We start from the raw sequence: 56297 nt of genomic DNA, 5'->3' as shown, positions 1-56297 counted from the left end.
GCAACACGGTGAAGCTCCAGCCCCCGACGCCGACGCCCCGGAGGTCGAGGTCCGGGAACCGTGCGGGGTCCCATTCCACCCGCCCGTAGCCGCGCTCCCACCAGCGCCCGACGAAGCCGAGCACGATCTCGCGGCCGGGGTCCTCCTCGACGAGATGGAACCCCCCGTCGTCGGTGAGCAGCTGGTCGAACCCGAATCGCCGCGGCGGCTCCGGCGTCGTGCCCGCCCGGCGGAAGGTGCGGTCGAAGCCGACCCGGGCCCGGTTGGGGATGCCGATGAGCGGTGACCGGAAGAAGTCGACCCGGCGGATCGCCGCGAACGTCGCATCCGGCGCGGCGCGCACCGGCTCGGCGAAGCAGAGCCTGCGGTCCCAGACCGGCATCCGTGCATCGATCGACATGGCCCCACGCTGGCAGAGCGGCGGGCCTTGCCATCAGCGACCGACGTCCCGCCCCGCCGAGGCCTACCGGCCCGGGACGCGCCTCCGGTACTGGCGCGCTCAGGCGACCCCGGCGCCGCGGGCGTCGGGCTGCGGCGCGACCGCCCCGGAGGCAGGCACGACCGGCGGCTGCCCGGGCGGGGTGGCCGGCGGCGGAGCCGACGGGCCGTGGCCGGTCGTGCCGCCGAAGTACATCTGGGCCAGGTCGGGGTCGCTCAGGATGTCGGCCGCCGGGCGCTGGGTCACCACCCGCCCGCTCTCCATGACCACGCCGTGGGTGGCCATCTTCATGCCGAACCGCACGTTCTGCTCCACCAGCAGGATCGTCTTCCCACTCGCCCGCATCACCTGCACCGAGTCGTAGACCGCCTGGAGTGCCTTCGGGTCGAGGCCGAGCGAGGGCTCGTCGAGCAGCAGGAGGACGGGATCGAGCATCAGCGAGCGCGCGAACTCGACCATCCGACGCTGGCCACCGGAGAGGTTGCCCGCCTTGTCCGACGCGCGGTCGGCCACGATCGGGAACAGCGCCGCCACCTCGTCGTAGCGCTGCGCGACGAGCTTGCGGTCGCGCCGGATGATGTAGCCGCCCAGGAGCACGTTCTCCTTGACGCTGAGGTTCGCGAACAGCGCGTTGGCCTGCGGCACCTGCGACACCCCCAGCTGGAGGATCTCCGCCGGGGTGCTGCGGTGGATCGGCCGGTCCTGGAGCACGACCTCCCCCAGCCGCGGGTTGAGCAACCCGCTGACCGTCCGCAGCACCGTTGACTTGCCCGCCCCGTTGGGGCCGACGATGCAGACCACAGACCCGCGCTCGACGTCGATGTCGACGCCCTGGAGGACGTCTCCCCCGCCGTAGCCGGCGACCACTCCGCGAATGGTGAGCATCAGCGCGCTTCCTGTGCCTCGAGCTGGAAGTCGTCACCGAGGTAGGCGTCGATGACGGCGGGGTCGGCCTGGATCTGCGCCGGGGTCCCGGTGGCCATCGTGGCGCCGCGGGCCAGCACGTGGACGGGGTCGCACAGGTCCAGGACGAAGGGCATGTTGTGCTCGACGATGAGGAACGTCTTCCCGTAGGAGTTCAGCTCCCGGATCATCTCGCCCATCCGCTCGATGAGCACCGGGTTGATGCCGCCGGCCGGCTCGTCGAGCATGATCAGCTTCGGGTCGAGCATCAGCACCTGCGCCAGTTCGACCAGCTTCTGCTGGCCGTAGGACAGCGCGTGCGCCTTCTGGTCGCGGAACGCGCGCATCCCGACGAACTCCAGGAGCTCCTCGGCGGCCGCCGCCTCCGGGCCGCTGACGGCGATCTTGCCGAGCTGCGACCAGGAGAACGAGCGCTGCGCCGCGACGACGTTCTCCAGCACCGTCATCTCGCCGAACAGCCGGGTGATCTGGTACGTCCGCCCGATCCCCCGGTGGGCCCGCGCCCAGGGCGCGAGCCGCTCGATGCGCTCCCCGTCGAAGGTGATCCGCCCCGCGTCGGCGGCGAACGTGGCGTCGATCAGGTTGAACACCGTCGTCTTGCCCGAACCGTTCGGCCCGATCAGGCCGGTGATCGACCCCTCGGGGACGACGAAGGAGCAGTTGTCGACGGCACGGAGCCCGCCGAACTGCTTGACCAGCCCCTCGACCTCGAGCAGCGGCCGGCCGCTGCGGGCCGCGGCGGGTTCGGCCCGCTCCTTGAGCGACTGCAGGCTGCCTCCGGTGCCGATCCGGGCCCCGACCAGCCCGGCCTTGCCCTCGGTCCGCCGCCGGTAGAGGAAGCCCTCCAGCGCCGGGAGGATCCCCTTGGGCAGGAAGATCACGACGGCGATCAGCAGGCCGCCGAACAGGAACAGCCGGGTGTTGCCCCCGCCGAAGTCGTTGTTGGCGACCTCGTTGAGCGGCTCGATGATGAAAGCCCCCAGCACCGGGCCCCACAGCGTCCCCCGGCCGCCGATCAGCAGCGACAGGATGATCTGGACGCTGATCAGGATGCTGAACATCCCGCGCGGGTCGATGAAGGTCAGGTAGTAGCCGTAGACCGCGCCCGCCATGCCGACGAACACCGTGCTGGCGACGAACCCGATGATCTTCTCGACCGGCAGGTTGATCCCGATGCCGGCGGCCTTGGTCTCGTCCTCGCGGATCGCGATGAGCCCCATGCCGAGCTTCGTGCGCCGGATCCACCAGGTCATCAGCAACTGCAGGGCCAGGATGCCGACCAGCGCGTAGTAGAAGGGCACGTTGATGATCGAGCGGTCCCAGGTGGGCAGCGGCAGCGTCAGCCCCGCCGTCCCCCCGGTGAGGTCGACCCAGTTGACCGCGATCACCTGGACGAGGAACAGGAACGCGACCGTGATGATCACGAACGACGGGCCGCGGGAGCGCAGCGACACCAGGCCGAGCACGAGCGCCACCACCGCGGCGACGACGCCGGCCACCGGCACCCACACCCAGGCCGAGGTGTCGGGGAAACGGGTCGCGAGGACGCCGACGGTGTAGCCACCGAGCCCGACGAACGCCCCCTGCCCCAGCGACACGTAGCCGGCGAACCCGGTGATGATGTTCAGCCCGCTGGCCCCGACCGCGAAGACCAGGGACAGGATGATCATGTTCTGGTAGTAGCCGTCGTCGTTGATCAGCGGGAACGCGATCAGCAGCACCGCCGCGACGGCCACCAGCGCACGGCCGACCCACAGCGGGCTCGCGAGGGCCCGGGCGGACTCGTTCATGCGGCCACCGCATCCTCACGCAGACGGGAGCCCATCAGGCCCTGCGGCCGGACGAGCAGGACGGCGAACACGATCAGGTAGGGCACCGCGGTCGCCCAGGACGGCGAGATGTAGGCCGCCGCCAGGGTCTCGGCGACACCGAACATGATCGCCCCGAGGATGGCGCCGCCGAGGCTGCCCATGCCCCCGAGCACCACGATCGCGAGCAGCCGGGCGATCCACTGGTAGTGGGCGCCGGGCACGAACGGGTACAGCACGCCGACGATGGCGCCGCCGGCTCCGGCCGCGGCGATCCCGATGGCGAAGACCAGGGCGGCCACGCCGGCCACCTTGATCCCCACCAGCTCGGCCCCGGTGGGGTTGATCGCCGCGGCACGGATGGCCCGGCCCAGCCACGTCTTCGTCAGGACGACGAACAGCACGGCCAGCACGAGCACGGCCACGATCCCGCCGTACACCTGGGCCTTCGGGAGGAAGATCCCGGCGAACCGGAACGACTCGTCGGCGTAGCTGGGCCGCACGGCCGTCGAGTTGTTCCCCCAGAAGGTGCCCATCGCGCCCTCGAGCACCAGCGCCAGCCCGAAGGTCAGCAGCACCGTCGACACCATCGGCGCCGTCCTGATCGGGGCCACGAGCACCTTGTACGTGACCCAGCCCAGGGCGAACACCAGCGGCGTGGTGATGAGGATGGACAGCAGCGGATCGATGCCCGCTGCGTCCCACAACGTGTAGGTGATGAACGCCGAGAGGATCAGGAAGGCCCCGTGGGCGAGGTTGATCACCCGCATGACCCCGAAGATCAGGGTCAGGCCTCCGGCCACCAGTGCGTACACACCGCCCAGCAGCAGTCCGAGGAGCAGGTCCTGGACCAGTTGGGTCACGTCATCTCCTCGCTAGCGCTCGGCATGTCGTCTCTCCGCTACCGCTCGGCATCCGTGCCAGCGGATCCGATCACGCGCCGCCGCCCGGCATCCAGCCCTCGACGATCTTGTCGGTGGTGGCGAAGTCCTCGGGCAGCACGAACTCGACCTGGCCGTCCTGCCACTGGCCGATGAGGAACTCACCGATCGGGCTGCCGTCGTCGTTCCACTCGAGGTCGCCGAGGATCGTCGTCACCTTGTTCTCGCGCACCCAGTCGGCCAGCGCCTTCTGGTCGTCGATGCTGCCGACGGCCTCGACGGCAGCCTGCAGGACCTGACCGGCGGCGTAGGCGTCCGCGGCGTCCTCCGGCGGCGGGCCGCCGAACATCTCGTCGTACGCGGCGACGAACTCCTCGTTGCCGGGGGTGTCGGCCTCGGGTGCGTGACTGATGGCGAACATGACGCCCTCGGTGTTCTCCTCGCCGATGGCCTCGGCGTACTGCGTGCCCTGCGACGGCGCGGAGGTCTGGTAGAGCCACGTGGGCTTGAAGTTCGCGCGGAGCATCGAGCGGACCAGCCCCACGCCGTCCTCGAAGACGGCGCCGTGGACGACGAGTTCCGGCTGCGCGGCCTGCATGGCCGTGACGATGGTGTCGAAGTTCTTCGTGTCGATCGCGTAGGTCTCCTGGTAGACCGTCTCGACGCCGGCCGCCTCGAGGATCTCCCGGATGCCCTCGACGTTCGGGGCCGCGAAGGGGTCGTCGATGGTCGGGTACGCGGCGGTCGCGGGCCGCCGGTCCTCCGGCAGCGCGGCGATCCACTCGGCGAAGACCTTGCCCTGCTTGTCGGCCGTGGCCTGCTGGGCGAAGAACAGGTACTCGAAGCCCCGGTTGAACATGTCGGGCGAGCCGCCGGCCGGCTCGATGAAGAGCATCTGGTTGCGCTCGGCGACGGCGGAGGCCGGCAGGTTCAGCAGCGACGAGAAGGTGCCGAGGAGCAGGTCGACGTTGTCCTGGCTGATCAGGGCGTTGTAGTCGGCGACGATCGTGTTCTGGTTCGACGCGTCGTCCTTGATGATGAGCTCGACGTCGCGCCCGAGCAGGCCGCCGGAATCGTTGACCATCTGCTCCCAGACCTGGTAGCCCTGCTGGGCCGCGGTGCCGGGCTGGGAGAACTCACCGGTGAGCGGCAGCGACGTGCCGATCTTGATGGGCTCGTCGGAGTCCGACCCCGAGCCGCCGCCGTCGCTCCCGCAGGCGGCCAGGCCCATCACGACGATGCTGGTGGCTGCCATCGCCTGCAGCCGACGGTTGGTCCTCGAGTGAGTCATGCTTCCTCCTGGTGGCCGCAATCGATTGCGGGTGCGAGGGCGATCGTTGTGATGGCAACCACATCCTGTCAAGCGTCCAGCGCAAGTCGATGCCGTAACTTGCTCAGCACCCGTTTGCAGCTTCGAGGCCCGTGCACCTCCCCGCCGCGTGCGCCGCAGGTGTCACAGGACCGCCCACCTTCGAGGGGACGCCGATCGAGATGGCCGCCGACACCTCGCAGCCCCGCACGGGAGCCACCACGCCAGGCATCGCCCTGCCCGTCGACGTCGACGTCGTGGTCGTCGGCGCCGGCCACAACGGGCTGGTGGCCGCCGGCTACCTCGCGGCCGCGGGTCTGGAGGTCCTCGTGCTCGAGGCCGGCCCCGCCCCCGGCGGGGACACCATCACCGAGGAGCTGACGCTGCCGGGGTTCGCCCACGACTCGTGCTCCAGCGCGCACGTGCTGATCCAGTCCAACCCGCTGATGCGCGACGACGAGCTCGGTCTGCTGTCCCGCTACGGGCTGGAGTACGTGCTCACCGACCCCGCCGTCGTGATGCCGCAGCCCGACGGCGACTGCCTGGTGATGCGGCCCGACCTCGACGCCACGTGCGACGAGATCGCCCGCTGGTCGGAGGCCGACGCGCGCGCCCTCCGCGCCATGGTCACCGAGTGGACCGGGGGGCTGGCCGCGGTGCACGGGCGGTGGAGCTCGGGCTTCGACCTCGGCGAGTCCGAGGCGGCGGGCCGGTACCGCGCGTTGCGGGCCCGGAGCGCCTGGGACGTCGTCCACGAGCGGTTCGCGCACCCGACCGTGCGGGCGCTCGTGCTGTGGATGGCCATGGCCACCATCCAGGACCCGCGTCGGCCGGGCACCGGCTTCCTGCCCTCGTCGCTGACCTCCGGTCGGCTGTCGTTCGGGTGGTCCACCCCGCGCGGCGGCTCGGGGGCACTGCCCGACGCGCTGGTCCGGCTCATCGAGGACTCCGGCGGCCGGGTGGTCTGCTCGGCCCCGGTCGAGTGCGTGGAGGTCGAGGGCGGCCGCGCCACCGGCGTCCGGACGGCGGACGGCGCCCGCGTGCGGGCCCGGCGGGCCGTCGTCTCCAGTGCCCACCTGGCCCGCCTGGCCGGCATGCTCGACGGCTCCGGACCGGCGGCGGCGCCGCCCGCCGACCTCGTCGCGGCACGGGACCAGTGGCGGCCGGGACTGAGCGTGTTCGCGGTGCACGCCGCGCTGCGGGGGGACCTCACCTACCCGACGCACTCCGGGCCGGTCGCCAGTGTCGCCGCGGGGCTGGGCACCCCGGAGGGGCTGGCCCGGCAGATCGACGCGTTCCACCGGGGCGAGCCCGACGCGACCGACCCCTGGCTGCTCGTCGTCAACCAGAGCGTGGTCGACCCGACGCGCGTGCCCGGCGGCGGCGGCACGTTCAAGATCCTCACCATCGCGCCGTACGAGCGGAGCGACGGGCGCGACTGGTCGGCGGCCCGCGACGGGTACGCCGAGCAGCTGATGGACCTGGTGCGGGCCCGCTCGACCGGGCTGGCCGACGCCGAGGTGCTGGCGGTGCGCGCGGAGTCACCGGTCGACGTCGCCGCGCACAACGTGCACAACCTGGGAGGGTCCTGCCACGGCGGCGAGTTCGAGCTGCCCGACGGGAGCATCATCCCCGGCTGGCTGTCCTACCGGACGTCGGTGCCCGGACTGTTCGCCACCGGGGCGACGACGCATCCCGGCGGCTCGGTCTCGGGGCGCCCGGGCCGCAACGCCGCGCGGGCGGTCCTGACCGACCTGGGCATCGACCCCGCGACGGTGATGGGGCCGAGCTGATGCCGCCCCTCCCCCGGGCCCGCTGATGCCGTCGGGCTCCTCCGGCCGCCTGGCGCCCATCCGCCTCCTGCAACTGACCGCGTTCGTCAGCACGATCGACCGCTTCGCGATGCCGCCGATGCTCATCGCCATCGCGCTGGACCTCGACGCGTCGCTCACCTCGGTGGTGCAGGCCGCGGGCGCCTACTTCCTGGCCTACGGCCTGCTGCAGCCGGTGTGGGGGATCGTCTCGGACTCGATCGGCCTGGTGCGCACGATGCGGTTGACGCTGCTGTGCGCCGGCCTGGCCGCGGTGGCGTGCTCGTTCGCCTGGAGCCCGCTGGCGCTCGGCATCGCCCGCGCGGCGGCCGGCGGGTTCTTCGGCGCGGCCTACCCGGCCAGCCTGATCTACCTCGGTGACACGGTGCCGCCCGACCGGCGGCAGCAGGGCATCACCCGGCTCATGGTGGGGGTCGCGATCGGCACCGGATCGGCCTCGGTCGCCGGCGGTCTGATCGCGCAGCTGGCCACCTGGCGGCTGGCCTTCGTGCTGACCGGCGTCTCGGCACTGGTCCTGGCCTGGATGCTGCGCCGGCTGCCCCCGCCGGAGGAGACCCGGACGCACCGCAACCTGGCCGCTCCGTTCCTGGCGGTGCTCCAGTCGCGGACGGCGGTCTTCGTGCTCGGCCTGGCCTTCCTCGAGGGTGCGGTGCTCCTCGGCGTGCTGACCCTCCTGCCGGCGGCGGTCGAGGCCGCCGGCGCGACGGCCGCGGTGGCCGGGGCCGTCACGGCCGTCTACGGCGTCGCGGTCTTCGTGTTCGCCGGGATCGTCGGCCGGCTGTCCCGGCGCCAGCACCCGGCACGGTTGATCGCGCTCGGGTCGGTGTCGGCGCTCGCGTCGTGCGCCGTCCTGACGTTCTCCCGCTCCCCGGTCGTCGCGCTGCTGGTCACCCTGCTGCTCGGCCTGGCCTGGACGGCGATGCACTCCTCGCTGCAGACGTGGGCCACCGAGGTGCTGCCCTCGGCGCGCGCCGCGGTCGTGTCACTGTTCGCGGGGTCGCTGTTCACCGGCAGTTCGCTGGCGACCGTGGCCGTGGCCGATCTGGCCGACGCGGGTGACTACCGGACGGTGTTCCTGCTGGCCGGCATCGTCGCCGTCCCGCTGGGGCTGCTGGCCGTCTGGGGCCGGGCCCGCTGGCACCGCCCCGGCTGATCAGAAGTCGTGGGCCTCGTCGTAGCCGTAGTCGCCGTCCTGGTCGCCGCTGCGGGCGGCGCGCTCCGCGTCGTCGGCCCCGCTCCCCCGGGCCGGGGGCCGGGCAGCGCCCACGGACTCGTGCACCAGGTCGTAGCCGTAGTCGCCGGACGTGTCCGGTTCCCGCTTCTCCATCGGACCCCCTGGCAGGCGACGCGCGTGGGCACGATGGTCGACCGCCGCGCCGGCCCACGCAAGGGCCGGCGCGGTGCTTCGACGGTCCGGCTACTCGGCCACGACGGGGACCGTGCCCGGCCGGCAACCGGCCCCAGCCCGGTCGGGATGGTGCGCGGCTATCCGGAGGACGACGTTGCCCCGCTTGCGTCCCCCGTCGACGAAACGGTGCGCCGCGGCGATCTCGTCGAGGTCGAAGGTCCGGTCGCGGACCGCCCGGTAGTGACCGGCCTCGGCGAGGTCGACCAGGAACGCCAGGTCCTCCGCGGTCGGCTTCCCGACGGTGGCGGTGACCAGCTTCCCGGTCCTCCTGCTGCGCAGCGGCGCCCGCAGGATCGCCGGGAGGTCGGCGATCACGAGCAGCAATGCACCCCCAGGGTTGAGCAGGTGCCCGACCCGCTCGAAGGGGGCGTTGCCGACGCAGTCGACGATCACGTCGTAGGTGTCGGCCGACGATGTGACGTCGTCGGTCGTGTGGTCGATGACGCGGTCGGCGCCCAGCGACGTGACCAGCTCCCGGTTGCCACCGCTGCAGATCCCGGTCACGTGCGCCCCCGCGTGCTTCGCGAGCTGCACCGCCGCGCTCCCGACGGCGCCCGACGCCCCGTTGACCAGCACCGTGGCGCCCGGCACGAGCTCCACCTGGGCCAGGAATCCGCGGGCGGTGAGCCCGCCGAAGACCAGCGTCACGGCGTCCTCGGACGTCATGTTCCGGGGCTTGCGCGCGATGGCGCCGTCCTGCCGGACCTTGGCGTACTCGGCATGCCCCCCGAACGCCGCACCAAGCATGGCGATCACCTCGTCGCCGGGCTCGAACCGGGTGACGTCCTCGCCCACGGCCTCGACGACGCCGGCGACGTCCATCCCCAGCACGCGACGCTTCGGCCGGACCACCCCGATCCCGAAGGCCGCGAGCAACCCGAGGCCGCGGGGCACCTCGCGACTGCGGGCGCGGTGGTCGGCGGCGCTGACGGTGCTCGCCCGGACCCGGATGAGGACGTCGTCCGCACCCAGTGACGGCGGGAGCACCTGCTCGACCTGCACGTTCTCCGGACCGCCGAACCGGCGGTACACCGCGGCCCTCATCGGGGCGACCGCGCGGACGCGAGCGCGGCGACGGCGGCGGGCCTGAAGCCCTTGACGGTCAGGTAGACGCCCAGCGAGAACTCCCACACCGCGATCGGCAGCGCGGCGAGCGCGATGGGGCCGGTCCGGTCGAAGACGCCGAAGAAGATCGCGCTGTCGGCCGCCAGCAGCAGCGGGGCGCCGATGAGCCCGAGGAGGGGCAGGATGCGCGGCACCAGCCCGGACCGGTACATCACGAAGCCCAGGAACAGCGCGTTGAACGCCGGCATGAGGCTCTGGCTGAGCAGGAACGTCCACTCGTAGGTCGCGGCCAGGGTGTGGCCGGCCGTGAGCAGCGACGCCTCGTCCGCGCCGGGGGTGCCGGCGACGTCGTTCCGGAGGGTGAGCACCGAGAGGACGCTGACGACGCCACTGATGATGAGGGCGCCCTCCAGCACACGGGCGGTGACGAACCCGAGGGCGGCCGTCTCGCTCACCCGCTTCGCCACCGGGTAGAGGACGACGGCCGTGCCGATGCCGGCCAGCGCGACGACGACCTCGGAGAACGCTCCCCACAGGACACCGCTGTCACTGCCGGCGCCCAGGATGAATCCGGCCCGCTCCCGCACGGGCTGGAAGATGGCGAGCGTCGGGATCGACACGAACGTGAGCAGGTACAGGATGCCGGCGGCCAGGGAGGTCCGGCGCATCACGTCGGGCGATGTACCGGCCGGGGCCGGCGGGTGCGTGATGGTGGTCATGGCGATGTCCTTCCGGGGGTCGTGCGGGGGTGGTCCGGTTCGACCTGGGTGACCGAGATCAGCGGGAGTCCGACGTCGCGGAGCTTCCGCAGGAGGCCGTGCAGCGCAGCCTGGTCGACGACGGGGCCGCAGATGGCGGTCGTGCCGTCGTCCCCGGGGGCGAGGGTCATCCCCTCGAACCAGGCGGCCCACCGGGGCTCGAGGCGCCCCCGGACGCGGATCTCGTACCGCCCGGGGTGGTCGGTCGATCTGCCGCTCATCGGGACCTCGCTGCTCGGTGGCTTCCAGGTGGTGCGCCCGAAAGCTAGGAGCGGAGGTGGTGAGGGGGGATCACCACGATGTGGTGACCTGGGATGGTGATCGGCCGGATGCGCCGACGGTCAGCGGTCGTGGGCCTCGACCAGGTGGAGTTCGGCGGCCCGGCGGACCGCTGCCCCACGGCCGTTGACGCCGAGCTTGGCGTAGATGTTCCTGGTGTGGGTGCGCAGCGTGTTGACCGACACGAACAGCCGGCGGGCGATCTCCGGTCCGTCCAGGTGGGTGCCGAGCAGCCGGAGCACCTCGAGCTCGCGCGCGCTCAACGGGTCGACGACGCCCTGCTGCCGCGGCCGCGGCACCGAGGTCGCACGGACGGCGGCGAGCAACCGACGGACGTAGCCCGGAGCACTCCCCCGCTGGAGCGCCGCGGCCAGCAGCGCGGCCATCGGCGGCCCCTCGTCGACGAAGACGCGGACGTAGCCCTCGGGCTCGGCCAGGTCCAGCGCGCGACGCAGGAAGTCCAGGGCGGCCGGGAGGTCCCCGCCCGCCCGGGCGGCCAGCGCCCGGAGCACCAGGACCTCGACGACCGTCCCGGCTCGGCCGCCGTCCTCCGCGGCGCGCAGCAACCGCTCGAGCAGCCGCGTCGCCGCGTTCAGCGACGGCTCGGACTGCTCGGCCAGCAGCACGCGGGCCAGCGTGACGTGCTCGAACTCGCGGAGGTAGCTCAGCTCGTCGTCGGGGGTCAGCCCCCGCTCGCGGACCCAGGCGTGCGCGTCGTCGAGCCGGCCCAGCTGCAGCAGCATCCGGGCCCTGACCGCCGGGACGGGCCGCACCTCCGGGGAGAAGTCGGTCGTGTGGACGCGCTCGGCCTGCGCGAGCAGCTCGAGTGCCTCGGCGTGGTCCCCGTCGATCAGCCGCAGCCGGGCCGTCGCGACCCGCCACCGGTACCGGTTCTGCGGCAGCCCGGCGTGCTCGCCGAGTTCCTGGCTGATCGTCAGGTGCCGTCGGGCGGCGTCGAGGTCGTCGCGCTCGCGGAACAGCTCGCTCAGACCGACGTGCATGTCCGCCGCCCCCCGCACGGGCCCGGCCGGGTCGCTCGCCAGCGCCAGTCCCCGCTCGAAGTGCCGCATCGCCTCGTGGAGACGCCCCTGCGGGATCCGGATGTCGGCCAGCGTGATCGTGCCGCCGAGCACGTCCGAGCGGTGCCCGGCCCGTTCCAGGCTCGCCAGGCCGTCGACGTACCAGCGGTGGGCACCCACGAGATCACCGGTCGTCCAGGACGCCAACCCCAGGAGGCAGGCGGCGGCCCCGCGGCCGAGGTGGTCGTCGGCTTCGGCGAGCTCGAGGGCCCGCCCGGCATGCGTACGGGTACCGGCCACGTCGCCGCGCACCAGGGCCAGGGCGGCCCGGTACATGGCGACCTCGGTGGGGAGCCGGCGGAACGCCTCGTCGTCCACGACGACCATCGCCCCGGCCGGGCCGTCCCCTGCTGATGCCTCCAACCACCGCTCGGCGTCCCGCAGGCGGTCCTCCACCCCGTCGACGTCCCCGACGGACATGAGCGCCCCGACGTAGCCGACGTCCAGCACCGGCCGGACGCGCAACAGCGCGTCGGGTATCGCGTCCAGCCAGCTCCGCAGGGTGGTTTCCCGTCGCTGTTTGCGCAGGGAAGGCAGCTGGCGTTCGACGAGGTCGGCCGCGCGCTCGAAATCCGCTGCGGCCAGGGCGTGCGAGATCGCCTCGGCCGGATCGCCGTGTCGCTCGTACCAGTCGCTCGCCCGCGCGTGCAGGACGGCGATGGACCCGGGGTGCTCGTCCATCAGGCGCGCGCGCAGCACGTCACCGAAGAGGTGGTGGTAGCGGTACCAGCGACGGCGGTCGTCGAGCGGGACCAGGAAGAGATTGCCCCGTTCGAGCGCCTCCAGCATGGCCCGGCCGCCGTCCCGACCGGTCACGGCGTCGCACAGCGGACCGGAGAGCCGGCTCAGCACCGACGTCTCCAGCAGGAAGCTGCGGACGGCGTCGGGCTGGCGTCCGAGCACCTCCTCGACCAGGTAGTCGACGACGAAACGGTCGTCCCCGGCGAAGGTCGCGACGAAGCCGGAGACGTCGTCGCGGCCCTGCAACGAAAGAGCGGCGAGCTGGAGCGCGGCGATCCACCCTTCGGTGCGCCCGTCCAGGGCGGCGACGTCGTCGGCGGTCAGCGCCAGCCCCATCACGTCGCCGAGGTAGGCCGCTGCCTCGTCCTGCGAGAACCGCAGGTCGGCGGCCCGGATCTCGACCAGCTCGCCCCGTGCGCGCAACCGGGCGAGGGGCAGCGCCGGGTCGACCCGTGTCGCGACGACCAGGCGGATCAGCGGCGGGAGGTGCTCGAGCAGGAAGGCGACGCCCTCCTGCACCTGGGCCGACTCGATGACGTGGTAGTCGTCGAGCACGAGAACGACCTCGCCCGGCGCGGCGGACAACTCGCTGAGCAGCGTCGCGACCACCGCGTCGGTGGATGACTGCCTCGACTCGAGGAGCGCGAGCGCCCCGGCTCCCACCTCCGGCACCGCCGAGCGCAGCGCCGCCACGAGGTAGGGCCAGAACACCGCCGGATCGTTGTCGCGCTCGTCGAGCGACAGCCAGGCGACCGTCCGGCCCTCCGCCGCGGCGGCCGCCAGCCACTCGGTCAGCAGGGTCGTCTTCCCGAACCCGGCCGGCGCCGATACGAGGACGAGGGCCGGATCGTCGGCACGGGCGAGACGGTCGCTCAGTCGCGGGCGAGGTACCAGGGCGCGCCGTCGCCGGGGGACGTGGAGCTTGGTCTCGAGCAGCGGACCTGTCATGACCACCTCCCCGAGGGGCCAGGACCTCCCGCCGACGGGACCAGATGTTCGCGGCACAGCGTTGGGCTCGCGCACCGCATCGTCTCAGCCGGGTCCGTCGACGTCGACCACTCCCCCGTCATGCCCCTCCTCGGGTGACCAGCCCGTCGAGGATCCGGTGGAGGCCCCACAGGTACTGCTCGGTCGAGATGTACCCGGCCATGGTCGTGGCTGCTGCCGAGCTGCGCGGGTACGCGTCAGGCGGGGTCGCTGCGAACGCGGCCTGCCGGCCCGCTATCCGTTGGGCCTCGGCCGGAAGCGGCCCGGGCTCGTGGACGTCGGCGACCTCCAGCGCGATGGAGCCGAACACGTAGACGATGAGCAGGTAGGAGGCCCGGGCAGCGTCCGCCGGGGCGAGCCCGGCGTCGGCCAGCAGCTCCAGCAGCCGCTCGTTCAGCGCGAGTGCCTGGGGGCCGTCCATGGGCCCGCCGATCATCAGACCGACCGCGCCCGGGTGAGCCGAGAGGTGCTGCCGGAGGTCGAGGGCCAGTGCCTCGACCCGTTCGCGCCAGGGGCGACTGCGGTCGGCGAAGACGTCGTGGTCGACCTCGCCGAGGAGCCGTTCGACGAGCGCCTTGACGACCGCCGCCTTGTCCGGGAAGTACGTGTAGACGGCGTTCGGTGCCACCCCGACCCGGGCCGCGATGCCGCGCACGGATGCGGCATCGGCGCCGCCCTCGTCGAGCAGGCTCAGTGCCGCGTCCAGGATGTCGTCCTCCGTCAGGGCCCGTCGAGGCCCGCGACGGCGTTCCGTCGGTGGTGCAGGCACGGGCACGGACGCCCCCCTTGACATCGCTCACCCCACAGTAGAACTCTCCTGCACACCGTACAAACTCTGTACACCGTTCAGGGGGACTCATGTCCACGATCAGCATCGGCCGACTGCGCGGCGCCCTCCGCCCGGCGCCCTCCCCTGCCGCGGGCGGCGTGCCGGTGATGCCGCCCGCACAGCGGTCGGCCCCGGCCGGCCAGCGGAGCTCAGCGTTATGACTCTCCCCCGCGTCTCCCGGCCGGACGCCGTGCGCACCTGGCTGCTCTGGACCGCCGGGTTCATCGCCTTCCCGATCGCCGGGCTCGCCGGCACCGCCGTCGCCGGACGTGTCGACAGCCCCCTCGCCGCCCTCGGCGGTGGCGCGGTGGCCGGACTCGTCCTCGGCATCGGGCAGACGCTGGCCGGCCGGGGCCGGCTCGACATCCGACGGTGGGTTCCCGCCACCACCGTCGGGATGGGTCTCGGCCTGCTCCTGGGCGCCGCCACCGTCGGCTACCGGACCTCCCTGGGGTCCCTGGCGCTGATGGGCGCCCTCACCGGCGCCGTCCTCGGTGTCGCGCAGGCCCTGGCACTGCCCTCGGTCACGCACCGGCGCTGGGCATGGGCGGCCGCGATGCCCGCGCTGTGGGCGCTGGGGTGGACCGCCACCACCCTCGGCGGGATCAGCGTCGAGGACCAGTTCACCATCTACGGCGCGTACGGGGCCGTGACCTTCTCCGCCCTGTCCGGGGTGCTGCTGCACCTGCTCCTGCCGCACCGCGCGACTCCCGGCCAGGACCGGGCTCGCACACCCGTCGAGGCCAGGGCGTGACCGCCCCGCGGCCGCTGAGCGGGAGGACGGTGCTGGTCACCGGCGGCACCGGGGGCATCGGCAAGGCGACCGCCCTGGGCCTGGCCGCGCTGGGCGCCAGGGTCGCGATCACCGGCCGGGACCGGCGGCGCGCGGACGAGGTTGCCCGCGGGATCGAAGCAGCCGGCGGCGGCCCGGCGGCGGTCTTCGTCGCCGACATGTCATCGCAGTCCGAGGTCCGCCGGATGGCCGAGGAGGTGCTGGGGCAGCTCGACCGGATCGACGTACTGGTGAACAACGTCGGCGGATACTGGAACACCCGACACGTCACCGCCGACGGACTCGAGCGCACGTTCGCCGTCAACCATCTCGCGTCGTTCCTGCTCACCGACCTGCTGCTCCACCGGCTGATACGGAGCGCCCCGGCCCGCGTCGTCACGGTCTCCTCGCACGCCCACTCCGGTGGGCGGATCGACTTCGACGACCTCCAGGGTGAGCGCTCCTACTCCGGAGCGCGGGCCTACAACCAGTCCAAGCTCGCCAACGTCCTGTTCACCTACGAGCTCGCGAGGCGCCTGCGGGGCACCGCCGTCACCGCCAACGCCCTGCATCCGGGCGTGGTCAGCACCTCCTTCGGCGCGGAGGATCCCGGCCGCGCCCAGCGCCTCGCCGTCCCCCTGCTGCGGCCGTTCATGAAGTCCCCCGCCCGGGGCGCCACCACGTCGATCCACCTGGCCTCGGCCCCCGACCTCGAGCGGGTCACCGGCCGGTACTTCGCCGACTGCCGGCCCCGGAAGTCATCCGAGCGCAGTTCCGACGAGCGGGCGGCGGCCCGGTTGTGGCAGGTCAGCGGGGATCTGGTGCAGGCGACCTGACCGCGGTGCCCTCAGGCCAGGCCGGCCTCGTCCCTCGGCGGCGCCTCCTCGCGGGCGAGGAACCGGCGGTGGATGGTGGCGTCCGGGCTGAGGGCGTGCAGGGCCTCGGTGAGGGCATCGGCCGCGGCGTGGACCGCGTCGTCGGACAGCGGATCGAGCGCGTCCAGGATGAAGACGGCGCTGCTGGTCCCCGTCGTGATCCGGGTGCGGGTGCACTGCCGCCAGTTCCAGCGGCGGCAGGTGACGCCGTCGTCGTCGCGCCAGACCACCTCGCCGGCGTCCGGGTGCTCGACGACCGGCTCGCCGCCTGCGGTGGTGTCGAACGGTTCCCCGCCCTCGGCGCGGACCAGCCGCGGCGGCCCGACGTAGGCGGCGCGGTCCTCCCCGCCGAGGGGCAGCAGGTGCGCGATGGAGACGGCGTTGTAGACGTCGGTGATCCGGTCGATGCGCGGCAGCCCGGCCGGCTCGAGGCGGCGCAGGAGCGCTTCGACGCTGGGCCGGGTGCGCTGCGGCTTGGCTCCGAAGGCCCGGTACGCCTCCCGCCAGGCGGCCAGGTGCGGCAGCTGCTCGGGCGCCTGCCCGTCGAGCAGCCGTCTCGCCGTGCTCTCGGCATCGGACAGGATGCGGTCGCTGGCCGCGTCGCTCGGGCCGCCGCAGAGGCCGTCGGCGGTCAGCAGCACCGCTCGGTAGTCCGGCCGCAGGTCGAACACCGCCCGATCGACGCTCGCAGCGGCAAGCCACTCGGCTCCGGGAGAAATGGTCACTTCCGGCCTCCGCCGACGTGGGGTTGGACAACGGTCAGGGCGAACCGTGCGGGTGTGGACGCGTCGGCCGGTGCGGCGTACCCGTGGGCGATGTCGCCGGCGAACGCCGCGGAGTCGCCGGCCGTCAACCGCTCTGTGCGCTCCCCGACGCGGAGCTCGAGGTGGCCGTCCAGCACGAGCAGCAGCTCCCGAGTTCCGGCGCTGTGCGCCTCGCTGGAGTGCTCCTCTCCCGGGTGCATCGCCCAGTCCCACAGCTCGACGACGTCGGGTGGCTCGGTGCCCGCGACCAGCAGCGCCTGCCCGCCGCGCGGGCCGCGCCAGAGCACCGGCGCTCGCCCGGCCTCGGTGACGGTCAACCCGTGGGGACGCTCGACGTCGACCAGCACCGGCAGTCCGACGCCCAGGGCGTCGCTGATCCGCAGCAGGGTCGCGATGCTCGGGTTGCCCTCGCCGTGCTCGATGGTGATCACCATCCGGCGGCTGACCCCGGAGCGGTCGGCAAGCTCGTCGAGGGTCCAGCCTCGAGCGGTCCGGTGCTGCCGGACGCGCTCGCCGATGAGCGCGTTGACCATTCCCGTCTGCGCCATCTGCCACCTCCCGTCCGATGCGCCTGTTAGTGCAACATACTGCATCCCGCGGGGTCGGGCGATGCACCCTCTGGGGACGCGACTGGCGAGTGCTGGACGGCATGCCGCAGGCTCGTGGGGTGACCTCCGACGTCGGTGCCGCCCTGGTGCACGGCCTCTGGCACGGGGCCTGGTGCTGGGACGAGGTCCGCGCGGCCCTCGCCGAGCGGGGCGTCGACAGCGTGGCCGTCGAGCTGCCGCTCACCGACCTGCCCGCCGACGCGCGGGCGACCCGCGAGGCGCTCGACGCCTTCGACCGGCCCGCGGTGCTCGTCGGGCACTCGTACGGCGGAGCGGTGATCACCGAGGCCGGGGAACACCCGCTCGTGCGCGAACTGCTCTACATCGCGGCGTTCCAGCTCGATGACGGTGAGTCCGTCAGCCGCACCCGTCCGGGCAGGGACCTGCCGGAGACCCGTCTCGCCGAGGCGATGCGTGTCGTCGGGAGCGAGGTGCACCTCGATCCCGAGTGGGGGTCGCGCCTCGTCTACAACGACGCGTCGGCCGAGGTCGCATCGGCCGCGATGGCCCGGGTGCGCCCGGTCGACCGGTTGCTGTTCCGCAGGGTGCCCGAGTCGATCGCCTGGCGATCCCGGCCGTCGACGTATGTCGTCTGCACCGAGGACGAGGTCGTGCACCCGGAACTGCAGCGCGCGATGGCGGGCCGGGCGAGCCGCACGGTGGAATGGCCGTGCGGGCACAGTCCGCTGGCCACCCGCCCTGACGTCGTCGCCGACCTGATCGCCGACCGAGTTCGCGCCGCCGCTCCGAGCTGACGACGTCGGCACCGCCACCCTCTCGCACCGTGGGCTCAGACGGTATGGGGGCTGGGGCCCCACCACGGCTGATCGTGGGTTACCGCAAAGGGTGGGCTCTGGCGGTAGAGCCCCAGGCGTGGGAGGCCCCAGTGAATGGTCAGCGCACGAGTGTCGGTCTGGATGTTCATGCCCGTTCCATGGTGGGGCGCGGTCTGGATGTGCAGACCGGTGAGGTGCTACCGGCGCGGTTGTCGCCGGCGCACGAGGACGTCATCGGCTGGCTGCGGTCGCTGCCTGGCCCGGTCAAGGCCACCCATGAGGCCGGCCCGACCGGGTTCGGACTGACCCGGGCGCTGGAGGCGGCGGGGATCGAGTGCGTGGTGGCCGCGCCCTCGCGCCTCCTGCGTCACCCGCCGTGGGATAGACCGGCAACTGCCATGCGGAGCGCGGCGGCACGGGAGGAACACGAACAGACACGAGACGATCCCGGAGACGAGCCGACAGGAATGTCAGCCCCGCGCGCGACCGTTACGGGTTCAGCTAGAGCCACGCAACGAAACGAGGGGCCTAGCCACCTGCCGCCCCTGGGGACCTCCCCGGCCCAAAACGGCTTGCTCCGTCGTCTCATGTACCGGCACGGCCTCAGCGATCCGGGCGGCATCCTTAGCCCGGCGGGGTAGCAATCCGCTCGTGTCTGTGTCCCTGGCGCGGTGGTAAACCAAAGAGCCGGTCTCGCGCCACGGACTCTGTCGGGCCAACCGACACATAGTCGAACCCCGGACGGCGATCACGGCACCGTGGCGAGGAACGCCCACCCTGGCGGCGCAGTCTCTGGCCCGCCCTCCCGCCGGTCAACGGTCCGCTCCGCCGCTGCGCGCCCTTGGACCGACGCCCCCAGGCCTACACCCATACCTATAGGGAGGACGCCAGGAGGAAAGCGGACGAAGGACGACGAGGTACCGCCAGGGCTCTCCGAGTTATGTTGCTACTTCAAGTCAAGGGGCGCCTACGGCGGGCCCGCGCGATCTGCAAGGAGACCAGAATTCATCTGCGCCAGTTGATACTGCGCATAGCCGCGTAGGTGGATCGCGTGCAAACCACCGACCGCGGAGACTGGAATCAGGTAGCAGAGGAGCTCGCCGTCGATGATGAAGAATTCGTCGACCTCATCGGGGTCGTACGTTCTTCGTCCACGACGAGAGGTTGAGAGATAGACCTTCCACGTGTCTCCTGCGCGGGTCGTCGTCGTTTTCACCTGAATACGACGAGTCGACTCGTTGGTGCAGACAAGCAGGTCATAGCGGGTGGGTTCGAGCGGCCAGGAGACAGTGTGACCGCACAATGTGAACCAGGAAGCGGCAAGAAGCGAGCCGGCACGATCGAGATGGGCGATGTCCGGCCTCATTTCACGATTCCCCGCGGCGGTCGGTCTCACTGCCAGATGCCTGGAGTCAAGGCCGAGTCGAGCCGCGTGACCCTTCAACGCGGAGACGGCGGATGCATCGTGGATCCCCAAGATTCCAGCCGCCTCTGACCATGTATTGGCCGCGGCGATAGCCGAGCAAAGACCGTCCTCAGTCCAGCGACGCTGTCCCTTGAAGTGGCTGTAATCCGCGCCGAGACGATCGGCGTGCGAGCGCACGGAGCGCATCGCTCCCGCAGACGTCGCAACCAAGCCCAATTCACGCAGCACTCCGCGCCACGAACTCGACGTCGAGATTGCGTGGACAAGTTGCGTGTCAGAATACGTTCTCTTCCACGTCACCTTCGAACCATATGACAGACCACTGACAGTCGACACGCTGCTCAACCCGTGCCGCGAGCTCCTCGTCCATGTCGAGGGCACACACGATTCCGTACCGCCCAATTCGAGCGGACTATCTGGACGATGAAGAAGTGGCTGCCTGCCCGAGCCTCCAGACCGCCCCCTCCCCGGCTAGAGGCATTGTTCGAGCGTTTCACCGCCGCACACGCCCAGCACCTCCGACGCCGCTCTCCACTACACCGCGCCACGCCGGCGACCGTCGACCCCACCCGTGCGAAGAGCCGGCTCCCAGATCCGCCTCACACCGGCCACCCAGGACCGACTCCACCACGACAACATTGCCGAGGGCCGGCTGCGTAACCCTGCGCGGGGTCGGCTGCCTGACCAGATCGGCGTCGGCCGCCAGCACCCATCTCCTGCGCTCGTCCACGACAACCACGTCCCGGTCTCCACGCCGCCACCGGCGAGACCGTCAGAGGGTTGATCCCCGAGCCCAGATCCGACTGCCAGCCCAATCCGGACAGTCCGGCCGCGCTCCGCAGCGCCCGGACCAACAGAATGTCGGTCCGGGCCATGCCAATGCCCTCAGGGCATCGCACTGTCGGGCTGACAGGATTTGAACCTGCGACCCCCTGACCCCCAGTCAGGTGCGCTACCAAGCTGCGCTACAGCCCGCATGCCGTGCGCTGCCCGGAACCCCGGGCCGTGCGACGGCCGCCGGAGAAGATTACCGCACGGCGAGGAGCGCCCCGCGCCCCACCGGGTCGCCGCCCGACGAGGCCCAAAGGCCGTGACACCGGGGGCCGCCCGTCGCTAGCGTCGCGGCCCACGGGGTGTCGCCGTCGTCGACCAGGGGCTCTGTCATGAGCAGGACATTCGCGTCCAAAGTCAGCTCCCGGCGACTCAAGTGGGTCATCCTCGTGTGCTGGCTCGTGCTGGCGGCCCTCGCGGCTCCGCTGGCCGGTGGCCTGACCGACCAGCAGGACAACGACATCGCGTCGTGGCTACCCGGCGACGCGGAGTCCACCGTCGCGCTGGAGCGCCAGATCGCGCTCGGCTCGGACCCCGACGTCGTCCCCGCCGTGCTCGTCTACGAGCGGCAGGCCGGGCTCACCGCGGCGGACACCGAGGCCGTCGCGGAGGACGCCCGTGCCTTCGCGCGGCTCGACGCGCTCGACGGCACCGTCGTCGGCCCGATCCCGAGCGAGGACGGCCAGGCGCTGCAACTGGTCGTCCCGATCAACCCCGGTTCGGGCGGGTGGGAGGCCATCGCCCCGATCGTCGACGACATGCGCGCCGTGGCCGCCGACGGTCCCGACGGGCTGGCGGCCTACGTGACCGGTCCGGCGGGGAACGCGGCCGACTCGTCCGAGGCCTTCGCCGGTCTCGACAGCACCCTGCTGCTGGCCGCGCTGGGCGTCGTCGTCCTCATCCTGCTGCTCACCTACCGCAGCCCGCTGCTGTGGATCCTGCCCATCTTCTCGGCGGTGATCGCGCTGTTCTGCGCGCAGGCCGTCGTCTATCTCCTCGCGCGCTACGCCGACCTCACGGTGAACGCCCAGAGCGCCAGCATCCTCACCGTCCTGGTCGTCGGTGCCGGCACCGACTACGCGCTCCTGCTGGTCGCCCGCTATCGCGAGGAACTGCGGCTGCACGCCGACCGGCACGAGGCCATGACCGAAGCCGTGCACCGGGCCGGGCCGGCCGTGCTCGCCAGCGGCGGCACGGTGATCCTCGGCATGCTCTGCCTGCTGGCAGCGGACATGAACTCGACCCGCGGCCTCGGCCCGGTGGCCGCCATCGGGGTCGGGGTGGCCCTCCTGGTGCTGCTGACCCTGCTGCCGGCGATGCTGATCATCTGCGGGCGGTGGGTGTTCTGGCCGGTCCGTCCGACCTTCGGCAGCGCCGAGCCCAGCGCGACCGGGCTGTGGTCCCGCGTCGGTGCGGCGATCAAGCCACGTCCCCGGGCGGTGTGGCTGGTGACGTGCGCGCTCCTGCTCGCGGCCTCGTTCGGCCTGTTCGGCCTGAACGCCAAGGGCCTGACGGCCGCCGAGTCGTTCCGGGGTACCCCCGAGTCGATCCGCGGCGACGCCGTGGCCGTGGAGCACTTCCCCGCTGCCGCAGGCAATCCGGTCCACGTGCTGACCAGCGCGGCCACGGCGGACGACGTGGCCGCCGCCGTGGCCACTGCGGCCGGCATCGCCTCCGTCGAGGAGCCGCAGGTCATCGCCGGCGACGCGCTGATCGAGGCGGAACTCGCCGACGCCCCCGACAGCCAGGCGGCCTACGCCACCGTCGAGCGGTTGCGCTCTGCCCTCGACGACGTCGGGGACGGCGAGGCGCTGGTCGGCGGCAACACCGCCCTGAACCTCGACGTCCAGACCGCCTCGCAGCGCGACAACCAGGTGATCATCCCGCTGATCATGCTGGTCGTGCTGGCGGTGCTCGCCGTGCTGCTGCGGGCGCTCGTCGCCCCGCTGCTGCTGATCGGGACGGTGGTGCTGTCCTACGGGGCGGCGCTCGGCCTCAGCGCGCTCATCTTCGACTGGCTGGTGGGCGTCGAGTCGACCGACAGTTCCTTCCCGCTGTTCGTGTTCGTGTTCCTCGTCGCGCTCGGCATCGACTACAACATCTTCCTGATGACCCGGGTGCGGGAGGAGTCGTTCGACCACGGCACCCGGCGCGCCGCCCTGGTCGGTCTGGCGGCCACCGGCGGCGTCATCACCTCGGCGGGGCTGGTGCTCGCGGCGACCTTCGCGGTGCTCGCCACCCTGCCGCTGACCTTCACCACGCAGTTGGGCATCGCGGTCGCGCTGGGTGTCCTGCTCGACACGATCGTCGTGCGCTCGGTGCTCGTCACCGCGCTCACCCTCGACGTCGGCCGGTGGATGTGGTGGCCGAGCAGGCTGGCGCACCGGCTCGACGAACCCGAGGTGCCCCCGACCGGCCGGGCCGAGAGTGTGCCGGTGCCCGCTCCCCGGCAGGAGGGGAGCGAGCCGAGCATCAGCCCTTCGGCCGGTCGTTCCCCCGGCCCTCGCGGACCTTGACCGAGACCTCGATCGGCGTGCCCTCGAAACCCCACCGTTCGCGGATCTTCCGCTCCAGGAACCGGCGGTAGCCGGCCTCCAGGAAGCCGGTGGAGAAGACGACGAACCGCGGCGGGCGGACGTCGGCCTGCGTGACGTACTTGATCTTCGGCGCGCGACCGCCGCGGGCGGGTGGCGGGGTCTCCTGCACCAGCGCCCGCACGAAGGAGTTCAGCTCGGAGGTCGGCACCCGCGACTCCCACGACGCCAGCGCGGCGCGCAGGTGGTCGGCGAGCTTGCTGACCCCCCGGCCGGTCGAAGCGGAGATGTTGACCCGGCTGGCCCAGCGCACCCGCGCCAGGTCCCGCTCGATCTCCTTCTCCAGCTGGTAGTGGCGGTCCTCGTCGAGGGTGTCCCACTTGTTGATCGCGATGACCAGCGCCCGGCCGGCCTCGACCACCTGGGTGATCACCCGCTGGTCCTGCTCGCTGATCACCTCGTCGGCGGCGAGCAGCACGACGGCGACCTCGGCGGCCTGGATCGCGGCCTCGGTGCGCAGGCTCGCGTAGTACTCGGTGCCGCTGGCGGTGTTGACCTTCCGCCGCAGCCCCGCGGTGTCGACGAACCGCCAGTCCTCGCCGCCCAGGGTCACGATCGAGTCGACCGGGTCCACGGTCGTCCCGGCCACCGAGTCGACGACCGACCGCTCGTCCTTGGCCAGCCGGTTGAGCAGGCTCGACTTGCCGACGTTGGGCCGCCCCACGAGAGCGACACGGCGCGGGCCGCCCTCCTCCAGCTGCTCGCGCGGCGCCGTCGGCAGGGCGTCGAGGATCAGGTCGAGCAGGTCACCGCTGGACCGCCCGTGCAGCGCGCTCACCGGCTGCGGCTCGCCGACGCCCAGCGACCACAGCTCGGCGGCGTTGGCCTCGCTGCGCTCGTCGTCGACCTTGTTGGCCACGAGGATCACCGGCCGGTCGCTGCGCCGCAGGATGCGGGCGGCGGCCAGGTCGGTGTCGGTGGCCCCGACCTGGCTGTCGACGACGAACACGATGACGTCGGCGGTCTGCATCGCGTACTCGGCCTGCCGGCTGATCGACGCACCCAGGCCGATGGCCTTCGGGTCCCAGCCACCGGTGTCGACGATGGTGAAGCGCTTGCCGTTCCACAGCGCCTCGTAGGAGATGCGGTCGCGCGTGACCCCGGGGATGTCCTGCACGACCGCGGCCCGGCGGCCCAGGATGCGGTTGACCAGGGTCGACTTGCCTACGTTGGGTCGTCCGACGATCGCGACGACCGGGAGGGGCCCGCCGGTGGCCTCGGTCATGCCCACTCCCCCGCCCGCACCGCGCGGCCCGCGAGCTCGCACACGCGGTCGATGACGGCCTCGCGGTCGAGGTCGGTGCTGTCGACGATCACGGCGTCGGAGGCCGGGCGCAGCGGGCTGTCGGCCCGCGAGCTGTCGTACTCGTCGCGGCGGCGGAGGTCCTCGGCGAGCGCGGCGATCTCCGCCGGGTCGGTGACGCCGAGCTGACCGGCACGCCGCTCGGCGCGGACTTCCGGGGCGGCGGTCAGGTAGATCTTGCAGGTCGCGTCCGGCAGGACGACGGTGCCGATGTCCCGCCCCTCGACGACGACCGCGTCGGCCGCCTCGACCAGCGCGCGCTGCTGGTCGACCAGTTGGCGGCGGACCGCGGGCACCGCCGACACCGGGGAGACCGCGCGGGTCACCTCGGCCCCGCGGATGCGCTCGGCGACGTCGACGCCGTCGACCAGGACCACCTCTTCGCCGGCCGTCGTCCCGACCTCGATGCGGGCAGCCGCGACGACGCGGGCCACGGCCTCGGCGTCGTCGGGGTCCACCCCGCCGTCGAGCACGGCGACGGTGGCCGCGCGGTACATGGCGCCGGTGTCGAGGTAGGCGGCGCCCAGCCGGGCGGCGACCGCGCGCGCGACGCTGGACTTGCCGGTGCCCGAGGGCCCGTCGAGGGTCACCTGCCCCCGGAAGCCGGCGCTCACTGTGTCATCTCGCTGCTCCGCAGCACGTTCGCTCCGCTCCTCGCTCGCTGGCGCTCGCTGCGATGCTCACTCACTGGGCGATGTCCCGTCGCAGGGCCACGGCGCCGCGCAGGTACACGTGCTGGATCTCACCGCGCGGGCGGTCGGTCTCCACGTGGGCCATGAGCCGGAGCACCCGCGGCAGTGCGTGCGCGACGTCGATCTCGGTGGCGCACATCAGCGGCACGTCACCCATCCCGAGTTCGCGGGCGGCCAGCGCCGGGAACTCCGACACCAGGTCGGGGGTGGCGGTGAACAGGATGCTGATCACGTCGTCGTGGTCGAGCGCGTTGCGCTCCAGCACCGCGCTGACCAGCTCACGGGTGGCCTCGAGCACCTGCTCCCGGTCGTCGGCGTCGACCTGCGTCGCGCCCCGGATGGCTCGGACGGCCATGCACTACTCCTCGATCGTCTTCGGCACCCGGATCGCCGGAGCCCTGCCGAGTCTAGGTCGCGACGCGGGTCACTCCCCCGCGCACGCCGAATCGAGGGCCGCATGCCCCGAACCGAAGCACGGAAGGGGTGGCTACCCGGCGGGGAGGCCGGACAGCCGCGTGCCTCGCAGGAGGAGCCACAGCAGCGACGCCTGCACCAGGCCAGCGAGCGTGAGGCAGAGGACGAAGAGGTTGCCCTGCGCCGGGATGAGCTGCACCAGCGCCGAACTGGGCAGGGTGAGCACGACCAGCCAGACAGAGGACAGGCCCCTGGCCAGGACGACGACCACGGTGACGCCGAGCACGGCTACGGCGTAACCGCCGGAGATCGCCAGCGCACGGGGTCCGTTGCTGTACGCCGCCGCCATCCGCAGGAGCCGCATCGATCAGCCCTTCCGTCGCGGGTGTGCTGCGGGTCAGGGGACGACGGACATGCGCGGGCCGCCGATCAGAGACCGACGAGCTCCTGCAGTGTCCCCAGCTCCTGCCGGGACAGCTTGCGGATGGAACCCGAACGCATCCGCTGCAACTCGATCGGACCGACCGCGGTGCGGGTCAGCCGCGAGACCGGCAGCCCGACCTCGGCCAGCAGTCGCCGGACGATGTGCTTGCGGCCCTCGTGCAGCACGACCTCGACCACCGACTGCCCGGCGTGGGTGTCGACGACCCGGAACGAGTCGACCTTCACCGGCCCGTCCTCGAGCTGGATGCCCGAGCGCAGCCGCTTGGCCATGTCGCGCGGCACCGAGCCCGACACCTGAGCGAGGTAGGTCTTGCGCACCTCGTAGGAGGGATGGGCCAGCCGGTGGGCCAGCTCGCCGTCGTTGGTGAGCAGCAGCAGGCCCTCGGTGTCCTGGTCGAGCCGGCCGACGTGCACCAGTCCTGGCGCCAGGTCGCCGACCATGTCGCCGACGCATGCCCGGTTGCGGTCGTCGCTCATGGCGGTGATGACGCCCGGCGGCTTGTTGAGGGCGTAGGTGACGCGGTCGTCGCGCAGCTCGATGCGCACGCCGTCGACGGCGATCTTGTCGGCGCGGGGGTCGACCCGCATGCCCTGCACCTGGACGACGGCGCCGTTCACGCTGATCCGCCCGGCCTCGATCATGTCCTCGCAGACGCGACGGGAACCGACGCCGGCGCGGGCGAGCACCTTCTGCAGCCGCTCCCCCTGCCGGTCGTCGTCGGCGCCCTCGGGCTCGCGGTCGCCGGGGTGCACGGGGGCGAGCTCCATGTCCTCCGACCAGCCGTCGCCGGATGCCGTGGTGGTCTCGTCGTCAGGTCTCGCGGTGCTCATCGCCGCCCAGTGTCCCATCGTCCGGGACGGACACTCGACGAGATCGCCGATCTCGCGCACTCTGCGGCCCCGAAGTGAGCGAGATCGCCGATCTCGACAGGGATATGCCTCGATCGGCGGCGGGGACGGCTCGACCGCCCTGTGGACAACCGGTCGGCCGGGCCGTGGAACGGCCACGATCCCTGCATGCCCTACGCCGAGGCCTTCCTCCCCAACCCGTGGCTCATGGGTGTCGTGCTGATCGCGATCGCGCCCGTCCTGTGGTGGCTGGCTCCCGACATCGCCCGGGATCTTCGGGACGGCGCCCAGATGCTGTGGCCGCGCCGCATCTGGCGCCGCCGACCGCCGCCGCGATTCCTGCGGGCCCTGCACGGGCTCTACGTCGGCCTCGCCCGCTTCACCGCGATGCTGACCTGCGTCGGAGGGGTGGCCATGCTGGTCGTCGCCGCGACCTAGGCCCGGGCGAACGTCGTCCCCAGAGCGGCCATTCGACGGTCAGGAATGCCCGCCTCAGGGACGACGTCCGGCGCCTCGGCGGGCTCAGGAGTCGGGGTGCTCGTCCAGCATCGACGACGTCTCGGGCAGCAGCGGCGCCAGTTCGGGCAGTTCGTCGAGGCCGGTCAGGCCGAGCCGTTCGAGGAACAGCGGCGTGGTCGCGTAGAGCCCGCCGCCGCTGTCGGGGTCGGTGCCCACCTCGTGCACGAGGCCGCGGCCGATCAGCGTCCGCATCACGCCGTCCACCCCGACGCCGCGGATCGCCGACACCCGGGCGCGCGTGACCGGCTGGCGGTAGGCGATGACGGCGAGGGTCTCCAGCGCGGCCTGGGTCAGCCGGCTGCGCTGCCCGTCGACGAGGAACCGCTCGACGACGGCGGCGTGCTCGTCGCTGGTATAGAGCCGCCACCCCTCCCCCACCCGGCGCAGCGTGATGCCGGCGTGCCGGGCGCGGTACTCGTCGGCGAGCTCGGTCAGCCCCTGGCGCACCTGCTCGTCCGGGCAGCGCAGCGCGGCGGCGAGCGTCTCCTCGTCGACCGGGTTGTCCATGACGAACAGCAGCGCCTCGAGGCCGCCGCGAACCTCGGCCGGGTCGAGCAGCTGCTCGGGTTCCGGAGCCGCGTCGGGAACGGGCTCCCCCACCGGCACGTCCGGCGGTGTCGGGTCCTGGGGCGGTTCGACGTCGGGCTCGTCCTCCGCAGGGACCGCTGGGACGGCGCCCTCCTCGACCGGCTGCTCGGCGACCCGGGCGGCCAGCTCCTGGGCGACGGCGTCCCAGGTCTCGGGATCGGCGTCGCCCCGGCGTTCGGCGTCCTCACGGGTGGCGGCCAGCTCGGCCGCCAGCGCGTCCCAGGAGATGGGCGCCGGCTCGGCCCGCTGTTCGTCGCTCATGTGGGCTCCTCGTCCGGGGCGTCGTAGTCGTCCACGGTGTCCGTGTCCTCGGCGTCGTCGACCGGCAGCACCGTGCCACCGGTCCACCGCACGTGCAGCTCCCCCAGCGGCGTGAGCTGCTCGAAGACCACCCGCTGCTGGCGGTAGAGCTCCAGCAGCGCCAGGAAGCGGGCCACCACCTCGTTGGTGTGTCCGCAGTCGGCGGTCAACGCGCGGAACGTCGCGGTGCCGGCGCGGACCATGTGGTTGCGCACCAGCAGCAGCTGCTCGGAGACGCTCACCGTCGGCGCGTGCAGGTGGGAGACGCTGACCACCTCGGGCGCCTTCGGCGCGAGGGCACGGGCGGCCAGGACGGCGAACTGCTGCGGGGTGAGGTCGAGGGTGACCTCCGGCATGAGCTCGGCGAACCGCGGCTCGAGCGCGGCGTCGCGGGGGAAGCGCCGGGCGGCGTCGGCCTCCCGTTCGCGCAGGAAGGCCGCCGCCTGCTTGTAGGCCTTGTACTGCAGCAGCCGGGCGAAGAGCAGGTCGCGCGCCTCGAGCAGTTCGAGGTCCTCCTCGTCGTCGACCTCGGCGGCGGGCAGCAGCCGCGCGGCCTTGAGGTCGAGCAGGGTGGAGGCCACGACCAGGAACTCGCTGGCCTGGTCGAGGTCGAGTTCGCTGCCGAGAGCCCGCAGGTGCGCGATGAACTCGTCGGTGACCTTCGACAGCGCGATCTCGGTGACGTCGAGCTTGTGCTTGCCGATCAGCTGCAGCAGCAGGTCGAACGGACCCTCGAAGTTGGTGAGCTTGACCGTGAAACGCGTATCAGTCTGCGTCTCGGTCACAACAGCAGCCTAGAGACAGTCCTGTCCCGGTCGCGGGGGCCGGAGGCTTCCCGACCGGGACAGGAGCAGCGGCTCAGGGTCGCCGGGACGGCACCTGGTCGCGGTGTCGTCCGGAGGACGACAGAGTCACTGCCCGCGGAGCCGGCGCACGAGCACGGCGTCGTCCCCGCGCTCGTCGAGGTCGGCGAGCAGGACGGCGATGGCCTCGCGGACGATCCGACCGCGGTCGGCGGCCACGCCGTGCTTGCCGCGCAGCGTGAGCCGCGCCGTCTCCAAGGCGAGGAGCTCGTCCTGGGAGATGTAGACGGTGATCTTCTCGTCGTGCTTGGTGCGCTCGCGGTTGCGCGCCGGCCGCCCGCGGGTCGGGGTGTGCGGCTGCAGGGTGGGCGCGGGCGCCGGGGCCCGGAACGACGCGAGGTCGTCACCGGCCGCGGCACCGCCGGGGACGAGGGTGAGCGGCGAGGCGCCCTCGGCGGGCTCGTCCCGCCGCGCGATCCCGCCGCGCAGCGCCGGCGAGCTCGCCGTCGCGGTGACGCTCGGCAGCTCGGTCACCTCGGCCTCGTCGGGCTTGGTGTCGGTGCGGCGGAACAGCTCCGATGCACCCGGCAGGACCGGCCTCCTCGTCACAGCGCCAGCACCTCCTTGGCGAGGTCCCGGTACGCCGAGGCGCCCGAGGAGGTGGGGGCCCACGTCGTGATGGGCTGACCGGCGACCGTGGTCTCCGGGAACCGGACGGTGCGCGTGATGACGGTCTGGAACACGGTGTCGTCGAAGGCCTCGACCACGCGGCTGAACACCTCGCGGCAGTGCACCGTCCGCGAGTCGTACATGGTCGCGAGGATGCCGGAGATCTCCAGCGACGGGTTCAGCCGCTCCTTGACCTTGTCGATCGTGTCGACGAGCAGCGCCACCCCGCGCAGCGAGAAGAACTCGCACTCCAGCGGGATGATCACGCCCTGCGCCGCGGTGAGGGCGTTGACCGTCAGCAGGCCCAGCGAGGGCTGGCAGTCGATCAGGATGAAGTCGTACTCGTCGCGCACGTCGGCCAGCACCCGCAGCAGCGTCTGCTCGCGGGCCACCTCGCTGACCAGCTGCACCTCGGCGGCCGACAGGTCGATGTTGCTCGGCACCAGGTCCAGGCCCGGGATGTCGGTCGGCACCCGCACGTCGCGCAGGGTGGTCTTCCGCTCCATGAGGGCGTTGTAGATGGTGCGGTCCATGTTCTGGGCCGGCACGCCGAGCCCGACCGACAGCGCCCCCTGGGGGTCGAGGTCGATCAGGAGCACCTTGCGGCCGAACTCCACCAGCGCGGCACCCAGGTTGATCGTCGACGTCGTCTTGCCGACGCCGCCCTTCTGGTTGCACATCGCGATGATCTGGGCCGGCCCGTGCTGGGTCAGCGGCTTCGGGTCGGGCAGCGGACGCTGCCGGGCCTTCGCCGGGTCCAGCCGCGAGGCCGCGGCCCCCATCTCGGGATCGGTGTCGTGCGGGCGCGCGACGGCAGAGGCCGCGTCCGCTCGGGTCGCCATGGGTCTTGTTGCCTCCACCTCGTGCCCGATCCGGTCGGTTCCGGTTGCGGTCAGCCGTCCTGCCCGCTCGGGTGAGAAGGACGCTAGGGAGTGTGGTGGGTCTTCCCAAGGAGGCACGCCGGGCGTCATGTCGACATGGCGACCACTGACAACTCCTGTGACGACATCAGCCGAACCATGGCAAATGTGTGCCAAGAGCGATGGATGGCAGCTGTCAGGTGCGCGCCCGCGGGTGGCTGCTCGCGTAGACCTCGCGCAGCCGGTCGACGGTCACCAGCGTGTACACCTGCGTCGTCGTCACCGACGCGTGGCCCAACAGTTCCTGGACCACCCGGACGTCGGCGCCGCCGTCGAGGAGGTGGGTGGCGAAGGAGTGCCGCAGGGTGTGCGGCGACATCGCTGACAACTCCACCCCGCCCGCCCCGTGGCCGGCGCGCTCGGCGGCCGAGCGCAGGATCGCCCACGCGCTCTGCCGGGACAGCGGCCCGCCGCGGACGTTGAGGAACAGCGCTCCCCCGCGGACGCCGCCCTTCCCGGTCGCCGCCAGCGCCGGCCGGGCCCGCACCAGGTAGTCCTCGACGGCCCGCAGCGCATAGCTGCCGACCGGGACGATCCGCTCCTTGCCGCCCTTCCCGGCCAGCCGCACCGCGGCCTGCCCCCGGTCGAGGTCGTCGACGGCCAGCCCGACCGCCTCGGAGATTCGGGCACCGGTGCCGTACAGCAGTTCCAGCAACGCCCGGTCACGCAGCCCCCGCGGCCCGTCGACGGCGCCGGCGGCCTCGATGAGCGCGACCACCGACTCGACCGGCACCGCCTTGGGCAGCCGCCGGGCGGGCGTCGGGGGCCGGACCTCGTGGGCGACGTCGTCGGGCACCAGACCGTCGAGCAGGGCGAACTTGTGCAGCCCCCGGACGGCGACCACCGCGCGGGCCGCCGACGTCGTCGACAGCGGCGGGTGCTCGTCGTCCCCCTGCCGGAGCGCGGCGAGGAACCCCGAGACGTCGGACTCGGCGATCTCGCGCAGCCCGCGCACGCCGGCCGCCGCCAGGTACTCGACGTAGCGCCGCAGGTCCCGGCGGTAGGAGGAGATGGTGTTCGCCGCCAGGCCGCGCTCGACGGTCAGGTGGTCCAGGTAGCCGGACACGACGCGGGCCACCTCGGGCCCGACGCCGGCCGGCGCGGGAGGCGCCGCGGTCAGAGGAGCACCTCCCGGAGCCCGACGGCGGTCATGCCGTGGGCCTCGGCGACCTCGGCGAGCACGACCTGGCCGCCGACGACGTTCACGCCGTGGGCCAGTGCCCTGTTGCCGGCCACCGCGGCCGCCGTGCCCTCGTTGGCCAGCTCCATCACGTAGGGCAGCGTCACGTTGGTCAGCGCGTGGGTGGAGGTGTTGGGGACCGCGCCGGGCATGTTGGCCACGCAGTAGAAGACCGACTCGTGCACCCGGAAGGTCGGGTCGTCGTGGGTGGTGGGCCGGGTGTCCTCGAAGCAGCCGCCCTGGTCGACGGCGATGTCGACGAGCACCGAGCCCGGCTTCATCCGCGACACCAGCTCGTTGCTGACCAGCACGGGCGCCTTGGCACCGGCCACCAGCACCGCGCCGATGACCAGGTCGGCGTCGAGGACGGCCCGCTCCACCTCGTAGGCGTTGGAGGCGACGGTCTGCAGGTGGCCCTGGTAGATCTTGTCGGCGGCGCGGAGCTTGTCGATGTCGCGGTCGAGGACGACGACCTCGGCCTGCATGCCCAGCGCGATCGCCGCGGCGTTCATCCCCGAGACCCCGGCGCCGATGACGACGACCTTCGCCGCGTAGACCCCGGAGACCCCGCCGAGCAGGACCCCGCGCCCGCCGTGCGCCCGCTCCAGGCTGTGCGCGCCCACCTGCGGGGCCATCCGCCCGGCGACCTCCGACATGGGGGCGAGCAGCGGGAGGGCGCCGTCGGCGGTCTGCACCGTCTCGTAGGCGATCGCCGTCGTCCCCGAGGTGACCAGGGCGTCGGTGCACTCCTTGGACGCGGCCAGGTGCAGGTAGGTGAACAGCGTCTGGCCGGCGCGCAGGCGGTGGTACTCCTCCGCGACCGGCTCCTTGACCTTGAGCAGCAGGTCGGCGTCGGCCCAGACGTCGTCGGCGTCCTTCACGATCGTGGCCCCGGCCGCGACGAAGTCGGCGTCGGGGATGGAGGAGCCCTCCCCGGCGCCGTGCTCGACCAGCACCCGGTGCCCGGAGCGCACCAGTTCCGTCACCCCGGCAGGGGTGAGCGCGACCCGGTACTCCCGGTTCTTGACCTCTCGGGGAACCCCGACCTGCATCGTCTGTCTCCTCGGGTTGGCGGCCGGCACACCCCGAGGGTGACGGGGTCGTACCACCGCATCGTGGGCCGCCCGATCGGGGCGCGCCTCGGCCCGGAGTCTAGGCACCGAGTGGCCCGGGACACGTCCGCGCGGAGCCCTGCCCGCCCCGGCGACCCGCGCCGGCTGCTGACTCGCGGTCGATGCGCCCGGCGTGTCGGCGCGTGCCGGCGACCACGAGCCGGCACTCGACCTGCGGTCCGCGGCTCCCGATCGAAGGATGGGCCGATGCAGCTCTACGCCCACCACCCGGTCGTCCGCGGCCGGCAGATCGCCGGTGACCTCGCGATGCTCGCCTGGACGGTGCTCTGGGTGCTCGTCGCGCGGACCGTGCACGGCGCCGTCCTGGTCCTGGCAGAGCCCGGCCGGGCGGTCGAGGACCTCGGCGGCTCGGTGGCGGGCAACATGACGTCGGCAGCCGACGCCGCGAGCGGCGTCCCGGTGGTCGGTGACGAGCTGGCGGCGCCGTTCGAGGCGCTGGCCGACGCCAGCGGCTCGGTGTCGGGCGCCGGGGTCGCCGCGCAGGACGCCGTCGCCACGCTGGCCACGGTGCTGGCCGTCGTGCTCGTGCTCCTGCCGGTGGGCTGGCTGGCGCTGCGCTGGCTGCCCTGGCGGCTGGGCTACGCGCGGGAGGCGTCCGCCGCGGCCCGCCTCCTGGCCGGGACGCCGGACCTCGAACTGCTCGCGGCCCGGGCGCTGGCCACCGCTCCGCTCCCCCGGCTGGCGGCCCTGCCGGCCGGCACGGGCGCCGCCTGGCGGTCGGGCGACCCCGAGGCCGTCCGGGCGCTGGCCGCCCTCGAGCTGCGCCGCCTGGGCCTGCGCCTGCCCGAGGGCAGGCTCGTGCGCTAGTCCGCGTCGACGGGGCGCAGCCGCGGTGCGCCGGCCCGGACCTGCGCGGCGGCGAGCAGCCCCACGACGGCGATGGCGTTGCGGATGTCGCCGTCGAAGACCCGCTGGACGGCGTCGGCCAGCGGCACCCGGTCCAGCGTCATGTCGGCCTCCTCGTGCTCGACGAGGAACCCCTCGGGGCGCTCGACCTCGGACAGGCCCTCGGCCAGGTAGACCAGCACGGCCTCGTCGCAGAAGCCCGGCGAGCTGTACGTCGTCGTCAGCAGCGACCACCGCTCGGCGGCCAGCAGCGCCTCCTCGGCCAGCTCGCGCTTCGCCGTCTCCAGGGGCGGCTCGCCGTCGGCGTCGCGCAGGCCCGCGGGCAGCTCCCACAGGTGGGCACCGAACGGGTGGCGGTACTGCCGGAGCAGCACGACGTCGTCGTCGTCGTGCAGCGCGACGACGGCGACCGCCCCCGGGTGGTGGACCACCTCCCGGACGCTCTCCTCGCCGCCGGGCATCGCGACGGTGTCGCGGCGCAGCGAGATGACCCGGCCCTCGTAGATCTCCTCGCTGGCGACGACGGAGAACTCGTGCTGGTCGGTGGTCACCTAGATGCCGACCTTCTCGCCCTCGTCGACGGTCACCGGCAGCCGCGAGGACTCCTGGTAGTCGATGGCGGCCTGGACGAACGCGGCGAACAGCGGGTGCGGTCGCGTGGGCCGGCTCTTCAGCTCGGGGTGCGCCTGCGTGCCCACGAAGAACGGGTGGACGTCGCGCGGCAGCTCGGCGAACTCGACCAGCAGGCCGTCCGGCGACGTGCCGGAGAAGACCAGGCCGGCCTCGCGGAGCCGGTCGCGGTAGGCGTTGGCCACCTCGTAGCGGTGCCGGTGGCGCTCGGTGATCTCGGTGGAGCCGTACGCCTGGGCGGCGACCGACCCCTTCTCCAGCGTGGCCGGGTAGCTGCCCAGGCGCATGGTGCCGCCGAGGTCGCGCTCCCCGGCGATGACGTCGACCTGGGAGGCCATGGTGGCGATGACGGCGTCGGGGGTGTCGGGGTCGAACTCGGCGGAGTTCGCCTTCTCCATCCCGGCGACGTCGCGCGCGTACTCGATGACCATGCACTGCAGGCCCAGGCACAGCCCCAGCGTCGGGACGCCGTTGACCCGCGCGTAGCGGATGGCGCCGAGCTTGCCCTCGATGCCCCGGACGCCGAAGCCCCCGGGCACGCAGACCCCGTCGACCCCGGCCAGCGCGTGCGCGGCGCCCTCGGGGGTGTCGCAGTCGTCGGACGGGACCCAGCGGATCTGCACCCGGGCGCGGTGGGCGAAGCCACCGGCCCGCAGCGCCTCGGTCACCGACAGGTAGGCGTCGGGCAGGTCGATGTACTTCCCGACCAGCGCGATCGTGACCGTCTGCTTGGGCGAGTGGACCCGGTCGAGCAGGTCTCCCCACACGGTCCAGTCGACGTCGCGGAAGGGCAGCCCCAGCCGGCGGACGACGTAGGCGTCGAGGCCTTCGCGGTGCAGCACCTTGGGGATGTCGTAGATCGACGGCGCGTCGGCGCACGAGATGACGCCCTCGGCGTCGACGTCGCACATCAGGCTGATCTTGCGCTTGAGGCCGGTGGGGATCTCCCGGTCCGAGCGGCAGACGACCGCGTCGGGCTGGATGCCGATGCTGCGCAGCGCGGCGACCGAGTGCTGGGTCGGCTTGGTCTTCAGCTCGCCCGACGGCGCGATGTAGGGCACCAGCGAGATGTGCAGGAAGAAGCAGTTGTCCCGGCCGATCTCGTGCCGGACCTGGCGGGCTGCCTCCAGGAAGGGCAGCGACTCGATGTCGCCGACCGTCCCGCCGATCTCGGTGATCACGACGTCGACGCGGTCGGCGGCCTGGGCCCCGGCGAGGATCCGGGCCTTGATCTCGTTGGTGATGTGCGGGATGACCTGCACGGTGTCGCCCAGGTACTCCCCGCGCCGCTCCTTGGCGATCACGTTCGAGTAGACCTGGCCGGTCGTCACGTTGGCGCGGCCGTCGAGGTCGGTGTCGAGGAAGCGCTCGTAGTGCCCGATGTCGAGGTCGGTCTCCGCGCCGTCCTCGGTGACGAACACCTCACCGTGCTGGAACGGGTTCATCGTCCCGGGGTCGACGTTGAGGTAGGGGTCCAGCTTCTGCATGGTGACCCGCAGGCCACGGCTGGACAGCAGGGCGCCCAGCGAACTGGCCGTCAGTCCCTTGCCGAGAGAGGAGACAACGCCACCGGTGACGAAGACGAACTTCGTCGGCTGGGAGTTGTGCAGTAGCCCGAGTTCACGCGTTCCAGACGGTCGATCCACGGGAGACGACCGTAACACGATCGGGGCCGTCGACAGGGCCGGAACGGGGAGTGCCGTCGGCCACCTCCCCCTGTGCGGTGCCCCCGCCCCCGCGCGCGGCGGCCAGCCAGACGAGCAGCGGCACCAGCAGGGCGGCCGCCGTCGCCGGCAGGGCCACGCCGGAGTCGTTGACCGCGGCACCGAGCGCGAGGCTCAGCAGTCCGGCCAGGAGACCTGCCCGCACCGCCGCGGTGTCGCCGGGCGGGAGACCTCCCGGACCGACGGGCTCGCCGTCCTCCGGACCCGGCCGGGTGCGCAGCAGGCCGCCGGGGCGCACCAGCCAGCCGGCGGCGACCAGGGCGACGGGCAGCATCCACGCCAGCGGGCTGCCCAGGAGGATGTCGAGGTTGGCCTGCGCCTTGCGGCTGACCACGGTCCAGGCCTCGCCGGTGAGCAGCTGCTCGACGAAGCGGCCCAGGTGGCTGCGCTCGGCCGCGGGCCGCAGCCAGTCCAGGTAGGCGACGACGCCGACCGCCACCACCGCGGTCGCGAAGATCGCGCCGAGCCGGACCACGGTCACCCGCGTGCGGGTCAGCAGCAGCGCCAGCAGCAGGAACCCGGGCAGCGCCGAGAGCACCCCGCCGAAGTCCCGGCCCAGCCCGGGGGCGCCGATGATCACGACGCTGACCAGACCGATCCCGAGAACGGTGGCCGCCGTCGCGGCCCGGGCCCGGCCGGCCGGCGCGCGCCGGCCGGCGAGCGTGGCCGCGGCGGCGGTGACCAGCAGCGCGCTGACCGACAGCAGGCCGGCGGTGAGGTTGCCGTAGCCGGTGAACCGCCCGGCCACGATCGCGTCGTAGCCGAGCAGCCCGTTGAGCTCGAGGGTCGATCCGGTGAGGACGTCGAGGACCAGCGTGGCCAGGGTGACGACGACGATCGCCAGGGGCGGGCCGAGCGGGTGCGACCGCCACGGCCCAGCGACTGCCACGGTCGCCACGACGAGGGCGGCGACGACGACGGCGCCGACCATGGCCGGGACCGGCGATCCGGTCGACTCCCACGGCACCAGCCCGGCCAGGTAGGTGGCCACCGGGAGGGACGCCACCACGAGCGCCAGGGTGCGGACCAGCGCGCGGGCGCCGTCGCCACCCGCCCGGGGCGGGCGATCGCGCCGGGCACCCAGGACCGCGATGCCGAGTGCCACGAGCACGGCCGAGACGCCCACCAGGAGCCAGAAGAACGTGCTCACGTTGCGGTGGTGCACGGTGGCGGCGGTGTTGACGTCGTCGAGCTCGGCGACGGCGTCGGCCACGGCCGGCCGCTCCCCCGCCACCGTCAGCGGCTGGCCGTTCATCGACGCCGGGGCCGGCAGGTCCAGGGCCCGCAGTGCCGTCGGCGCCAGATCGATGAGCTGGAGGAAGGGGGCGCGGCCGGTGCTGGCCGAGGTGAGCCAGCCGGTCGCGGTGAAGCCCGGCCCCGAGGCGATGCCGACGTGCAGCTGCGGGCGGCCGTCGTTGACCTCGGAGATGCCGGCCAGCAGCAGCAGGGTGTCGCCGGGAGCGGCGCTGATCGCCTGGCGGATCCGGCCCAGCTGCTCGTCGATCGCGGTCAGGGCCTGCGCGCGCGGCAGCGGGTCGGTGCCGTCGTCGGTCTTCTCCGCGCCGGGCTTCCCGGCGTCGGACAGGTGCTCGAGGGAGACGAGGGTGAGCGGGCACTCGTCGAGCACGCCGGCCAGCGTCTCGGGATCGGTGGGCAGGGTGTCGGCCCGGATGATGTCCACCCCGGGCGCGGCCACGGCCAGCGTCGCGGCCCGCCCCGACACCGTCGCGCAGCCCACGGCATCGCCGAGGGCGGCCGGCTCGGCCCCGAAGCGCGCCGTGCCCTCGTCGGCAGCGGTCCGCTCGACGGTGTCCTGCGGATCGACGAGTCCGACCGCCGCGACCCGTTCCTGCAGCCCGCAGTGCGACAGCGAGGTGTCCAGCGGGGGATCCCGGCCGTCGCCGGTCTGGGCGTCCTCGCCGTCGTCGTCCGCGCCGTCGCCGGGAGCCGGCTGGGGACCGGCCTCGTCGTCGGGCAGCGGCACCTGCGGCATGGGAACCGGGGGCAGGCCCTCGTCCGGGCCGGGGAACCGGGCGCGGTTGCCGGCGCCGAGCGTCGCCCAGCCGTCGAGCACGCAGGTCGTGGAGCGGGCCGCGCGGACCGAGGTGGCGCCGACCGGCGATTCCTCGGCGAGGGCCCACAGCTCGGGGGTGGCCTCGGGGTCGACGTCGGCCCACACCAGGCCCGGCACCCCGACGACGACGACCCGGTCGGCGGCGTACTCGCCCGCATCGGCGGCCGCGGCGGCGGGGACCACCGTCGCCAGCAGCGCGGCGACGACGGCCCACAGCGCGGCGGCGCGGCGGGCTGCGGATCTCATGACGGGCCGGACACCGGCGTGCCGAGCAGCTCGCGGTAGACGGCGACCGCACGGCGGGCCGCGGCGTCCTCGTCGGGCCAGCCGGCAGCCTGCCGCCGGCCGGCGTCGGCCAGCTCCGCGGCGTGGGCGGGGTCGGTCAGCACGCGGACGAGCGCCTCGGCCAGCGCCTCGTCGTCGCCGACCGGCACGAACGACGCGCCGGGGCCGAACAGTTCCGGCATGCCCCCGGCTCGGGTGGCCACCAGGGGTGTGCCCGAGCGCAGCGCCTCTTGGCCGGTGAACGGTGACCCCTCCCAGCGGGAGGGCAGCACGCACACGTCGGCCGCACCGAGCAGGTCGGCGACGTCGCCGCGCCGGCCGAGCAGGCGCACCGGCAGCCGCTCGTCGCGGATCCGGGCGGCGAGCTCGGTCTCGAGCGGCCCGTCGCCGGCGATCGCCACCAGGGGGGTCACGGGGAGGCGTGCATCGCCGGCCCAGCGGCCGACGGCGTCGAAGAGGACGTCGTAGGCCTTCTGCGGGTGCAGCCGCCCGACGGCCACCACCAGCGGGCGGCCGTCCTCGACGCCGAGTTCGGCCCGGACCTCGGCGCGGGACCGGGTCGCCGGCGCCAGCGGCGGGGCGAGGGCCGGGGCGACGCGGACGTCGCGGGCGCCGAGCCGCCGCGCGTTCTCGGCCAGGTCACCCGACACCGCCAGCACCAGGTCCGCACCGCGGATCGTGAGCCCCTCGGCCCGGCGTAGCAGCCACATCTTCGGCCCGCTGCCCTCCTGCAGGGCGTTGTGCAGGGTGAGCACCAGGGGCTGGTCGCGCCGGCCACCGAGGCGGCGCGCCGCCGCGGCCACCAGACCGGCCCGCAGGCCGTGGGCGTGCACCAGGTCGGCGTCGGCGGTCGCGCGGCGCAGCTGGGCCACGGCCCTCCGGTCGGCCAGGGGGGCCAGGCCCGCGGAGATGCCGACCGGCGCGAACGACGCCCCCGCGGCGGTGAAGCCGAACAGCTCCTCGGTGGGGGGTGCCCCGCAGACGGTGACGGTGGCGCCGGCGGACCGGAGAGCCGGGAGGAGCGAGCGCACGTGGCTGCCGACCCCGCCGGCACTGGTGGCGAGCACCTCGGCGATGCGCCGGCCCTGCAGGGGGGTCCCCTCAGCCACCGTGCACCTCCTGTCCGGCGGGCGCGCGCAGCGCCCGGAACGCCGCGGTCAACGGGCCGCGTGCGCCCCCCATCATGACGGCGGCGGCCACGAGGAGCACGGCGCCGCCGGCCAGCGCGCCCGCACCGATCGCCGCGAGCACACCGCCGTCGGGCACCGGGTCGGACCCCAGCGCCCGGCTCACGGCCAGCCCCGCGGCACCTCCGAGGCCGGCGGCCAGCAGGGCGACGACGCCGGTCCGCGGGAGGCCGTGCAGGGCCGGCCCGCCGGCGACGCGGGCGACGACGACGAGCAGGCCGAGCCCGGCCACGGTCACCCCGAGGCTGTGCCCGGCGCCCAGCGCCCACCCCCGGTCCTCCGGCGGGAGGACGGCGGACAGGACGACGTCGGCGACGACGGCGAGCAGCCAGCCGCCCACGACGCAGACGGTCGGCGCCTTCCACAGCCCGCGGGCGTAGAGGGCGCGGGTGAGCAGGGCGACCAGCGCGTACCCGACCAGGCCGGGCGCGAAGGCCACGATGGTGTCGCGCAGCGCGCCGACCACGTCGTCCGAACCCCGGGCCAGGAACACCCGCGCCATCGGACCGGACACGGCCACGAGCAGGGCGGCCGCGACGGCCGCCGTCGCCACGGTGAACACCGCGACCGGGGCGAGCGCCCGGCGGAACCCTGCCTCGTCGCCCTCCTCGGCCCGCTCGGCGAGACCGGGATAGGCCGAGGTGGCCAGCGGCACGGCCAGCGCCGCCCACGGCACCAGGAAGAGCGTGAGGCCCGCCGCGTAGACCACCTGCGTGCCGTCGGGCGTGCCGTCGTTGGCCAGCCGGATGGCCACCGCGGCGACCAACTGCTGCCCGGCGAGGGTCAGCACCCCGGCCAGGGCCAGCCGCCGCACCCGCGGGGCGGCGCCCACCGGGAAGCGCAGGGTCGGTCGGAGCCCGAGCCGCAGCCCGCGCAGCGGGACCAGCAGGCTCAGGCTCAGGGCCACCACGCCCAGCGTCGTCCCGACCCCGAGGACGAGCTCGGCCGGCGTCGACAGGTCGGCGACGTCGCCACTGCCGCCGATCCCCGCGAAGACCAGGTACGCCCCGGCGACGACGACGCTGGACAGCAGCGGGGCGATCGCCGGGCCGGCGAACCGGCGGTGCGCCTGGAGCACGCCGGTGAGCACGATGCCGACGCCGTAGAGCACCACCTGCGGGGCGAAGACGAGCAGGAAGCGGGCGGCCAGCGCGACCTCGGCCTCGTCGCCGGCGCCGAGCAGCAGCCGGGCGATCGGCTCGGCGAACACCGCGACCAGGACGGCGAGCGGTGCCAGGACCAGCAGCGTCCAGCCGAGCAGGGCCGACGCAGTGCGCCGGACCTGGTCCCGGTTCCCGGTGGCGATGCCCCCGGCCAGCATCGGGACGACGAGGCTGGCCAGCGCCCCGCCGGCCACGACCTCGAACACGATGTTCGGGACGTTGTTGGCCGCGAGGTAGGTGTCACCAGTGCTGCCGGCGCCGACGGTGTTGGTGAAGACCAGCGTCCGGCCGAAGCCGGCCAGCCGGGCGAGCAGGGTGAGGACGGCGATCAGCGCGGCGGCCCCGGCGACGCCCCGGGCGAGCTGGCGCGAGGTCACGCCGGCCGGCGGCCGAGGCGGTCCAGTTCCCGCAGGCCCGGGGTCGCCTCGATGACCTTCGTGAAGCTGACCTTCTCGCTGGCCAGGGTCAGGCCCGTGATCGTGGCGAGCAGCCCGGCGCGCACGACCCGGCTCGGCGACGCGGCCAGCCGCAGACCGATCAGCGCACCGAGGGCGTTGGCGCCGGCGTCGCCGAGCATGACCCGCTCGCCGAGATCGGCGGGCAGGGTCGCGAGCGTCGCTCCCAGCGGTCCGGCGACGAGCCCTCCGGCAGGCCCGCCGAGGCCGGCGGCCGCGGCGAGCACGCCGGCCTTGCCGGCGCGGCCGGGGCGCAGGTCGAGCAGGTTCAGCAGATTGGCGCTGCCGGCGACCAGTCCCGTGGTGAGGACGCCGTCGACCAGCCGGCCCGCGCGGGCACCGGAGCCGCGGGAGGTGAGCAGGGCCGCCACGGCGGCCGCTGCACCGATTCCGGCGACCTTGACCGCCCCCGCCGAGACCCGGCCCTCGCGCAGGGCCCGCAGGTGCCCGGCCAGGCCCTTGTCCCGGGCCTGCTCGGGGCGGGCTCCCGCGAGGTCGTCGTAGCCCCCGACCAGACCGGAGACGCCGCCGACGACGGCGTCCGCCGCGCGGGTGCCCGGCGCGGCGCCCAGGACGGCGGTCGCCGTGGCCGAGACGGCGAGCGCGGGCCCGCCGAGCAGCGTCACCGGCCGTCCGGCGTAGTTCATCCGCCGCCACGGCGCACCCGCGGGGCGCGCGGTCAGGTCGGCGGCACCGGCCAGCGCCAGGCGCGCGACGGCGGCGCCGGCCAGGGCCAGGCGGGCGTTGCGGGCACTCCCCCGCCGCGCGGTCACGGTCGCGCTCATGGGGTGGTCGTGGGCACCGGCGGGACCGGCTGGGTGTCCTCCCCGGTGCCGTACTTGCCGGACGTGCCCTCACCCTCCTGCCCCAGGGCGAGGACGGTGCTGATCTGCCCGGCGACGGCGTTGACGTTGTCGACGGTGGAGACCGCGGCGGACACCGTGGGGTCGGCGCGCAGTGTCCCCACCAGACCCGACTCGGCCGCCGATCCGGCGTCGCCCGCCACAACCGCCCCGGAGCCGGCGGCGTCGAGAGCGGTGACCAGGTCGACCAGCGTGCCGCTGCGCTCGGCGGCGTCCTCACCGGCGAAGGCACCGCTGGTCAGGACGACCGCGTAGTCGGCGGGTGCGACGGCGTCGCTGTCCTGGCTGAGCACGTCGAGGGCGGACAGCCCGGCCAGGACCGAGGAGATGGCCGTCGGGTCGGGCGCGGTGCCCTCGGGCTGCAGCATCAGCACCTGCGCGAGCAGGGCGCCGACCAGCTGGCCGGTGTCGTCGGCCTCGGGCAGCTGCACCCCGGAGGGGAGCCCGCCCCCGGTGACGTAGCCCTGCAGGGCCGCCTCGGTCGACGGGTCGGTGTACTCCGGCTGCAGCGTGAGCTGGCCGCTGACGGAGCCGCCCGCCTCGCCGATGAGCGCGGTGACCGCGTCGACGGTCTCCGGGGCGACGTCCTCGTTGGTCACCACGAGCAGCACCGAGCGGTCGGCCAGCGTGCCGTCGACGAGGGCGGGGGCGACGGCCTCCTCGAAGGCCTGGGTCGTGTCCAGCTGGGCCTGGAGCTGCTGGGTGCGGTCCTCCAGGCTGCGCTTGTCCTGCTCGAGGTCGGCGACCTGACCCTCGATGTCGGCGAGGATCGGCTCGTTGAGCGCCGTCGTGCCGATGATGATCCCCAGCGCGACCGCCAGGAACACGGCGATCAGCGAGACCAGGTGATAGCGGAAGTCGATCACGAGAAGAGGTTCTCCAGCCAGAACACGAAGCTGTTCCATTGGTCGAGCAGCAGATCGAAGTAGACGCGTCCGGCCGCGGAGACCGCGAGGGCCGAGCCGATGGCGACGAAGGCGGCCAGCACCAGGACGACCAGGGCCAGCGTCGAGATACGGCTGCGGTAGAGCCGGCTCACGCCCTTGGCGTCCACCAGCTTGCCGCCGAGCCGGAGGCGGGTCAGGAAGGTCGAGGCCATGCCGCCGCGGCCCTTGTCGAGGAACTCCACGAGGGTGGCGTGCGTGCCGACGGCGACGATGAGCTTGGCGCCCTTCTCGTCGGCGAGCAGCATGGCGATGTCCTCGCTGGTGGCCGCCGCGGGGAAGGTGATCGCCTCGACGCCCAGGTCCTGGACCCGGGCGAGGCCGGGGGCGCGCCCGTCGGCGTAGGCGTGGACGACCACCTCGGCGCCGCACCGCAGCGAGTCGTCGCTGACGGAGTCCATGTCGCCGACGATCATGTCCGGCTGGTAGCCGGCCTCGCGCAGGGCGTCGGCACCGCCGTCGACGCCGATGAGCACCGGCCGGTAGTCACGGATGTAGGCGCGCAGGGCGTGCAGGTCTTCCTTGTAGTCGTAGCCGCGGACGACGACCAGCGCGTGCCGGCCCTCGAACTGGGTGGCTACGTCGGGCACGCCGACGCCGTCGAGCAGGAGCGCGCGCTCCCGCTTCATGTACTCCATGGTGTTGGTCGCGAAGGCCTCGAGCTGGATGGACAGCCCGGCCTTCGCCTCGGTCATCGCCGCCTCGACCGAGGCCTTGTCGTGGGGGAAGCCCTCGGCGAGGACGGTGCCGTCCTCGGCCAGCAGTTGGTTGCCGTCGACGCGGACCTCGGCGCCCTCCTTGACCGCGGTGAACACGTCGCGGCCGACGTCGTCCAGGAGTGGGATGCCGGCGCTGATCAGGATGTCGGGACCGAGGTTGGGATAGCGGCCGGAGATGCTCGCGGCCGCATTGACGACGGCGCCCACCCGGCAGCCGACCAGCGCGTCGGCGCTGACCCGGTCGATGTCGACGTGGTCGATGACGGCGATGTCGCCGGGCCGCAGCCGCTTGGTGAGGTTCTTGGTGCGCCGGTCGAGCCGGGCGGTGCCGACGACCCCGGGGCCCGCCTGCTGTGCCCGGCCGCGGCGGACGGTGCCGATGCGCATGATCCGCATGCTGCCACGCTGGCCGGAGCCCCCGGTCCACCGACGCGCGACGGCGACAGCCCGGTTACGCACCGTGTCCGACACTACGGGCGCCGCGACACGCGGGGATCGCCCGGCCCGGCCGCTGCGCGGGACCGTTACCGACTCGTGACTAGCGTGGCCCGTGTGACTCGAGTGGCCCACGCCCTGCCCGTGACCGACCCCGGGAGCCCCACCCCGGCCCCGGCGGAGGTCGCTCCCTCGACGACCCCTCCCAGCGCCCTGATCAGGACGTTTCCCTCAGTCAACCCTTCCGCCGACGACGTCCCCCAGCCGTCGACGACCTCCGGGACCGCCCCTGACCCCGGCGGTTCCGGAGCGCCGGCGGCCGAGCCGCGGCGCCCCCGCGCCAAGGCCGGCGCGCGGGAGCGGCGCCGCCAGGAGACCCGCGAGCGGATCGTCGACGCGGCCGCGGAGTTGTTCGCGGAGCGTGGTTTCGACGCCGTCAGCGTGATGGAGATCGCGCGCCGCGCCGGCGTGGTCGAGAAGACCGTCTTCAACCACTTCCCGGTCAAGGAGGGCCTGGTCTTCGACGCCGACCCGCCCATGCGGGCCGCGCTGCTCGACGCCGTCCGGCGCCGCCCGGCCGGCGAGTCGGTGTCGGCGGCGGCGGGCAGCTTCGTCGTCTCCGTCGTCGGCCTGCTGGGCTCCCCGGAGGCGGCCGACGGCGTGGCGCGCATGGCGAAGGTGATCCGCGGCAGCCGCACGCTGCTGGTGCGCGAGCGCGAGATCCTCGGCGAGATCACCGACGCGCTGGCCGCCCTGATCGCCGACGAGACCGACGCCCGGTCGGGTCAGCTCGAGCCGTGGCTGGCCGCGCACGCGGTGCTCGGGCTCTACGCGTCGCTGCTGGAGCTCGCCCGCGACCGGGTGCTGGCCGGCGTCACGGGTGAGCCTTTGGCCGCCGAGCTCCGCCGCCGCGGCCAGCGGGGTCTGTCCCTGCTGCAGTTCGGCCTCGCCGGCTACGCCAAACGGCGCTGACGAGCTTTCCGTACCGAAAGCTGCGGCGTGCGGCCGCGCTTTCTGTACCGAAAGCTGTCAGGGGCAGAACTGCAGGGAGCGCAGCAGCTGATCGGCGCGATCGCCGGGGACGTCGGGGTTCCGGGTGAAGAGGGCGACCGCGACCATGTAGCCGTCGTCGGCCGCCCAGGCCCGGCCCTCCGCGCACATCTGCCGGATGTGCGCCTGGACCTTCGGCTCGCTGCTGTACCGGCCGTAGTCCAGCGCCATGGCGAGGAAGTTGGCGACCCGGTAGCCCAGATCGCCGGCGGTGCGGACGGTGGCCACCGGGTCGGAGTAGCTAGCGACCGCGGTGACGACGTTCTCGTAGCCGGCCTTGAACAGCTGAAGCACCAGGTCGTTGCCGTGCACGCCGCCCCAGAGCTCGGGCATCAGGATGTCGCGGTCGGGCGCGGGGATGTAGGGCGGGTTGGAGATGACGGTCGACACCGCCGTCCCCCCGGTGGAGTCGGCCCGGTCGAAGAAGTCGCCGAGCTCCACGGCGTACCGGTCGGCGACCCCCTTCGCGGCGATGTTCGCGCGGGCCTGCAGCACCGAGGCCTCGCTGATGTCGAAGCTGGCGACGCGCAGTTCCGGCAGGTTGGCGACGACGTCGGCGATGGCCGTGGCGTCACCCGTACCGAGCTCGACGATGCCCTCCTCGCCCCAGCGCAGCTGCGCCCGGTACTGCTCCAGCAACAGGCAGACGGAGAACCCGTAGTGGGCCGACTCGTCGGCCGAGGAGAAGCACGTCACGGGGCGCCCCTACCCGGATTTCCGGACGGGTACGCCCCGGATCGCGGGTCCGTGCTGCGACCGTGACCTGGTGCCCGTCAGGCCCGATCGGCCGCGACGGCGAGCAGCTCGCGGGCGTGGGCCTGACCGGTGTCGCTGTCGGCGAGCCCGGACAGCATCCGCGCCAGTTCCCGCACCCGGTCCTCGTCCTCGACGGCCCGGATGTCGGTGGCGGTCACCCCGGCGCCCGTGTCGGGCGACTTGTCGACGACGAGGTGCGTGTCGGCGAACGCGGCGACCTGGGCCAGGTGGGTGACGACGACGACCTGGTGGTCGCGGGCCAGCCGCGCCAGCCGGCGCCCGATCTCGCCGGCGGCCTGCCCGCCGACGCCGGCGTCGACCTCGTCGAAGACCATCACCGGCACGGGGTCGGCGCCGGCGAAGACGACCTCGATGGCCAGCATCACGCGCGACAGCTCGCCGCCCGAGGCGCCCTTGTGCACCGGCCGGGCGGGGGCACCGGGGTGGGCCGCCAGCAGCAGGGCCACCTCGTCGATCCCGTCGGGCCCGGGCTGGTCGGGGTCGCTCTCGATCGAGAAGGACACCCGCGCGCTCTTCATCGCCAGGCCGGCCAGCTCGCGGCCCACCTCGGCGGCGAAACCGTCCGCGGCCTCCCGGCGGCCGGCCGAGACCCGCCGTCCCAGCTCGTCGACCCTCACCCGGGCGGCGTCGCGCTCCCGCTCCAGCTGCTCGAGGGCCTCGTCGGACACGTCGAGCTCGGCCAGCCGCCCGGCCGCGTCCTCGGCCCAGGCGAGCACGCCCGTGGCGCCGGTGCCCGGCTCGGCGTACTTGCGGACGAGTGCGGTGAGCGCGGCCCGCCGGTCCATGACCTCGGCCAGTCGCGCGGGGTCCGCGTCGAGATCGGCGACGTAGCTCGCGAGCTGGCCGGCGACGTCGGAGACGACGGCGACGGCGTCGGCGAGGTCCTGGGCCAGCAGGACCAGCGCCGGGTCGTCGGAGGCCGCGAGCGAGCGCTCTGCGGTGGCCAGGGCCGCGGTGGCGTCCTGCGGCACCAGTCCCCCGTCGAGGCCGCCGCCGAGGTCGCCGGTGAGGTCGCCGACCAGGGCGAGCCGCGCCTCGTCGGCCGCGGCGCGCAGCGCGTCGGCGTCCGCGAGCCGCCGGGCCTGCGCGTCGAGCGCCTCGTCCTCGCCGGGCTCGGGAGCGACGGCGGAGATCTCCTCGAGCCCGTGCCGCAGCACGTCGGCCGTCTGGGCCAGCTCGCGCGCCGAACTGCGCCGCCGCTCGAGGTCGGCGGCCAGCTGCCGCCAGTGCTGGTGGGCCTCGCGGTAGCGCTCCAGCAGCTGCAGGTGCGCGGAGCCCGCGTAGCGGTCGAGGGCGCGGCGCTGCTCGGCCGGGCGGGACAACCGGAGCTGATCGGTCTGCCCGTGCACGGCCAGCAGGCCCTCGGCCAGCTCGGCGACGACACCCACGGGGACGGCGCGGCCGCCGAGGAACGCGCGCGAGCGGCCCTCCGCGCTGACCGTGCGGGCGAGGATGAGGCTGCCGTCGTCGTCGGGGTCGGCGCCGGCGTCGGCTGCGCGCTCCCACACTGGCGAGTCGGCCGGCAGTTCGAGTCGGCCCTCGACGCCGGCCCGGCCGCTGGCGCGGACGCGACCGGGGTCGGCCCGCCCGCCGAACAGCAGGGTCAGGCCGGTGACCACCATCGTCTTGCCGGCGCCGGTCTCGCCGGTCACGACGGTCAGACCGCTGCCCAGCTCCAGGGTGACGTCGTCGATGGCGCCCAGCCCGCGGATCCGCAGCTCGGTCAGCCGGCCAGGTGATGTGCTGGAACGGCCCTCCCGCGGGGACCCGCGCCGAGCGTCAGCGAGGGGTGCGGGGCCGGAGGGTCCGTGCTCAGCCGTCGTCGCGCGTGCCGGCACCGCCCACCTCCCCCGCGACGACGTCGGCACCGACGTCGCCGTCGATGTGCGTGTCGGCGTCCGCGTCGAGCACGCGGCCGTCGCCGGTGACGACGTCACGGGACAGCACGGTGCGGCTGGTGAACAGCTCGTGGCCGGGGCCGAGGTGCCGCGCGTCGCGGAAGCCGCGCACCGGCAGGCCGAACTTCGCGACCAGCCGGTCGCCGAAGGTGGAGGCGTGCACGCGGGCGATGCGGACCGGCCGCTCGGCGCGGCGCACGTCCACCCGGCCGCCGTCGGGGATCTCGACGACCCGGCGGCCGTCGGCCGAGACCCGGGCGGTGTTGCCGTCGGGCGGGACCGCGACGGTCAGCACCGAGTTGGGCGAGGTCACCAGCGGGCGCGCGAACAGGGCGTGGGCGTTGCTCGGCACCAGCAGCAGCGCCTCGACGTCGGGCCAGACCACCGGACCACCGGCGGAGAACGCGTACGCCGTCGAGCCGGTGGGGGTCGCGCACAGGACGCCGTCGCAGCCGAAGCTGGTCAGGGGCCGGCCGTCGATCGCCAGGACGACGTCGAGGACGCGGGACCGCTCGGCCTTCTCCACCGACACCTCGTTGAGGGCCCAGGTGCCCCCCACGACGTCGCCGTCGCGGTCGAGCACGTCGACCTGCAGCGCCAGGCGCTCCTCGACCCGGTAGAGGCAGCGCTCGATGGCACTGAGGGTCTCCTCGACCGCCTCGGGCTCGGTCTCGGCCAGGAAGCCGACCCGGCCGAGGTTGACGCCCATCAGTGCGGCGTCGGTGTAGCGGGCCAGCTCGGCGGCCCGCAGGAAAGTGCCGTCACCACCGAAGACCATGACGATCTCGGCGTCGCAGGCGGCTTTCTCGTCACCGGGCACGACCTCGGCGCCGTCGATCGCGAGGTCGTCGGCCTCCTCTGCCAGCAGCCGCACCGTGATGCCGCCGGCCATGAGCCGGGCGGCAGAGGTCCGGGCCAGCTCGACGATGTCGTGCCGCCCGGTGTGCACGGTGAGCAGGACACGACGGACGTGCGCGCCGGGCGTCCCCGCGCTCGGCTCGTTCCCGGCCCGCTCCTCGCGGCGATGCTCACGCCCCTGTCCGCTCACTGCGGCCCTTCCTGAACTGCTCGACGGATGTCCTCTTCCTGCGGCGCGCCGGCGTCGTGGCGCAGCCACAGGAAGAACTCCACGTTCCCAGCCGGACCGGGCAGCGGGCTGGCCACCACACCGGCGGTACCCCATCCGAGTGCCGCGGCAGCGCGGGCGACCTCGAGCACCGCTTGGACGCGATGCTCGGGGTCACGCACCACTCCCCCGGCGCCGAGGCGCTCGCGACCGACCTCGAACTGCGGCTTCACCATGGGCAGCAGGTCGGCGTCGCCCCGGGCGCAGCCGATGAGCGCGGGGAGGACCAGCCGGAGCGAGATGAACGACAGGTCGGCGACGACGAGGTCGACCGGCCCGCCGGTGGCGTCCGGGGTCAGCGTGCGGACGTTGGTGCGCTCGAGCACGCGCACCCGCTCGTCGGTGCGCAGCGACCAGGCCAGCTCGCCGTAGCCCACGTCGACGGCGACGACCTCGGCCGCGCCGCGGCTGAGCAGCACCTCGGTGAAACCGCCGGTGGACGCACCCGCGTCGAGCGCCCGGCGGCCCTCGACTGCGACGCCGAACGCGTCGAGCGCGCCGAGCAGCTTGTGCGCGCCGCGGGAGACCCAACTGGGCTGGTCGGGATCGGTGCGGACGACGACGGGGGTGCCGGCCTCGACGCCGGTCGCGGGCTTGGTCGCGGCGCGACCCGAGACGGCGACACGTCCTTCGGCGATGAGGGCGACGGCGTGCTCGCGGGACCGCGCCAGGCCCCGGCGCACGAGCTCGGCGTCGAGCCGGCTGCGGCGGGCCATCAGACCTGGTCGATCGTGCCGAGCTCGCGCTGGAGCCGGTCGTGCTCGGCCTCGAAGACGGCCACGTGCTCGGACACCGGCTGCTGGTCGAGGTCGGCGAAGCGGGCGTCGTCCGAGGACCGCTCGCCGGTGGCCGCGTCGCCGGGTCCCCCGCCCTGTCCGGGCACGGGGCCGGGACGCGGCGGTCCGGGGACCGGTCGCTCCGGGCTCGGCTCGGTCATGTCACTGGCTCCTCAGGCGGTGAAGGACGGCGGCGGGGGGCGGCGTCCGTCCGCTCCGGAGGTTACCGGCCGCGGACGACGGGCACGGGGCAGTGGAGCGGAGCGGTACCGTCCCGCAGCCGACAGAACGCCCATCGACCTGGGGAGGCGCGCCCGCGTGGCCACGATGGATCAATGCCTGATCGCGCTCGAGGAGATCCTCGGCGACCTCGCGTCCAGTCCCGCCGCGGCCGGGCTGGACCGGAGCCTCTCGTGCCGGCTGACCGATCTCGACGAGGTGGTGCTCGGGCGGCTCGGGGGCGGTGCGGTGCGCGACCTGCACGTGCTCCCGCACGGCCCGGCGGTGCCGAAGGCCGACATCCGCCTCACCATGACCAGCGACGACCTGATCGCGCTGACGGCCGGCCACGTCCACTTCGGCCAGGCGTGGGCCACCGGCAGGGTGAAGCTCGAGGCGGGCCTGCGCGACCTGCTGCGGCTGCGCAAGCTCCTCTGAGAAGCACGCTCCGCTGAGAGCGCCGGCCCCGGCACCTACGAAGGGGCCATCCCCCAGCGGTGCAGCGCCGCGGCCGCGTGCTCATCGGCGGGAACGACGTCCGCCGGGGCGCCGTGGACCGGGTGCCGGGCCCAGTGGGCGACGCACAGGGCGCGGAGCCCGTCGAAGCCGTCGTCCTTCGCTGGGGCATCGCCGCCGCTGGGCACATGTGCACCGGTGAGCACCAGGACGTCGCTGCCCTCCCCCGGTGCGGCCCGCCACGTCCCGCACCGACGACCCGATCCGTCCCGCTGAACCGGCGGGTGCGGGACCAGCAGTCCGCCGCAGTCCTGCGCCAGCAGGTCGGGGCGGTGGTCAGCGCGGGCCGCCAGCAGCGCCGCGGCGTCGGTGACCCCGGTGAAGACGAGCAGGCTCGCCGCACCGGCACGGCGCGCGCCTTCGATGTCGGTGTCGAGCCGGTCGCCGACCACGAGTGGCCGCCGTGCTCCGGTCCGCGCGACGCACTCGGCGTGCATCGCCGGGTCGGGTTTGCCGGTGACCAGCGGCGTGGTCCCGGTGACCGTGCTGACGACGTTCACCATGGCGCCGTTGCCCGGCAACGGCCCCCTCGGCGAGGGGATGGTCGCGTCGGTGTTGGTCGCCACGTGCCGGGCCCCGTTGCGCACCGCGACGACCGCCTCGGCGAGCTGGGCCCACCCGACCTCCGGGCCGTACCCCTGGACGACGGCGACCGGCTCCTGGGCGGCGCCGTCGACGACGGTGAGTCCGGCCGCCCGCAGGGCCGCAGCCACACCGGGACCGCCCACCGGCAGCACCCGCGCGCCGGCTCCGAACAGGCCGGCGACGACCGAGGCAGCCGCCTGGGAGCTGGTGATGACGTCGTCCGGCGCGGCCAGGACGCCCAGCTCGCTGAGGTGAGCGGCCACCGTGTCGGGCGTGCGGGCCGCGTTGTTGGTCACGAAGCCCAGCCGCATCCCGGCGGCCCGCGCCGACTCCAGGGCGGCGGGGACTCCCGGAACCGCGTTCGGCCCGACGTAGACCACCCCGTCGAGGTCGAGCAGGGCCACGTCGAAGACCGTGCACGGCGGCTGGTCGCAGCCGCGCGCGAGGAGTTGCTCCGCCGGGGCCCCGGTCATGCCGACCCCGCCGCCTGCCGCGCCCGGACACCTCGGAGCGCCCGCGCGTAATGCCCGAGGTCGGGGCGCATGGCGACGGCGAGCGCCAGGTGTTCGGCCGCCAGGGCGAGGTCGCCCGCGCGGCTCGCGGCCAGGCCCAGCCCGAACTGCGCGTAGTCGTCGGTCGGGTTCATGGCGGTGAGGGTGGTGAAGCTCTGCACGGCGTCGTCGTAGCGGCCGGCGTCGTACTGCGCCCGGGCCAGCGCCTCGAGGATGCTGCGCGACTGCGGCTCGGCCTCGGCCGCGCGGACCAGCAACGTGGCCGCCGCCTGCGGATGGCCGTCGTCGAGCAGCCGCAACCCGCGCTGGTACCACTCGTACACCCCACCCTCGGGGGGTCGGTCCTCGGACACCTGCGCCCCTCCCCCTCGGGCCGTACCGGCCGGACCGCCGCTGCGCCGCCCGGCGGGTGCGTGGACCGCCCGCGGGAACGGACCGCGGCCGAGCGCTCCTACGATCATGGTCGTGCCCTCGTCGTCGGAGTCCTGGTCGTCCGCACCCGCGACCGGACTGGAGGTCCGGCCCTTCCGGGCCCTGACCTACCGGCGACGGGATCCCGAGCACCTCGCCCGGGTGAGTTCGCCAGCCTACGACCTGGTGACCGCCGCCGGCCGGGATCGACTGGCCGAGGCCGACCCGCACAACATCGTGCGCCTCATCCTTCCCCGGCTCGACCCCGGCCCCGGCACTGCCGACGACGAGGGCGCCGGCCGCTCGGCGGACCTCGCCGCCGCCACGCTGGCCGAGTGGCGTGCGCACGGCGTGCTCGACCGTGACGACCGCCCCGCGCTCTGGCTCTACGAGATGACCTCGCCGGGCGACGGAGCCGCCACCACGGGATGGCTGGGGGCGGTGGGGCTGCCCGGCCCGGGCTCCGCGGCCGTGCTGCCGCACGAGGACACGTACCCGCTGGCTGTCGAGGGACGCCGCGCGCTGCTCGCGGCCACCGCAACCGACCTCGAGCCGATCGTGCTGGCGCACGACGCCGACCCCGAGGTCGCCGAACTCACCGCCTCGGCGCGCGACGGAGATCCCACCCTCGAGGTAGCCGACGACGACGGCGTCCTCCACCGCCTCTGGCGCGTCACCGACGAGGCACTGCTCACCAGGCTCCGGGCGGCCCTGGCCCGGACCGGCGCCGTGATCGCCGACGGTCACCACCGCTTCGCCGCCGCCCGGGCCAACGCGCGCCTGCAGCCGGACCTGCCCGGCGGCGACGCCGTGCTGGCCCTCGTGACACCGATGGGGCCGGGCGGCCTGCGTGTCGACGCCATCCACCGCGTGGTCCCCGACCTGCGGCTGGACGCGGCGGTCGGCTCGGCCGTCAATGCGTTCCGGGTGGACGAGGTGGTCACGTCCGGCCCGGACGGGACCGTGGCCGCGATCGGGCGGTGGCTGGCCGCGCCGGGGCGCGGGGAGTTCCTGCTCAGCGACGGCACACGGGTGGTGCGTCTGTCGGCCCCGGCGCCGTCCGTCGTGGCGGCCGTTCCGGCCGAAGCGCCGCCGGCCTGGCGGGGGCTCGACGTGGTGCTCGCCCACCACGGCCTGCTCACCGGCCTGTGGCATCGCCGGGACGACCCCGACTCCGTCCTCATCGCGCACAGCGTCGACGAGGCGCTCCGAACCGCGCGGGAACGGGCCGGCGTGGCCCTGCTGCTGAAGCCGCCCTCACCTGCGGACGTCGCCGCCGTGGCCCGGGCCGGTGCCCGGATGCCGCGCAAGTCCACGCTGTTCGTGCCGAAGCCCCGGACCGGCCTGGTGCTGCGCCCGCTCGCCGACTGAGTCAAGCGGTTCGCACGTCGGGACCACCCGCCGACCGCGGGACCTTGCGGCCGCGCCGGCAGTTGACCTCGCACACCGAGGCGGTGCCCGTTCCGGTGCGCCAGAACCGACGCTGCAGGGCGCCTTCGACCTCGACCACGTCACCCGGCTGCCAGACGGCCGCCCGGCGCTGGAGGCCGCGGTCGTAGGTGATGCAGGTCAGCACGTCGACCGACTGACCGCGCGCCCGCGGCTCGGGACGGCGAACCACCAGCCGGAAGGTCAGCAGGAGGTCACCACTGGGCAGGGTGCGCGCCTCCGCGGGCGCCGACAATCGCCCGCGGAGCACCACGTCGTTCCGGTCGATCACAGCCACGCTCATGGACCGAGCCTGGCGTGGAGTGCCCGCCCGTCCCAGGGCTCCCGGCGATCTGTGGATGCCGACAGCGCATGTGGACAGGCGGACCGCCCGTGTCAGTCCTGTGGGCTGTGGGGCTCGCCCTCCGGGGGCTCGGTCTCACCGAGCAGCTCGGCGACCTCGGCTTCCACCTGCGCGTTGAAGTCCGCGCCGAGGTCCTCGTCGTCCTCGGGTAGGCGCTCCACGACCTCGGGGGCCTGGTCGGCGGGCATGTCCTCGCCGGTGGTGGTCAGTGGCTCCTCGACGTCGTCGTCGATCTCGAGCTCGATCTCGTCGAACACGATGTCGTCGTCGTCCGGGCTCGCCGCGGCGACGACGGCGGACCACTCGGCCGCTGCCTCGTCCTCGCCCATGACCCGGAGCAACTCCGCGTAGGCCGCGGCCACCCGCACCTGGTCGGGGTCGTCGACGTCGAGCCGCGCAGGATCGGGACGCCCTCCCAGGGCACCCTCGAGCACGAGACGGGCCGCCGCGTGCTCGCCGAGGTCGCTGCGGGCTCCCGCTTCCACGAGACGCAGTTCCGTGGTCTCGTCGGCTTCCGGCCCTTCCGCCAGCGCCTCGGCGACGAGCCGGAGCGCGACGTCGGGGCGGCCGAGGGCGCGCTCGCAGTCGGCCAGGACCGCCCGGTACCCCCGGTCGCCGCTCATCCGGCGGTAGGCCCGGATCTCGCGTGCGGCCTCCGCGTAGTCCCCCGCGTGATAGGCAGCGACACCGACCGCTTCGCGGACGGCGGCGACCCGAGAGGCGCGATCGCGAGCGGCGCGCGCGTGGGCGAGGGCCTGGTCGGGGTCCTCGTCGACAAGTGTCCCGGCGGCGACGAGGTGGCCGGCCACCCGCTCTGCGTTCCGCGGGTCGAGTCCTCGGAGGGACGAGCGCACCGCGGGGTCGAGATCCCGGACGTCGACCCACTCCGGCAGCTCGGGCCCCGCGGGGAGCGGGGGCCGCCGGTCGTCGCGGTCGTCGGTGCCGCGCGCCGTCGGGCGGCGATCCTGCCACTGCGGTCGGCCGCCCGCCTGAGGACGGCCACCCGACGGACGACGGTCCTGCCACTGCGGCCGGTCACCCTGCGGGCGCTCCCCAGCAGGCCGGCGGTCCTGCCAGGAGGGGCGGTCGCCCTGCGGACGGTCACCGGCGGGACGGCGGTCCTGCCACTGCGGCCGGTCACCCTGCGGGCGCTCACCACGCTGCGGACGGTCACCGGCGGGCCGACGGTCCTGCCACTGCGGCCGGTCCCCCTGCGGGCGCTCCCCTGCGGGCCGACGGTCCTGCCACTGGGGACGGTCACCCTGCGGGCGCTCACCACGCTGCGGACGGTCACCGGCGGGCCGACGGTCCTGCCACTGCGGCCGGTCCCCCTGCGGGCGCTCCCCTGCGGGCCGACGGTCCTGCCACTGGGGACGGTCGCCCTGCGGGCGCTCACCACGCTGCGGGCGCTCCCCTGCGGGCCGGCGGTCCTGCCACTGCGGGCGGTCACCCTGCGGGCGCTCACCACGCTGCGGACGGTCACCGGCGGGCCGGCGGTCCTGCCACTGCGGCCGGTCGCCGCGCTGGGGACGGTCTCCGGAGGGCCGGCGGTCTTGCCACTGCGGGCGGTCGCCGCGCTGGGGACGGTCTCCTGCGGGCCGGCGGTCCTGCCACTGGGGACGGTCACCCTGCGGGCGCTCGCCGCGCTGAGGGCGGTCGCCAGCGGGCCGGCGGTCCTGCCACTGCGGCCGGTCACCCTGCGGGCGCTCGCCGCGCTGAGGGCGGTCGCCAGCGGGCCGGCGGTCCTGCCACTGCGGCCGGTCACCCTGCGGCCGTTCGCCGCGCTGCGGGCGGTCGCCAGCGGGCCGGCGGTCCTGCCACTGCGGCCGGTCCCCCTGGGAACGGTCTCCTGCGGGCCGGCGGTCCTGCCACTGGGGACGGTCACCCTGCGGGCGCTCGCCGCGCTGCGGGCGGTCCCCGGCGGGCCGACGGTCCTGCCACGCGGGGCGGTCACCGGCGGGCCGGCGGTCCTGCCAGCCACCCCTTTCGTCACGGGACGGGGATCCGCCTCGGCCGGCGCCTCGGTTCGTGCCCGGCTGATCGGTGCCGCGAGATGTCCCCGCAGCGCGTCGGAAACCGCCGGAAGCAGCACTCCGGCCACCAGCGCCGCCTCGGGATGCGCCGGCGCCCCCACGGGCCCCTCCACCGCGCGGAGCACCGGAACCACTGCCGCGGGAGAAGCCAGAGCTCCCTCGCGGGTTACCGGAACCGCGACCGTCGCCGGAGCCACGGGATCCCCGGGACCCCCCGGAACCGCCTCGTGGAGCTGTCATGACTTCTGGGTACCTCACTACTGCTGAGCGCGCGTGCGCTCTGACGGCATGGACCGGACACAACGCGAACGGGGGTCAGAGCCTGTGGCTCTGACCCCCGTTCGGTAATGGTTGTCCGGCGGCGTCCTACTCTCCCACCCCGTCTCCAGGGCAGTACCATCGGCGCTGAGAGGCTTAGCTTCCGGGTTCGGAATGTTGCCGGGCGTTTCCCTCTCGCCATGGCCGCCGTAACTCTGTG

54 protein-coding genes, 1 tRNA gene and 1 rRNA gene (1 of these 56 running past the window's edge) are annotated in these 56297 nt (G+C 73.8%); 12 read left to right on the top strand and 44 right to left on the bottom strand.

Translation table 11 applies throughout. The annotated features are described in order from the left end of the window. From ABD644_RS09835 to ABD644_RS09815, 5 genes are all read right to left on the bottom strand, one after another. A protein-coding gene (locus ABD644_RS09835; RefSeq protein ID WP_344688669.1) for a hypothetical protein crosses the window boundary here: on the bottom strand, nt 1–400 show its 5' portion. It extends 212 nt beyond the left edge of the window; the window shows 400 of its 612 coding nt (coding positions 1–400); it begins with the start codon at nt 398–400; its stop codon lies off the left edge, out of view. Between the two features lie 99 nt (nt 401–499). Continuing rightward, nucleotides 500–1324: an ABC transporter ATP-binding protein gene (locus ABD644_RS09830; protein ID WP_344688668.1), complete on the bottom strand. Its 825-nt coding sequence runs from the start codon at nt 1322–1324 to the stop codon at nt 500–502. Continuing rightward, nucleotides 1324–3153, bottom strand: coding sequence for a branched-chain amino acid ABC transporter ATP-binding protein/permease (locus ABD644_RS09825; RefSeq protein ID WP_344688667.1), 1830 nt, complete (start codon nt 3151–3153; stop codon nt 1324–1326). Before ABD644_RS09825 ends, ABD644_RS09830 begins: the two co-directional genes overlap by 1 nt. Further along, nucleotides 3150–4034 carry a branched-chain amino acid ABC transporter permease gene (locus ABD644_RS09820; protein ID WP_344688666.1) on the bottom strand — a complete coding sequence of 295 codons (885 nt, stop codon included), beginning with the start codon at nt 4032–4034 and terminating at the stop codon, nt 3150–3152. The genes ABD644_RS09825 and ABD644_RS09820 overlap by 4 nt, the downstream gene beginning before the upstream one ends. 70 nt (nt 4035–4104) lie before the next feature. Further along, nucleotides 4105–5343, bottom strand: coding sequence for an amino acid ABC transporter substrate-binding protein (locus ABD644_RS09815; RefSeq protein ID WP_344688665.1), 1239 nt, complete (start codon nt 5341–5343; stop codon nt 4105–4107). A gap of 131 nt (nt 5344–5474) precedes the next feature. Here ABD644_RS09815 and ABD644_RS09810 point away from each other — a divergent pair, with 131 nt between their 5' ends. Further along, on the top strand, nt 5475–7154 hold the full coding sequence (locus ABD644_RS09810; protein WP_344688664.1) for a phytoene desaturase family protein: 1680 nt from the start codon (nt 5475–5477) through the stop codon (nt 7152–7154). A gap of 25 nt (nt 7155–7179) precedes the next feature. Then, complete coding sequence (locus tag ABD644_RS09805) at nt 7180–8346, top strand: MFS transporter (protein ID WP_344688663.1); 1167 nt, start codon at nt 7180–7182, stop codon at nt 8344–8346. Here the strand turns inward: ABD644_RS09805 and ABD644_RS09800 are convergent, their stop codons facing one another. From ABD644_RS09800 to ABD644_RS09775, 6 genes are all read right to left on the bottom strand, one after another. Further along, the gene (locus ABD644_RS09800; protein WP_344688662.1) at nt 8347–8520 is read right to left on the bottom strand and encodes a hypothetical protein; all 174 of its coding nucleotides are present in this window, start codon (nt 8518–8520) and stop codon (nt 8347–8349) included. Nucleotides 8521–8610: 90 nt separating this feature from the next. Further along, the gene (locus tag ABD644_RS09795; RefSeq protein ID WP_344688661.1) at nt 8611–9645 is read right to left on the bottom strand and encodes an NAD(P)-dependent alcohol dehydrogenase; all 1035 of its coding nucleotides are present in this window, start codon (nt 9643–9645) and stop codon (nt 8611–8613) included. Further along, complete coding sequence (locus ABD644_RS09790; RefSeq protein WP_344688660.1) at nt 9642–10385, bottom strand: DUF4386 domain-containing protein; 744 nt, start codon at nt 10383–10385, stop codon at nt 9642–9644. The genes ABD644_RS09795 and ABD644_RS09790 overlap by 4 nt, the downstream gene beginning before the upstream one ends. Further along, nucleotides 10382–10645 (bottom strand): hypothetical protein, encoded by a 264-nt coding sequence (locus ABD644_RS09785; protein WP_344688659.1) that lies wholly within the window; start codon nt 10643–10645, stop codon nt 10382–10384. Before ABD644_RS09785 ends, ABD644_RS09790 begins: the two co-directional genes overlap by 4 nt. 120 nt (nt 10646–10765) lie before the next feature. Next, entirely contained in the window at nt 10766–13471 is a 2706-nt protein-coding gene (locus tag ABD644_RS09780) for a winged helix-turn-helix domain-containing protein (protein ID WP_344688658.1), read from the bottom strand. 118 nt (nt 13472–13589) lie between these two features. Next, entirely contained in the window at nt 13590–14285 is a 696-nt protein-coding gene (locus tag ABD644_RS09775) for a TetR/AcrR family transcriptional regulator (RefSeq protein WP_344688657.1), read from the bottom strand. 211 nt (nt 14286–14496) lie between these two features. Here ABD644_RS09775 and ABD644_RS09770 point away from each other — a divergent pair, with 211 nt between their 5' ends. Further along, nucleotides 14497–15093: a hypothetical protein gene (locus ABD644_RS09770; protein ID WP_344688656.1), complete on the top strand. Its 597-nt coding sequence runs from the start codon at nt 14497–14499 to the stop codon at nt 15091–15093. Continuing rightward, nucleotides 15090–15947, top strand: coding sequence for an SDR family oxidoreductase (locus tag ABD644_RS09765; RefSeq protein ID WP_344688655.1), 858 nt, complete (start codon nt 15090–15092; stop codon nt 15945–15947). Before ABD644_RS09770 ends, ABD644_RS09765 begins: the two co-directional genes overlap by 4 nt. An 11-nt stretch (nt 15948–15958) precedes the next feature. Here the strand turns inward: ABD644_RS09765 and ABD644_RS09760 are convergent, their stop codons facing one another. Together ABD644_RS09760 and ABD644_RS09755 are read right to left on the bottom strand one after the other, a co-directional pair. Then, nucleotides 15959–16657, bottom strand: coding sequence for a B3/B4 domain-containing protein (locus tag ABD644_RS09760; protein WP_344688654.1), 699 nt, complete (start codon nt 16655–16657; stop codon nt 15959–15961). Nucleotides 16658–16707: 50 nt separating this feature from the next. Beyond that, nucleotides 16708–17298, bottom strand: a complete 591-nt coding sequence (locus tag ABD644_RS09755) for a helix-turn-helix domain-containing protein (RefSeq protein WP_344688653.1) — start codon at nt 17296–17298, stop codon at nt 16708–16710. Nucleotides 17299–17417: 119 nt separating this feature from the next. Here ABD644_RS09755 and ABD644_RS09750 point away from each other — a divergent pair, with 119 nt between their 5' ends. Beyond that, the gene (locus ABD644_RS09750) at nt 17418–18113 is read left to right on the top strand and encodes an alpha/beta fold hydrolase (RefSeq protein ID WP_344688652.1); all 696 of its coding nucleotides are present in this window, start codon (nt 17418–17420) and stop codon (nt 18111–18113) included. 988 nt (nt 18114–19101) lie between these two features. Here ABD644_RS09750 and ABD644_RS09745 read toward each other — a convergent pair. Both ABD644_RS09745 and ABD644_RS09740 read right to left on the bottom strand, forming a co-directional pair. Then, a complete protein-coding gene (locus tag ABD644_RS09745) occupies nt 19102–19737 on the bottom strand; it encodes a group I intron-associated PD-(D/E)XK endonuclease (protein ID WP_344688651.1) in 636 nt (211 codons plus the stop codon). A gap of 724 nt (nt 19738–20461) precedes the next feature. Further along, nucleotides 20462–20535 (bottom strand) — tRNA-Pro (locus ABD644_RS09740). A gap of 188 nt (nt 20536–20723) precedes the next feature. Between ABD644_RS09740 and ABD644_RS09735 the strand changes: the two genes are divergently transcribed. After that, on the top strand, nt 20724–22907 hold the full coding sequence (locus ABD644_RS09735) for an MMPL family transporter (RefSeq protein WP_344688650.1): 2184 nt from the start codon (nt 20724–20726) through the stop codon (nt 22905–22907). On the opposite strand, the gene der is transcribed toward ABD644_RS09735, so the two are convergent. The 5 genes from der to ABD644_RS09710 all read right to left on the bottom strand — a co-directional run bounded on the left by der (nt 22864) and on the right by ABD644_RS09710 (nt 26669). Next, nucleotides 22864–24210 (bottom strand): ribosome biogenesis GTPase Der, encoded by a 1347-nt coding sequence (gene der / locus ABD644_RS09730; RefSeq protein WP_344688649.1) that lies wholly within the window; start codon nt 24208–24210, stop codon nt 22864–22866. The two genes, ABD644_RS09735 and der, sit on opposite strands and share 44 nt — an antisense overlap. Next, the gene (gene cmk / locus ABD644_RS09725) at nt 24207–24902 is read right to left on the bottom strand and encodes a (d)CMP kinase (RefSeq protein WP_344688648.1); all 696 of its coding nucleotides are present in this window, start codon (nt 24900–24902) and stop codon (nt 24207–24209) included. The genes der and cmk overlap by 4 nt, the downstream gene beginning before the upstream one ends. 70 nt (nt 24903–24972) lie before the next feature. Then, nucleotides 24973–25335, bottom strand: a complete 363-nt coding sequence (gene aroH, locus ABD644_RS09720) for a chorismate mutase (RefSeq protein WP_344688647.1) — start codon at nt 25333–25335, stop codon at nt 24973–24975. A 132-nt stretch (nt 25336–25467) separates the two neighbouring features. Then, nucleotides 25468–25758 carry an SCO4225 family membrane protein gene (locus ABD644_RS09715; RefSeq protein WP_344688646.1) on the bottom strand — a complete coding sequence of 97 codons (291 nt, stop codon included), beginning with the start codon at nt 25756–25758 and terminating at the stop codon, nt 25468–25470. Between the two features lie 65 nt (nt 25759–25823). After that, entirely contained in the window at nt 25824–26669 is an 846-nt protein-coding gene (locus ABD644_RS09710; RefSeq protein WP_344688645.1) for a pseudouridine synthase, read from the bottom strand. Nucleotides 26670–26855: 186 nt separating this feature from the next. Here ABD644_RS09710 and ABD644_RS09705 point away from each other — a divergent pair, with 186 nt between their 5' ends. Further along, nucleotides 26856–27125 carry a hypothetical protein gene (locus tag ABD644_RS09705; protein ID WP_344688644.1) on the top strand — a complete coding sequence of 90 codons (270 nt, stop codon included), beginning with the start codon at nt 26856–26858 and terminating at the stop codon, nt 27123–27125. An 84-nt stretch (nt 27126–27209) separates the two neighbouring features. Here ABD644_RS09705 and scpB read toward each other — a convergent pair whose 3' ends face one another. The 6 genes from scpB to ald all read right to left on the bottom strand — a co-directional run bounded on the left by scpB (nt 27210) and on the right by ald (nt 32718). After that, a complete protein-coding gene (gene scpB / locus ABD644_RS09700) occupies nt 27210–28055 on the bottom strand; it encodes an SMC-Scp complex subunit ScpB (RefSeq protein ID WP_344688643.1) in 846 nt (281 codons plus the stop codon). Beyond that, complete coding sequence (locus ABD644_RS09695; protein WP_344688642.1) at nt 28052–28879, bottom strand: segregation and condensation protein A; 828 nt, start codon at nt 28877–28879, stop codon at nt 28052–28054. The genes scpB and ABD644_RS09695 overlap by 4 nt, the downstream gene beginning before the upstream one ends. A 126-nt stretch (nt 28880–29005) precedes the next feature. Beyond that, nucleotides 29006–29506, bottom strand: coding sequence for a hypothetical protein (locus ABD644_RS09690; protein WP_344688641.1), 501 nt, complete (start codon nt 29504–29506; stop codon nt 29006–29008). Beyond that, complete coding sequence (locus ABD644_RS09685; protein ID WP_425547420.1) at nt 29503–30408, bottom strand: ParA family protein; 906 nt, start codon at nt 30406–30408, stop codon at nt 29503–29505. The genes ABD644_RS09690 and ABD644_RS09685 overlap by 4 nt, the downstream gene beginning before the upstream one ends. 214 nt (nt 30409–30622) lie before the next feature. After that, nucleotides 30623–31552: a site-specific tyrosine recombinase XerD gene (locus ABD644_RS09680; RefSeq protein WP_344688640.1), complete on the bottom strand. Its 930-nt coding sequence runs from the start codon at nt 31550–31552 to the stop codon at nt 30623–30625. A gap of 50 nt (nt 31553–31602) precedes the next feature. Next, nucleotides 31603–32718, bottom strand: a complete 1116-nt coding sequence (gene ald / locus ABD644_RS09675; RefSeq protein WP_344688639.1) for an alanine dehydrogenase — start codon at nt 32716–32718, stop codon at nt 31603–31605. 267 nt (nt 32719–32985) lie between these two features. Here ald and ABD644_RS09670 point away from each other — a divergent pair, with 267 nt between their 5' ends. Beyond that, entirely contained in the window at nt 32986–33606 is a 621-nt protein-coding gene (locus ABD644_RS09670) for a hypothetical protein (protein ID WP_344688638.1), read from the top strand. Here the strand turns inward: ABD644_RS09670 and ABD644_RS09665 are convergent. The 8 genes from ABD644_RS09665 to steA are packed head-to-tail and all read right to left on the bottom strand — an operon-like array spanning nt 33603 to nt 44085. Continuing rightward, nucleotides 33603–34196: an NUDIX domain-containing protein gene (locus tag ABD644_RS09665; RefSeq protein ID WP_344688637.1), complete on the bottom strand. Its 594-nt coding sequence runs from the start codon at nt 34194–34196 to the stop codon at nt 33603–33605. The two genes, ABD644_RS09670 and ABD644_RS09665, sit on opposite strands and share 4 nt — an antisense overlap. After that, the gene (gene pyrG, locus ABD644_RS09660; RefSeq protein WP_344688636.1) at nt 34197–35921 is read right to left on the bottom strand and encodes a CTP synthase; all 1725 of its coding nucleotides are present in this window, start codon (nt 35919–35921) and stop codon (nt 34197–34199) included. Further along, on the bottom strand, nt 35896–38319 hold the full coding sequence (locus ABD644_RS09655) for a hypothetical protein (RefSeq protein WP_344688635.1): 2424 nt from the start codon (nt 38317–38319) through the stop codon (nt 35896–35898). The genes pyrG and ABD644_RS09655 overlap by 26 nt, the downstream gene beginning before the upstream one ends. Next, nucleotides 38316–39467: a glycosyltransferase family 4 protein gene (locus ABD644_RS09650; RefSeq protein ID WP_344688634.1), complete on the bottom strand. Its 1152-nt coding sequence runs from the start codon at nt 39465–39467 to the stop codon at nt 38316–38318. The genes ABD644_RS09655 and ABD644_RS09650 overlap by 4 nt, the downstream gene beginning before the upstream one ends. After that, nucleotides 39460–41085: a murein biosynthesis integral membrane protein MurJ gene (murJ, locus tag ABD644_RS09645; protein ID WP_344688633.1), complete on the bottom strand. Its 1626-nt coding sequence runs from the start codon at nt 41083–41085 to the stop codon at nt 39460–39462. Before murJ ends, ABD644_RS09650 begins: the two co-directional genes overlap by 8 nt. Further along, nucleotides 41082–41948: a hypothetical protein gene (locus tag ABD644_RS09640; RefSeq protein WP_344688632.1), complete on the bottom strand. Its 867-nt coding sequence runs from the start codon at nt 41946–41948 to the stop codon at nt 41082–41084. Before ABD644_RS09640 ends, murJ begins: the two co-directional genes overlap by 4 nt. Then, on the bottom strand, nt 41945–42892 hold the full coding sequence (locus tag ABD644_RS09635; protein WP_344688631.1) for a copper transporter: 948 nt from the start codon (nt 42890–42892) through the stop codon (nt 41945–41947). The genes ABD644_RS09640 and ABD644_RS09635 overlap by 4 nt, the downstream gene beginning before the upstream one ends. Next, a complete protein-coding gene (steA, locus tag ABD644_RS09630) occupies nt 42889–44085 on the bottom strand; it encodes a putative cytokinetic ring protein SteA (RefSeq protein ID WP_344688630.1) in 1197 nt (398 codons plus the stop codon). Before steA ends, ABD644_RS09635 begins: the two co-directional genes overlap by 4 nt. A 156-nt stretch (nt 44086–44241) precedes the next feature. Here steA and ABD644_RS09625 point away from each other — a divergent pair, with 156 nt between their 5' ends. Continuing rightward, the gene (locus ABD644_RS09625; RefSeq protein WP_344688629.1) at nt 44242–45096 is read left to right on the top strand and encodes a TetR family transcriptional regulator; all 855 of its coding nucleotides are present in this window, start codon (nt 44242–44244) and stop codon (nt 45094–45096) included. A gap of 57 nt (nt 45097–45153) precedes the next feature. On the opposite strand, the gene ABD644_RS09620 is transcribed toward ABD644_RS09625, so the two are convergent. The 5 genes from ABD644_RS09620 to ABD644_RS09600 all read right to left on the bottom strand — a co-directional run bounded on the left by ABD644_RS09620 (nt 45154) and on the right by ABD644_RS09600 (nt 49912). Further along, on the bottom strand, nt 45154–45870 hold the full coding sequence (locus tag ABD644_RS09620; RefSeq protein ID WP_344688628.1) for a class I SAM-dependent methyltransferase: 717 nt from the start codon (nt 45868–45870) through the stop codon (nt 45154–45156). A 77-nt stretch (nt 45871–45947) separates the two neighbouring features. Continuing rightward, complete coding sequence (recN, locus tag ABD644_RS09615) at nt 45948–47789, bottom strand: DNA repair protein RecN (RefSeq protein ID WP_344688627.1); 1842 nt, start codon at nt 47787–47789, stop codon at nt 45948–45950. Further along, the gene (locus ABD644_RS09610; protein ID WP_344688626.1) at nt 47764–48897 is read right to left on the bottom strand and encodes an NAD kinase; all 1134 of its coding nucleotides are present in this window, start codon (nt 48895–48897) and stop codon (nt 47764–47766) included. The genes recN and ABD644_RS09610 overlap by 26 nt, the downstream gene beginning before the upstream one ends. After that, a complete protein-coding gene (locus tag ABD644_RS09605; RefSeq protein WP_344688625.1) occupies nt 48894–49691 on the bottom strand; it encodes a TlyA family RNA methyltransferase in 798 nt (265 codons plus the stop codon). Before ABD644_RS09605 ends, ABD644_RS09610 begins: the two co-directional genes overlap by 4 nt. Next, nucleotides 49691–49912: a hypothetical protein gene (locus ABD644_RS09600; protein WP_344688624.1), complete on the bottom strand. Its 222-nt coding sequence runs from the start codon at nt 49910–49912 to the stop codon at nt 49691–49693. Before ABD644_RS09600 ends, ABD644_RS09605 begins: the two co-directional genes overlap by 1 nt. 166 nt (nt 49913–50078) lie before the next feature. Here ABD644_RS09600 and ABD644_RS09595 point away from each other — a divergent pair, with 166 nt between their 5' ends. Next, nucleotides 50079–50408: an alkyl sulfatase C-terminal domain-containing protein gene (locus tag ABD644_RS09595; protein ID WP_344688999.1), complete on the top strand. Its 330-nt coding sequence runs from the start codon at nt 50079–50081 to the stop codon at nt 50406–50408. Between the two features lie 35 nt (nt 50409–50443). On the opposite strand, the gene ABD644_RS09590 is transcribed toward ABD644_RS09595, so the two are convergent. Together ABD644_RS09590 and ABD644_RS09585 are read right to left on the bottom strand one after the other, a co-directional pair. Further along, complete coding sequence (locus tag ABD644_RS09590) at nt 50444–51544, bottom strand: HAD-IIA family hydrolase (protein ID WP_344688623.1); 1101 nt, start codon at nt 51542–51544, stop codon at nt 50444–50446. After that, a complete protein-coding gene (locus ABD644_RS09585; protein WP_344688622.1) occupies nt 51541–51936 on the bottom strand; it encodes a tetratricopeptide repeat protein in 396 nt (131 codons plus the stop codon). Before ABD644_RS09585 ends, ABD644_RS09590 begins: the two co-directional genes overlap by 4 nt. A gap of 106 nt (nt 51937–52042) precedes the next feature. Between ABD644_RS09585 and ABD644_RS09580 the strand changes: the two genes are divergently transcribed. Beyond that, on the top strand, nt 52043–53365 hold the full coding sequence (locus ABD644_RS09580; RefSeq protein ID WP_425547418.1) for a DUF1015 domain-containing protein: 1323 nt from the start codon (nt 52043–52045) through the stop codon (nt 53363–53365). A 1-nt stretch (nt 53366) separates the two neighbouring features. Here ABD644_RS09580 and ABD644_RS09575 read toward each other — a convergent pair whose 3' ends face one another. After that, complete coding sequence (locus tag ABD644_RS09575) at nt 53367–53726, bottom strand: single-stranded DNA-binding protein (protein ID WP_344688620.1); 360 nt, start codon at nt 53724–53726, stop codon at nt 53367–53369. 92 nt (nt 53727–53818) lie between these two features. Then, nucleotides 53819–54409 (bottom strand): hypothetical protein, encoded by a 591-nt coding sequence (locus tag ABD644_RS09570; protein WP_344688619.1) that lies wholly within the window; start codon nt 54407–54409, stop codon nt 53819–53821. A 48-nt stretch (nt 54410–54457) separates the two neighbouring features. Between ABD644_RS09570 and ABD644_RS09565 the strand changes: the two genes are divergently transcribed. After that, nucleotides 54458–56086: a hypothetical protein gene (locus tag ABD644_RS09565; RefSeq protein WP_344688618.1), complete on the top strand. Its 1629-nt coding sequence runs from the start codon at nt 54458–54460 to the stop codon at nt 56084–56086. Nucleotides 56087–56172: 86 nt separating this feature from the next. On the opposite strand, the gene rrf is transcribed toward ABD644_RS09565, so the two are convergent. Next, nucleotides 56173–56289 (bottom strand): 5S ribosomal RNA (rrf, locus tag ABD644_RS09560). Between the last annotated feature and the right edge of the window lie 8 nt (nt 56290–56297).

It is taken from the genome of Blastococcus jejuensis, assembly GCF_039534705.1.
Classification (GTDB): domain Bacteria; phylum Actinomycetota; class Actinomycetes; order Mycobacteriales; family Geodermatophilaceae; genus Blastococcus_B; species Blastococcus_B jejuensis.
The sequence above is the reverse complement of the archived record's forward strand: the minus strand, read 5'-3'. Positions and strand labels throughout refer to the sequence as shown.

Coding starts and splice junctions, on each gene's coding strand:
- ABD644_RS09830 (WP_344688668.1), bottom strand. CDS start 1,324: ATGCTCACCATTCGCGGAGTGGTCGCCGGCTACGGCGGGGGAGACGTC.
- ABD644_RS09825 (WP_344688667.1), bottom strand. CDS start 3,153: ATGAACGAGTCCGCCCGGGCCCTCGCGAGCCCGCTGTGGGTCGGCCGT.
- ABD644_RS09815 (WP_344688665.1), bottom strand. CDS start 5,343: ATGACTCACTCGAGGACCAACCGTCGGCTGCAGGCGATGGCAGCCACC.
- ABD644_RS09805 (WP_344688663.1), top strand. CDS start 7,180: ATGCCGTCGGGCTCCTCCGGCCGCCTGGCGCCCATCCGCCTCCTGCAA.
- ABD644_RS09800 (WP_344688662.1), bottom strand. CDS start 8,520: ATGGAGAAGCGGGAACCGGACACGTCCGGCGACTACGGCTACGACCTG.
- ABD644_RS09795 (WP_344688661.1), bottom strand. CDS start 9,645: ATGAGGGCCGCGGTGTACCGCCGGTTCGGCGGTCCGGAGAACGTGCAG.
- ABD644_RS09790 (WP_344688660.1), bottom strand. CDS start 10,385: ATGACCACCATCACGCACCCGCCGGCCCCGGCCGGTACATCGCCCGAC.
- ABD644_RS09785 (WP_344688659.1), bottom strand. CDS start 10,645: ATGAGCGGCAGATCGACCGACCACCCCGGGCGGTACGAGATCCGCGTC.
- ABD644_RS09780 (WP_344688658.1), bottom strand. CDS start 13,471: ATGACAGGTCCGCTGCTCGAGACCAAGCTCCACGTCCCCCGGCGACGG.
- ABD644_RS09770 (WP_344688656.1), top strand. CDS start 14,497: ATGACTCTCCCCCGCGTCTCCCGGCCGGACGCCGTGCGCACCTGGCTG.
- ABD644_RS09755 (WP_344688653.1), bottom strand. CDS start 17,298: ATGGCGCAGACGGGAATGGTCAACGCGCTCATCGGCGAGCGCGTCCGG.
- ABD644_RS09735 (WP_344688650.1), top strand. CDS start 20,724: ATGAGCAGGACATTCGCGTCCAAAGTCAGCTCCCGGCGACTCAAGTGG.
- der (WP_344688649.1), bottom strand. CDS start 24,210: ATGACCGAGGCCACCGGCGGGCCCCTCCCGGTCGTCGCGATCGTCGGA.
- aroH (WP_344688647.1), bottom strand. CDS start 25,335: ATGGCCGTCCGAGCCATCCGGGGCGCGACGCAGGTCGACGCCGACGAC.
- ABD644_RS09715 (WP_344688646.1), bottom strand. CDS start 25,758: ATGCGGCTCCTGCGGATGGCGGCGGCGTACAGCAACGGACCCCGTGCG.
- ABD644_RS09710 (WP_344688645.1), bottom strand. CDS start 26,669: ATGAGCACCGCGAGACCTGACGACGAGACCACCACGGCATCCGGCGAC.
- ABD644_RS09705 (WP_344688644.1), top strand. CDS start 26,856: ATGCCCTACGCCGAGGCCTTCCTCCCCAACCCGTGGCTCATGGGTGTC.
- scpB (WP_344688643.1), bottom strand. CDS start 28,055: ATGAGCGACGAACAGCGGGCCGAGCCGGCGCCCATCTCCTGGGACGCG.
- ABD644_RS09685 (WP_425547420.1), bottom strand. CDS start 30,408: ATGGCGACCCGAGCGGACGCGGCCTCTGCCGTCGCGCGCCCGCACGAC.
- ald (WP_344688639.1), bottom strand. CDS start 32,718: ATGCAGGTCGGGGTTCCCCGAGAGGTCAAGAACCGGGAGTACCGGGTC.
- ABD644_RS09670 (WP_344688638.1), top strand. CDS start 32,986: ATGCAGCTCTACGCCCACCACCCGGTCGTCCGCGGCCGGCAGATCGCC.
- ABD644_RS09655 (WP_344688635.1), bottom strand. CDS start 38,319: ATGAGATCCGCAGCCCGCCGCGCCGCCGCGCTGTGGGCCGTCGTCGCC.
- ABD644_RS09640 (WP_344688632.1), bottom strand. CDS start 41,948: ATGAGCGCGACCGTGACCGCGCGGCGGGGGAGTGCCCGCAACGCCCGC.
- steA (WP_344688630.1), bottom strand. CDS start 44,085: ATGCGGATCATGCGCATCGGCACCGTCCGCCGCGGCCGGGCACAGCAG.
- ABD644_RS09605 (WP_344688625.1), bottom strand. CDS start 49,691: ATGGCCCGCCGCAGCCGGCTCGACGCCGAGCTCGTGCGCCGGGGCCTG.
- ABD644_RS09600 (WP_344688624.1), bottom strand. CDS start 49,912: ATGACCGAGCCGAGCCCGGAGCGACCGGTCCCCGGACCGCCGCGTCCC.
- ABD644_RS09595 (WP_344688999.1), top strand. CDS start 50,079: ATGGATCAATGCCTGATCGCGCTCGAGGAGATCCTCGGCGACCTCGCG.
- ABD644_RS09590 (WP_344688623.1), bottom strand. CDS start 51,544: ATGACCGGGGCCCCGGCGGAGCAACTCCTCGCGCGCGGCTGCGACCAG.
- ABD644_RS09580 (WP_425547418.1), top strand. CDS start 52,043: ATGGTCGTGCCCTCGTCGTCGGAGTCCTGGTCGTCCGCACCCGCGACC.
- ABD644_RS09575 (WP_344688620.1), bottom strand. CDS start 53,726: ATGAGCGTGGCTGTGATCGACCGGAACGACGTGGTGCTCCGCGGGCGA.
- ABD644_RS09570 (WP_344688619.1), bottom strand. CDS start 54,409: ATGAGCGGCGACCGGGGGTACCGGGCGGTCCTGGCCGACTGCGAGCGC.